This window comes from Cellulomonas sp. PSBB021 (assembly GCF_002240455.1).
Taxonomy (GTDB): Bacteria; Actinomycetota; Actinomycetes; order Actinomycetales; family Cellulomonadaceae; genus Cellulomonas; species Cellulomonas uda.
The window spans coordinates 2,069,160-2,125,011 of sequence record NZ_CP021430.1 but is presented as its reverse complement, the minus strand read 5'-3'; the positions used below and the strand labels follow the sequence as shown (position 1 = coordinate 2,125,011).

62 protein-coding genes (2 of these 62 only partly in view) are annotated in these 55,852 nt (G+C 71.4%); 54 read left to right on the top strand and 8 right to left on the bottom strand.

All coding sequences use genetic code 11. From position 1 onward, the window contains the following. A protein-coding gene (gene rplA / locus CBP52_RS09665) for a 50S ribosomal protein L1 (protein WP_094180768.1) crosses the window boundary here: on the top strand, positions 1–502 show its 3' portion. 215 nt of this gene lie to the left of the window's left edge; 502 of the gene's 717 nt are visible here — the last part of the coding sequence; its start codon lies off the left edge, out of view; it ends in the stop codon at positions 500–502. A gap of 100 nt (positions 503–602) precedes the next feature. Here rplA and CBP52_RS09660 read toward each other — a convergent pair whose 3' ends face one another. Further along, positions 603–2,582: a S1 family peptidase gene (locus tag CBP52_RS09660; RefSeq protein WP_232514427.1), complete on the bottom strand. Its 1,980-nt coding sequence runs from the start codon at positions 2,580–2,582 to the stop codon at positions 603–605. A 365-nt stretch (positions 2,583–2,947) separates the two neighbouring features. Here CBP52_RS09660 and CBP52_RS09650 point away from each other — a divergent pair, with 365 nt between their 5' ends. The 52 genes from CBP52_RS09650 (at position 2,948) to rplQ (ending at position 50,719) form a co-directional block, all read left to right on the top strand. Beyond that, positions 2,948–3,577: an RNA polymerase sigma factor gene (locus CBP52_RS09650; RefSeq protein WP_232514426.1), complete on the top strand. Its 630-nt coding sequence runs from the start codon at positions 2,948–2,950 to the stop codon at positions 3,575–3,577. Further along, positions 3,574–4,077 carry a hypothetical protein gene (locus CBP52_RS09645; RefSeq protein WP_094180765.1) on the top strand — a complete coding sequence of 168 codons (504 nt, stop codon included), beginning with the start codon at positions 3,574–3,576 and terminating at the stop codon, positions 4,075–4,077. The genes CBP52_RS09650 and CBP52_RS09645 overlap by 4 nt, the downstream gene beginning before the upstream one ends. A gap of 8 nt (positions 4,078–4,085) precedes the next feature. Beyond that, a complete protein-coding gene (locus tag CBP52_RS09640) occupies positions 4,086–6,725 on the top strand; it encodes a CHAT domain-containing protein (RefSeq protein ID WP_094180764.1) in 2,640 nt (879 codons plus the stop codon). Between the two features lie 265 nt (positions 6,726–6,990). After that, positions 6,991–7,521 (top strand): 50S ribosomal protein L10, encoded by a 531-nt coding sequence (rplJ, locus tag CBP52_RS09635; RefSeq protein WP_094180763.1) that lies wholly within the window; start codon positions 6,991–6,993, stop codon positions 7,519–7,521. Positions 7,522–7,617: 96 nt separating this feature from the next. Further along, positions 7,618–8,010, top strand: a complete 393-nt coding sequence (gene rplL, locus CBP52_RS09630; protein WP_094180762.1) for a 50S ribosomal protein L7/L12 — start codon at positions 7,618–7,620, stop codon at positions 8,008–8,010. A gap of 448 nt (positions 8,011–8,458) precedes the next feature. Then, positions 8,459–11,968 (top strand): DNA-directed RNA polymerase subunit beta, encoded by a 3,510-nt coding sequence (gene rpoB, locus CBP52_RS09625; protein ID WP_094180761.1) that lies wholly within the window; start codon positions 8,459–8,461, stop codon positions 11,966–11,968. A gap of 130 nt (positions 11,969–12,098) precedes the next feature. Beyond that, positions 12,099–15,968: a DNA-directed RNA polymerase subunit beta' gene (locus CBP52_RS09620; RefSeq protein WP_094180760.1), complete on the top strand. Its 3,870-nt coding sequence runs from the start codon at positions 12,099–12,101 to the stop codon at positions 15,966–15,968. Between the two features lie 608 nt (positions 15,969–16,576). Further along, the gene (gene rpsL / locus CBP52_RS09615; RefSeq protein ID WP_013882841.1) at positions 16,577–16,945 is read left to right on the top strand and encodes a 30S ribosomal protein S12; all 369 of its coding nucleotides are present in this window, start codon (positions 16,577–16,579) and stop codon (positions 16,943–16,945) included. Positions 16,946–16,949: 4 nt separating this feature from the next. After that, positions 16,950–17,420: a 30S ribosomal protein S7 gene (gene rpsG / locus CBP52_RS09610; RefSeq protein WP_048342519.1), complete on the top strand. Its 471-nt coding sequence runs from the start codon at positions 16,950–16,952 to the stop codon at positions 17,418–17,420. Positions 17,421–17,495: 75 nt separating this feature from the next. Next, the gene (gene fusA / locus CBP52_RS09605) at positions 17,496–19,598 is read left to right on the top strand and encodes an elongation factor G (protein ID WP_094180759.1); all 2,103 of its coding nucleotides are present in this window, start codon (positions 17,496–17,498) and stop codon (positions 19,596–19,598) included. A gap of 122 nt (positions 19,599–19,720) precedes the next feature. Next, a complete protein-coding gene (tuf, locus tag CBP52_RS09600) occupies positions 19,721–20,914 on the top strand; it encodes an elongation factor Tu (protein ID WP_094180758.1) in 1,194 nt (397 codons plus the stop codon). A 205-nt stretch (positions 20,915–21,119) separates the two neighbouring features. Further along, on the top strand, positions 21,120–21,959 hold the full coding sequence (locus CBP52_RS09595) for a hypothetical protein (RefSeq protein WP_157732567.1): 840 nt from the start codon (positions 21,120–21,122) through the stop codon (positions 21,957–21,959). Positions 21,960–22,116: 157 nt separating this feature from the next. After that, on the top strand, positions 22,117–22,392 hold the full coding sequence (locus tag CBP52_RS09590) for a hypothetical protein (protein WP_094180756.1): 276 nt from the start codon (positions 22,117–22,119) through the stop codon (positions 22,390–22,392). 279 nt (positions 22,393–22,671) lie between these two features. Then, positions 22,672–22,980, top strand: coding sequence for a 30S ribosomal protein S10 (gene rpsJ, locus CBP52_RS09585; protein WP_013117879.1), 309 nt, complete (start codon positions 22,672–22,674; stop codon positions 22,978–22,980). Between the two features lie 23 nt (positions 22,981–23,003). Beyond that, the gene (rplC, locus tag CBP52_RS09580) at positions 23,004–23,663 is read left to right on the top strand and encodes a 50S ribosomal protein L3 (protein WP_094180755.1); all 660 of its coding nucleotides are present in this window, start codon (positions 23,004–23,006) and stop codon (positions 23,661–23,663) included. Positions 23,664–23,668: 5 nt separating this feature from the next. Beyond that, on the top strand, positions 23,669–24,355 hold the full coding sequence (rplD, locus tag CBP52_RS09575) for a 50S ribosomal protein L4 (RefSeq protein ID WP_094182299.1): 687 nt from the start codon (positions 23,669–23,671) through the stop codon (positions 24,353–24,355). Further along, complete coding sequence (rplW, locus tag CBP52_RS09570) at positions 24,352–24,654, top strand: 50S ribosomal protein L23 (RefSeq protein WP_048342528.1); 303 nt, start codon at positions 24,352–24,354, stop codon at positions 24,652–24,654. Before rplD ends, rplW begins: the two co-directional genes overlap by 4 nt. A gap of 16 nt (positions 24,655–24,670) precedes the next feature. Continuing rightward, positions 24,671–25,507 carry a 50S ribosomal protein L2 gene (gene rplB, locus CBP52_RS09565; protein ID WP_094180754.1) on the top strand — a complete coding sequence of 279 codons (837 nt, stop codon included), beginning with the start codon at positions 24,671–24,673 and terminating at the stop codon, positions 25,505–25,507. A gap of 15 nt (positions 25,508–25,522) precedes the next feature. Beyond that, the gene (gene rpsS, locus CBP52_RS09560; RefSeq protein ID WP_013882860.1) at positions 25,523–25,804 is read left to right on the top strand and encodes a 30S ribosomal protein S19; all 282 of its coding nucleotides are present in this window, start codon (positions 25,523–25,525) and stop codon (positions 25,802–25,804) included. A 50-nt stretch (positions 25,805–25,854) separates the two neighbouring features. Then, entirely contained in the window at positions 25,855–26,220 is a 366-nt protein-coding gene (gene rplV, locus CBP52_RS09555; protein WP_094180753.1) for a 50S ribosomal protein L22, read from the top strand. Positions 26,221–26,222: 2 nt separating this feature from the next. Beyond that, positions 26,223–27,056 (top strand): 30S ribosomal protein S3, encoded by an 834-nt coding sequence (gene rpsC, locus CBP52_RS09550; protein WP_094180752.1) that lies wholly within the window; start codon positions 26,223–26,225, stop codon positions 27,054–27,056. 3 nt (positions 27,057–27,059) lie between these two features. Further along, on the top strand, positions 27,060–27,476 hold the full coding sequence (gene rplP / locus CBP52_RS09545; RefSeq protein WP_094180751.1) for a 50S ribosomal protein L16: 417 nt from the start codon (positions 27,060–27,062) through the stop codon (positions 27,474–27,476). Beyond that, positions 27,476–27,715 carry a 50S ribosomal protein L29 gene (rpmC, locus tag CBP52_RS09540; protein WP_094180750.1) on the top strand — a complete coding sequence of 80 codons (240 nt, stop codon included), beginning with the start codon at positions 27,476–27,478 and terminating at the stop codon, positions 27,713–27,715. The genes rplP and rpmC overlap by 1 nt, the downstream gene beginning before the upstream one ends. Positions 27,716–27,723: 8 nt before the next feature. After that, a complete protein-coding gene (gene rpsQ / locus CBP52_RS09535; protein WP_094180749.1) occupies positions 27,724–28,008 on the top strand; it encodes a 30S ribosomal protein S17 in 285 nt (94 codons plus the stop codon). A 204-nt stretch (positions 28,009–28,212) separates the two neighbouring features. Then, positions 28,213–28,581, top strand: coding sequence for a 50S ribosomal protein L14 (gene rplN / locus CBP52_RS09530; protein ID WP_013882866.1), 369 nt, complete (start codon positions 28,213–28,215; stop codon positions 28,579–28,581). A gap of 2 nt (positions 28,582–28,583) precedes the next feature. Further along, positions 28,584–28,925 (top strand): 50S ribosomal protein L24, encoded by a 342-nt coding sequence (rplX, locus tag CBP52_RS09525; protein WP_094180748.1) that lies wholly within the window; start codon positions 28,584–28,586, stop codon positions 28,923–28,925. Between the two features lies 1 nt (position 28,926). After that, a complete protein-coding gene (gene rplE, locus CBP52_RS09520; protein WP_094180747.1) occupies positions 28,927–29,499 on the top strand; it encodes a 50S ribosomal protein L5 in 573 nt (190 codons plus the stop codon). 4 nt (positions 29,500–29,503) lie between these two features. Beyond that, positions 29,504–29,689: a type Z 30S ribosomal protein S14 gene (locus CBP52_RS09515; protein ID WP_048342538.1), complete on the top strand. Its 186-nt coding sequence runs from the start codon at positions 29,504–29,506 to the stop codon at positions 29,687–29,689. A 79-nt stretch (positions 29,690–29,768) separates the two neighbouring features. After that, on the top strand, positions 29,769–30,167 hold the full coding sequence (rpsH, locus tag CBP52_RS09510; protein ID WP_094180746.1) for a 30S ribosomal protein S8: 399 nt from the start codon (positions 29,769–29,771) through the stop codon (positions 30,165–30,167). A gap of 27 nt (positions 30,168–30,194) precedes the next feature. Then, positions 30,195–30,731, top strand: coding sequence for a 50S ribosomal protein L6 (gene rplF / locus CBP52_RS09505; protein ID WP_094180745.1), 537 nt, complete (start codon positions 30,195–30,197; stop codon positions 30,729–30,731). 3 nt (positions 30,732–30,734) lie between these two features. After that, on the top strand, positions 30,735–31,106 hold the full coding sequence (gene rplR / locus CBP52_RS09500; RefSeq protein WP_094180744.1) for a 50S ribosomal protein L18: 372 nt from the start codon (positions 30,735–30,737) through the stop codon (positions 31,104–31,106). Positions 31,107–31,137: 31 nt separating this feature from the next. Then, entirely contained in the window at positions 31,138–31,782 is a 645-nt protein-coding gene (gene rpsE / locus CBP52_RS09495; protein ID WP_094180743.1) for a 30S ribosomal protein S5, read from the top strand. After that, positions 31,782–31,964, top strand: coding sequence for a 50S ribosomal protein L30 (gene rpmD / locus CBP52_RS09490; RefSeq protein ID WP_094180742.1), 183 nt, complete (start codon positions 31,782–31,784; stop codon positions 31,962–31,964). The genes rpsE and rpmD overlap by 1 nt, the downstream gene beginning before the upstream one ends. Before the next feature lie 2 nt (positions 31,965–31,966). Then, positions 31,967–32,653: a 50S ribosomal protein L15 gene (rplO, locus tag CBP52_RS09485; protein WP_094180741.1), complete on the top strand. Its 687-nt coding sequence runs from the start codon at positions 31,967–31,969 to the stop codon at positions 32,651–32,653. 300 nt (positions 32,654–32,953) lie between these two features. Next, the gene (locus CBP52_RS09480; protein ID WP_094180740.1) at positions 32,954–35,119 is read left to right on the top strand and encodes a CshA/CshB family fibrillar adhesin-related protein; all 2,166 of its coding nucleotides are present in this window, start codon (positions 32,954–32,956) and stop codon (positions 35,117–35,119) included. A gap of 74 nt (positions 35,120–35,193) precedes the next feature. Next, entirely contained in the window at positions 35,194–35,868 is a 675-nt protein-coding gene (locus tag CBP52_RS09475; protein ID WP_094180739.1) for an alternate-type signal peptide domain-containing protein, read from the top strand. Positions 35,869–35,967: 99 nt separating this feature from the next. After that, positions 35,968–36,603 carry a signal peptidase I gene (locus CBP52_RS09470; protein WP_094180738.1) on the top strand — a complete coding sequence of 212 codons (636 nt, stop codon included), beginning with the start codon at positions 35,968–35,970 and terminating at the stop codon, positions 36,601–36,603. Continuing rightward, the gene (locus tag CBP52_RS09465) at positions 36,600–37,238 is read left to right on the top strand and encodes a hypothetical protein (RefSeq protein ID WP_094180737.1); all 639 of its coding nucleotides are present in this window, start codon (positions 36,600–36,602) and stop codon (positions 37,236–37,238) included. Before CBP52_RS09470 ends, CBP52_RS09465 begins: the two co-directional genes overlap by 4 nt. Then, positions 37,235–37,993, top strand: coding sequence for a hypothetical protein (locus CBP52_RS09460; protein WP_094180736.1), 759 nt, complete (start codon positions 37,235–37,237; stop codon positions 37,991–37,993). Before CBP52_RS09465 ends, CBP52_RS09460 begins: the two co-directional genes overlap by 4 nt. Then, entirely contained in the window at positions 37,990–38,760 is a 771-nt protein-coding gene (locus tag CBP52_RS09455) for a hypothetical protein (protein ID WP_157732566.1), read from the top strand. The genes CBP52_RS09460 and CBP52_RS09455 overlap by 4 nt, the downstream gene beginning before the upstream one ends. A 112-nt stretch (positions 38,761–38,872) precedes the next feature. Further along, a complete protein-coding gene (gene secY, locus CBP52_RS09450) occupies positions 38,873–40,171 on the top strand; it encodes a preprotein translocase subunit SecY (RefSeq protein WP_094180734.1) in 1,299 nt (432 codons plus the stop codon). Then, a complete protein-coding gene (locus tag CBP52_RS09445) occupies positions 40,168–40,746 on the top strand; it encodes an adenylate kinase (protein ID WP_094180733.1) in 579 nt (192 codons plus the stop codon). Before secY ends, CBP52_RS09445 begins: the two co-directional genes overlap by 4 nt. A gap of 23 nt (positions 40,747–40,769) precedes the next feature. Further along, positions 40,770–41,612, top strand: a complete 843-nt coding sequence (gene map, locus CBP52_RS09440) for a type I methionyl aminopeptidase (protein WP_094180732.1) — start codon at positions 40,770–40,772, stop codon at positions 41,610–41,612. 227 nt (positions 41,613–41,839) lie between these two features. Continuing rightward, positions 41,840–44,308, top strand: a complete 2,469-nt coding sequence (locus CBP52_RS09435; protein WP_094180731.1) for a DUF5979 domain-containing protein — start codon at positions 41,840–41,842, stop codon at positions 44,306–44,308. A 61-nt stretch (positions 44,309–44,369) separates the two neighbouring features. Next, positions 44,370–45,643, top strand: a protein-coding gene (locus CBP52_RS09430; RefSeq protein WP_094180161.1) for an IS3 family transposase whose coding sequence is annotated in 2 segments (ribosomal slippage) — positions 44,370–44,718 and positions 44,718–45,643 — 1,275 coding nt in all. Because the reading frame shifts where the segments join, the coding sequence is not laid out codon by codon here. A gap of 47 nt (positions 45,644–45,690) precedes the next feature. Then, complete coding sequence (locus CBP52_RS09425; RefSeq protein ID WP_094180730.1) at positions 45,691–47,325, top strand: DUF5979 domain-containing protein; 1,635 nt, start codon at positions 45,691–45,693, stop codon at positions 47,323–47,325. 241 nt (positions 47,326–47,566) lie between these two features. Beyond that, positions 47,567–47,788, top strand: coding sequence for a translation initiation factor IF-1 (gene infA, locus CBP52_RS09420; protein WP_013770189.1), 222 nt, complete (start codon positions 47,567–47,569; stop codon positions 47,786–47,788). Between the two features lie 58 nt (positions 47,789–47,846). Then, positions 47,847–47,960 carry a 50S ribosomal protein L36 gene (gene rpmJ, locus CBP52_RS09415; protein ID WP_013117849.1) on the top strand — a complete coding sequence of 38 codons (114 nt, stop codon included), beginning with the start codon at positions 47,847–47,849 and terminating at the stop codon, positions 47,958–47,960. Between the two features lie 159 nt (positions 47,961–48,119). After that, positions 48,120–48,500 carry a 30S ribosomal protein S13 gene (rpsM, locus tag CBP52_RS09410; protein WP_094180729.1) on the top strand — a complete coding sequence of 127 codons (381 nt, stop codon included), beginning with the start codon at positions 48,120–48,122 and terminating at the stop codon, positions 48,498–48,500. Positions 48,501–48,547: 47 nt separating this feature from the next. Further along, positions 48,548–48,949, top strand: a complete 402-nt coding sequence (rpsK, locus tag CBP52_RS09405; RefSeq protein WP_019136350.1) for a 30S ribosomal protein S11 — start codon at positions 48,548–48,550, stop codon at positions 48,947–48,949. 149 nt (positions 48,950–49,098) lie between these two features. Beyond that, the gene (locus tag CBP52_RS09400) at positions 49,099–50,109 is read left to right on the top strand and encodes a DNA-directed RNA polymerase subunit alpha (RefSeq protein WP_094180728.1); all 1,011 of its coding nucleotides are present in this window, start codon (positions 49,099–49,101) and stop codon (positions 50,107–50,109) included. A 76-nt stretch (positions 50,110–50,185) separates the two neighbouring features. Further along, the gene (rplQ, locus tag CBP52_RS09395; RefSeq protein WP_094180727.1) at positions 50,186–50,719 is read left to right on the top strand and encodes a 50S ribosomal protein L17; all 534 of its coding nucleotides are present in this window, start codon (positions 50,186–50,188) and stop codon (positions 50,717–50,719) included. 95 nt (positions 50,720–50,814) lie between these two features. On the opposite strand, the gene CBP52_RS09390 is transcribed toward rplQ, so the two are convergent. Beyond that, positions 50,815–51,201 (bottom strand): VOC family protein, encoded by a 387-nt coding sequence (locus CBP52_RS09390; RefSeq protein WP_094180726.1) that lies wholly within the window; start codon positions 51,199–51,201, stop codon positions 50,815–50,817. 33 nt (positions 51,202–51,234) lie between these two features. Next, on the bottom strand, positions 51,235–52,083 hold the full coding sequence (locus tag CBP52_RS09385) for a hypothetical protein (protein WP_094180725.1): 849 nt from the start codon (positions 52,081–52,083) through the stop codon (positions 51,235–51,237). Between the two features lie 163 nt (positions 52,084–52,246). On the opposite strand from CBP52_RS09385, the gene CBP52_RS09380 reads away from it, so the two are divergent. Further along, on the top strand, positions 52,247–52,993 hold the full coding sequence (locus CBP52_RS09380; RefSeq protein WP_232514425.1) for an alpha/beta fold hydrolase: 747 nt from the start codon (positions 52,247–52,249) through the stop codon (positions 52,991–52,993). On the opposite strand, the gene CBP52_RS09375 is transcribed toward CBP52_RS09380, so the two are convergent. The 5 genes from CBP52_RS09375 to CBP52_RS09355 form a co-directional block, all read right to left on the bottom strand. Further along, the gene (locus CBP52_RS09375) at positions 52,969–53,496 is read right to left on the bottom strand and encodes a DUF488 family protein (protein WP_094180724.1); all 528 of its coding nucleotides are present in this window, start codon (positions 53,494–53,496) and stop codon (positions 52,969–52,971) included. The genes CBP52_RS09380 and CBP52_RS09375 overlap by 25 nt on opposite strands. A gap of 61 nt (positions 53,497–53,557) precedes the next feature. Next, positions 53,558–54,124, bottom strand: a complete 567-nt coding sequence (locus CBP52_RS09370; RefSeq protein WP_094180723.1) for a hypothetical protein — start codon at positions 54,122–54,124, stop codon at positions 53,558–53,560. Between the two features lie 33 nt (positions 54,125–54,157). Further along, complete coding sequence (locus CBP52_RS09365; RefSeq protein ID WP_094180722.1) at positions 54,158–54,823, bottom strand: hypothetical protein; 666 nt, start codon at positions 54,821–54,823, stop codon at positions 54,158–54,160. After that, positions 54,796–55,080, bottom strand: a complete 285-nt coding sequence (locus tag CBP52_RS09360; RefSeq protein ID WP_094180721.1) for a hypothetical protein — start codon at positions 55,078–55,080, stop codon at positions 54,796–54,798. The genes CBP52_RS09365 and CBP52_RS09360 overlap by 28 nt, the downstream gene beginning before the upstream one ends. A gap of 39 nt (positions 55,081–55,119) precedes the next feature. Then, positions 55,120–55,852 carry the 3' portion of an ROK family protein gene (locus CBP52_RS09355; RefSeq protein ID WP_094180720.1) on the bottom strand. Its footprint extends 35 nt past the window's final position, so 733 of the gene's 768 nt are visible here — the last part of the coding sequence; the start codon falls outside the window, past its right edge; its stop codon occupies positions 55,120–55,122.

The following is a 55,852-nucleotide window of genomic DNA, read 5'->3' as shown; positions in this document are numbered from 1 at the left end:
CGCCCGCGTGATCGTGTTCGCGAACGGCGAGCGTGCCGAGCAGGCCCGCGCCGCCGGTGCGGACGAGGTCGGCGGCGACGAGCTCATCGAGAAGGTCGCCGGCGGTTGGACCGACTTCGACGCCGCGGTCGCGACCCCGGACCTCATGGGCAAGGTCGGTCGACTCGGCAAGGTCCTGGGCCCGCGTGGTCTCATGCCGAACCCGAAGACCGGCACCGTGACGATGGACGTGGCCAAGGCCGTCGCGGACATCAAGGGCGGCAAGATCGAGTTCCGCGTGGACCGTCACGCCAACCTGCACTTCATCATCGGCAAGACGTCGTTCTCCGACGTCTCGCTGGTCGAGAACTACGCCGCGGCGCTCGACGAGATCCTGCGTCTCAAGCCCGCCGCGTCGAAGGGCCGCTACATCACCAAGGCGACCATCTCGACCACGAACGGCCCCGGGATCCTGCTCGACCAGAACAAGACCCGGAACCTGACCGCCGAGGACGAGGACTGAGTCCGCGGTAAGACTCCTGGACCGAGACGGTCCACCAGCACGAAGGGTCCGGCCCCCGCGGGGCCGGACCCTTCGTCGTCGCGGCGGGTGTCGCGTCCCGTCAGCCCCGCGACCCGCGCCCCGGCCCCTCCGCCGCGCGGGCACCGGCGCGGAAGCCCGCCACGTACGCGGACCGGGCCACGCTGCGCCGTGCTGCGGCGTACGCCTTGCGGGCCAGCGCCGCGGCCGCGGCGCGGTACGCCGCTGCGTACCCGGCGCGGTACGCCTGGTGCGCCACGCGCCTCGTCGTCGCCCCGCTCGACGCGGCCGCCGCACGACGGCCGGCCCCGACGCCCGCCGCGTAGGCCGCGCGCGCCTGTGCCGCCCCGAGCCGGCGCCCTGCCGCGTAGGCCGCTCGCGACTGCCGCGTGCCCGCGGAGCCCTCGGTGAACGGCTCGGTGAACGGCTCGGTGAAGGGCTCTGTGAAGGGCTCTGTGAAGGGCTCGGTGAACGGTTCCGTGAAGGGTTCGGTGAACGGGTTGGTCCCGAGTGCTTCGGTGAACGGCTCGGTGAACGGCTCGGTGAAGGGCTCGGTGAACGGCTCCGTGAACGGGTTGGTGCCGAGTGCCTCGGTGAACGGTTCCGTGAAGGGTTCGGTGAACGGTTCGGTGAACGGCTCCGTGAAGGGTTCGGTGAACGGGTTCGTGCCGAGTGCCTCGGTGAACGGCTCCGTGAAGGGCTCGGTGAAGGGTTCGGTGAACGGTTCGGTGAACGGGTTGGTCCCGAGTGCCTCGGTGAACGGTTCCGTGAACGGCTCGGTGAACGGTTCCGTGAAGGGCTCCGTGAACGGCTCGGTGAACGGCTCGGTGAACGGCTCGGTGAACGGCTGCGTCGACGACCCGGCGAGCCGGGACGCCCCCTGCGCGTCCCGGTCGTCGGAGTCGTCGGCGGTGGAGCCGCCGGCACCCGGGGTGGTCCGGGCAGCCGCACGCCCGTCGCCCCCGGACCGCAGCCGGTCGCGCCACGTGGGGGCCGCCGCGGCCACGGACACTCCGAGCGTGTCGAGCACGACGTCGATCGGGCTGGCCACGGAGAAGCTCCCGTCGTCCTCGCCGGCCCACAGCAGCCCGACGACGGCTCCGTCCTCGTCGACCAGCACGGACCCGGAGTCGCCCCCGGCGGAGAACCGCTCGGTGCCCTCGGCGGGCTCGACGCGGATCTGGTCGCGCAGCGTGCGCAGGCCGACGCCGGGGCCGAAGTCGACGGCAGTGGTGTAGTCGGTGGACACCACGGTGCCGAGGGTCAGGCCCGTGGTGCGCCCGGACTTGCGCACGGTGGAGCCGACGTCGGCGGTGCCGGCCCCGGTGACGGCGCCGATCCCGACGACTCCCGGGACCCACGGTGCGCCGGGTGCGAGCGCGACGACGGCGGCGTCCATGCGGTCGGTGACGGCGCCCCGCACGAGCGCGCCGAACCGGTCCGCGCCGTCGCGTCCGCCGTCGGCGACCGCGGGCTGCAGCCACGCGGAGCCGACGTCCTCGCGCCCGTCGCCTGCGGCGACGTGCCAGTTGGTGAGGGCGAACGCGCGGCCCGTGTGGCGCTCGCGCACGACGACCCCGAGCGTGCCGTTGACGCTGCGCAGCTGCGCGCGACCGTCGACGGGGATGGTCACGGCATCGGCGGGGCCGATGCTCAGTCCGCCGGCGAGGGGTCGCACGCGCCGGGTGTGGGCGGCGGCGCCGCCGCTCGCGCTGCCCGTGCCGACCGTGCCGGTCGTGGCGGACAGCGGTGAGACCCGCCCGGAGACGACGTCGGTCGGGACGCCGTCGACGTCCGCGGGGATGCGCTCGTCGTCGGACAGCTCGTCGAGCGGCCGCTTGCGCTCGACGTGCACGACGATCGCCTGCTGCCCGGTGGGGCGGCCCTGGGACCACTTCTCGGCGATGTCGACGCCGACCACGCCGGCGCGGGCGAGCAGGACGTCCTCGACGCCGCGCTTCGTGGGGCGGATCCGGGCGCGCTCGTCGAGCGGTCTCGACGGCGCGGCCGCGGTGGTGCCGGGCTCGGGCGTCGAGTCGGTGCGGGGGTCCTGCTCGGTCATCGGGGCGACACTCCTCATGACGGGTGACGGTGGCCACGGCTGCGAGGGCCGCCGGTCAGGAGCGCGCGGGGGCGGGCCAGATACGTCCCCGCGTGCTCGATCGCGTGCTGATCTGCACGGACCTCGTCGTCGCGTGCGCCGGCACTCGCCGGCGCGGGCGCCCCCCGGGAGGAACGCTAGTCCGCTCGTCACCCGGGCGGGTGAACTTCATCCGCTCCCCGACCGCGCGTATCAGGCGCGGCGGGAGGGGCTCCTCGAGGACGACCCGGCTTTCCCGCGTGCGGACGTGCTTGTCGGGTTTGTCCAGGCCGTCCTAGTGTCGTGGGACGGCCGCCCGACGGGACCGGTCGAGTGAGGGGCCAATGATGAGTGACGACCTGGTGGAGCCGGTGGACACCGCGCTCCGCGGCCAGGGGGAGGGGCTCGCCGACCAGGCGGCCCGGGCTGTGCTGGCGTACCGCGACGGAGACCCTGCGCCGCTCGCGGCGCTCGTGCAGGTGATGACGCCGCTGCTCTGGCACACGGTGCGGGCGCAGGGCGCCGGCACCGAGCAGGCCCAGGACATCGTGCAGAACGTGTGGCTCGCGCTGGTGCGCGAGATCGACACGATCCGCGACCCCCGGGCGACGTTGCAGTGGACGCTCGTGACCGCGAAGCGCGCGGCGTGGCGGGCCGTGCGCCGGTCCCGTGAGGAGGCGGCGCGTACGGACTCCGACGAGGCCGCGACCGAGTGGCTCACGGCGCCTGCCGACGAGCTGCCGGACGCCCGCGCGGTGCGCGACGAGCGTGACCGTGTCCTGTGGGACAACGTCCGGTCCCTGCCCGAGCGGTGCCGCCGACTCCTCGGCCTGGTCGCGATGGTCGACCGACCCGACTACGCCGTCGTCTCCCAGGCGCTGGGGATGCCGGTGGGGAGCATCGGACCCACGCGGGGACGCTGCCTCGCCAAGCTGCGCGCCGCCCTCGCCGCCGACCCTTCCTGGAGCGTGTCATGACGCCCGACGACGTCACCGTCGCCCTGCTCGCCGGGGGCGCCGTCGACGACCTCGACACCGAGATCCTCGGCCGCCTGGCCGCGCTCGTGGAGGCTGCCGACCCGGTCCCCGAGGGTCTGGTCGACAGCATCGGCCTCGCCCTCACGATGGAGGCGCTGCACGCGGAGCTCGCGGAGCTGCACCTCGTGGGTGAGCCGGCGCTCGCGGTGCGGACCGACGAGACGAGCATCGAGGCCGGCACGATCACGTTCACGACGGACGTGCTGACCGTGATGATCTCGGTGCACCACGAGAACGACCTGGTCCGCGTGGACGGGTGGGCCGCTCCCGCGGGGGTGCTCGCCGTCGAGCTGCACCAGTCGGGCCGGGTCACGACGACGACCTCGGACGAGGACGGCCGGTTCGCGTTCGTCGACCTGCACCGCGGCCCGGCGCGGCTCGTGCTGCGGCGGCCGTCGGACCCGACGATGCCGGTCGTGACCCCGCAGATCGAGCTCTAGCGGGAACCATGACCGAACGCTCCGGTCCGGCTGCCGCCGGGCCGCTGCCGGACGGCGACGCCCGCCGCGCCGCGCTCGAGCGCGTGGCGGTGGACGTCGCCCTGGCCGAGGCGGACAACGCCGAGGGCCACCCGAACCAGGCGCGGCGCCGGCTGGTCGCGGCGCTCGGGCGCCTCGACCGGCTCGCGGGCGACGACGAGCTGACCGATCCGGTGCGCGTGCGGGTGCGGGCGCGCGCGCTGATGGAGCTCGCGAAGTGCGAGTTCGAGACGCGCGGCGGGCCGCAGGCCGCGCTCGCGCAACTCGACGGGCTGGTCGCGGCGGGGGCTGCGGACGCGTGGCCGGGGATCGTGCCGGCGGCGGCCGGGGTGCGCGGTCTGCTCGCGCTGCGCGGCGGGCGGCAGGACGAGGCGCTCGTCGCGCTGGACGCGGCGATCGAGCAGCTCGACGTCGCGGACCCGGTCGACGGCTGCCGCGCGCTGCTCAACCGGGGCACGTTGCACAGCGAGCGCCGGGACACCGCGGCCGCGCGCGCGGACTACTCGCAGTGCGCGGTGCGCGCCCGCGCGGCGGGGTTCGACCTGCTCGTGTTCAAGGCCGAGCACAACCTCGGGTACGTGCACTTCCGCGAGGGGCGCCTGCCGGAGGCGCTCGCGACGATGGAGGCGGCGGCGCGCAGCCTGCCGGGTCCGGTCCGGCCCACGGCGCTGCGGGACCGCAGCGAGGTGCTGCTGGAGGCCGGACTGGTCGGGGTCGCGGACGCGACGCTCGCGCAGGCGGCGCAGATGTTCGCGGACGAGCGGCTGCCGCGCGAGGTCGCGGAGTGCGAGCTGGGCCGCGCGGAGTGCGCGCTGCTGCGTGGCGACCCGGTCGCGGCGCGGCGGTGGGCGTCGAGCGCGCGGCGGCGGTTCGCGCGGCGGGGCGACGAGGCGTGGGTGGTGCGCTCGTCGCTGCTCGAGCTGCAGGCGGACGCGGGTGTGCTCGCGCGTCGGCCGGACGGTCGCGCGTCCCGCAGCGGCTGGGCGGGGGTGGCGCGCCGTGCCGCCGAGGTCGAGGAGCTGTGCCGGACGACGGGCCGGCCCGCGTGGCAGCGCGCCGCGTCCTACCTGCGCATCGAGGCGGACCTGGCCCGCGGCGTGGGGCCGGACCCGGAGCGCGTGCTCGACGGGCTGGGGACGGTGCGCGCCGACGAGCCGCTCACGCTGCGTCTGCACGGCCGGCGGATCCGGGCGCTGCTCGCGGCGGCGGCGGGCCGCCCGGACCGGGCCACGCACCACGTGCGCGCGGGGCAGCGGGACCTCGCGATGCACCGCAGCAGGTTCGGCTCGCTGGACCTGCGCACGGCCGGTGCGGTGCACGGCACGGCGCTCGCGGAGCTGGACATGCGGCTCGCGCTCGCGACCGGGCACCCCGAGCGGGTGCTCGAGTCCGCGGAGCGGGTCCGGGCGGTCATGGGCGGTGCGCCGCGGGTCAACCCGCCGAGCGACCCGCGCACGGCCGAGCTGCTGGCGCAGCTGCGCCGGCTCGTGGAGGGCAGCCGCCCGGTCACGGGTCGGCCCGCCGCGGACCCGGAGCGCCGCAAGCTGATCGCCGACGCGCAGCGGCTCAAGCTCGAGATCCTCGCGCGGTCGTGGCACGAGCCGGGCCGCAGCGCCCGCGACGAGCGGGAGGGCCGCGCGCACGAGGTGCGTGCGGTGCTGGCGCGGCGCCCGCAGACGCTCCTGCTCGACGTGATCGACCACGAGGGCCGCCTGCTCGCGGTGAGCATGGGCGTCGAGGGTGCCGAGCTGGCGGACCTGGGCGAGGCCGCGCCCGCCGCGGAGCTCGTCCGGCGCGTGCACGCGGACCTGGAGGTCGTCGCGAACCCGCTGGTGCCCGCGGAGCTGCGGGCGGTCGCGGACCGCTCGCTGCGCGGTGCGCTCGAGCGGCTCGACGCGGTCGTGCGGCCTGTGCTCGACCGTGCTGACGAGCTCGTCGTCGTCGCGGGTGGGTGGCTGGGGGTGCTGCCGTGGTCGATGCTGCCGTCGCGGCGCGGCGCCCCGACGGTCGTCGCGCCCTCGGTGCACCACTGGATGCGCTACGCGGGCGCGGGTCTGCCGGAGGCGCCGCTGACCGCGGCGGCGGGGCCGGGCCTGGTGCACGCGGCGGACGAGGCGCGGCACGTCGCGACGCTCTGGCCGGGGGCGCGCGTGCTGGTCGACGACGACGCGAGCGTCGCGAACGTGGCCGAGGCGCTCGCGTCGCCGGGTGTGGTGCACCTCGCGGCGCACGGGCGTCACGAGCCGGACAACCCGTTGTTCTCGTCGCTGCGGCTCGCCGACGGCCCGCTGTTCGCGCACGAGCTGGACGCGGGTGGCCAGGTGCCGGACCTGGTCCTGCTGTCGTCGTGCGAGGTCGGCCGCGCGACGATCCGCGCGGGGGGAGAGGCGCTGGGGCTCGCGAGCGTGCTGCTGCGCACGGGCGTCCCGTGCGTGGTCGCGGCGATCGCCCCGCTGCCCGACGAGACGGCGATGCACGTGATGTCGGGCGTGCACGAGCGCATGCGCGCGGGGATGCCCGTGGCGGCGGCGGTGGCGCAGGCGTGCGCGGACCACGACCGCGGTGGTGGCGGCCTGGTGCCGCTCGTGTGCCTGGGAGCGCCGGTGTGACGAGGCCCTCGTCGACGTGCCGGGGGGCGAGGGCGGCCGGATTTGGTCGACGGGCGTCGCTGTCGTAGTCTCGTGGGGCCCAAGACCGCCGGTCGTCGTCTCCGTTCGCGGGGCGACCGAAGTCCCGCAGCTCGCGGAGGCCAGCGCAGGTGAGAGTTCCACATGATGGTGCGGTTCGTCCGCCCCGCCCTGTCGAGCCCCGCGCCTGCGCGGGGCTCTTCGTCGTTCTGGGGGACCGACCGGCACCACCATCGGAAGGATTGCCATGGCGAGGCCGGACAAGGCAGCCGCCGTCGCGGAGATCGCGGACAAGTTCCGTGCGTCCAACGCGGCCGTGCTGACCGAGTACCGCGGGCTCACCGTGGCGCAGCTCAAGACGCTGCGTCGCGCGCTCGGCGGCAACGCAACCTACGCCGTGGTGAAGAACACGCTGACCGCGATCGCGGCCAAGGAAGCCGGCCTGACGGGCCTCGACGACGCGCTCGCGGGCCCGTCGGCGATCGCCTTCGTCTCCGGCGACCCGGTCGAGGCCGCCAAGGGTCTGCGTGACTTCGCCAAGGCGAACCCCGCGCTGGTCATCAAGGGTGGTGTCCTCGACGGACGCACCCTGACCGCCGCGGAGGTCACCAAGCTCGCGGACCTCGAGTCCCGTGAGGTCCTGCTGGCCAAGGCGGCCGGCGCGATGAAGGCCAAGCTCTACCAGGCTGCCTACGTCTTCACCGCGAACACCGCCCAGGCCGCTCGTGTCATCGATGCCCTGCGTCAGAAGCAGGAGTCGGAAGGTGCGGCCGCCTGACCCAGGCCCCGGCCTGGTCAGCGCTCCGCGCATCACCCCACATCCCGCTTCCGACGCACGTCGCGTCGCGGAGCACCGAAGAAAGGAACGCCTCTCATGGCGAAGCTCAGCACCGAGGAGCTCATCGAGCAGTTCAAGGGCCTGACCCTGATCGAGCTGTCCGAGTTCGTGAAGGCCTTCGAGGAGGTCTTCGAGGTCACCGCCGCTGCCCCCGTCGCCGTCGCCGCCGCGCCGGCCGCCGGTGGTGCGGGCGCCGACGCCCCGGCCGAGGAGGAGAAGGACTCGTTCGACGTCGTCCTGACCGCCGCCGGTGACAAGAAGATCCAGGTCATCAAGGAGGTGCGTGCGCTCACGTCGCTCGGCCTCAAGGAGGCCAAGGACCTCGTCGACGAGGCGCCGAAGCCGGTTCTCGAGGGCGTCAACAAGGAGACGGCCGAGAAGGCGAAGGCGCAGCTCGAGGGCGCCGGCGCGAGCGTCGAGCTCAAGTGATCTGACTCCGCCCGGGGCGTGCCCCCGGAGCGGAGGCGCTCACGCACGAAGGCCCGTCACCCCCGCGTGGGGCGGCGGGCCTTCGTCGTGCCACGCCGCGGTGCGGACGGCCGTGCGGGCGCGGTCGGCTTCCCCCCGACGCGGCTGGTGTGCCACCATGGCCGCGGCGACGACGAGGTCGCCCGTCCGGCCGAGGGGCCGGGCGCGGCCGCGGACCGCAGGGTCCGGCTGGAGCCGGTGCGACGAGAGCGCGCCGGGCTCGCCGGAAGCCGGTGGACTTCCGCGCCAGGGCCGAGTATGCTAGCGCTTTGCGCTGGCCTGTGCCCGCGATCTCAGATATCCCGACCCGGAGCTCGACGTACGTGCGCGTCGAACACTGCCGTCGCGGCCGGGGATCGCGCCTTGCCAGGCAGCGCAGCGTGCTCTCGACCGCAGGGAAGGACCCCTCTTGGCTGCCTCGCGCACCCCTTCTGCACCGTCCGCCGACGCCATCGCGAACCGCACCGCCTCTCGCCGCATCTCCTTCGCCAAGATCCACGAGCCCCTCGAGGTCCCCGACCTGCTCGGTCTGCAGACCGAGAGCATGGACTGGCTCCTGGGCAACGAGCGCTGGCAGGCGCGCGTGGCGGCCGCGGTCGAGGCGGGGCGCAACGACGTCCCGCAGACCGCCGGCCTCGAGGAGATCTTCGAGGAGATCTCCCCGATCGAGGACTTCGGCGGGACCATGTCGCTCTCCTTCCGCGAGCACCGTTTCGAGCCGCCGAAGTACACGGCCGAGGAGTGCAAGGAGAAGGACTTCACCTTCGCCGCGCCGCTGTTCGTCACCGCCGAGTTCGTCAACTACACGACCGGTGAGATCAAGTCGCAGACGGTCTTCATGGGTGACTTCCCGCTCATGACCGAGCGTGGCACGTTCATCATCAACGGCACCGAGCGCGTCGTCGTCTCGCAGCTCGTGCGCTCGCCCGGCGTCTACTTCGAGCGCACGGCGGACAAGACGTCCGACAAGGACATCCTCACGGCCAAGGTCATCCCGAGCCGTGGGGCGTGGCTCGAGTTCGAGATCGACAAGCGCGACAACGTCGGTGTGCGCGTCGACCGCAAGCGCAAGCAGAACGCCACGGTGCTGCTCAAGGCGCTCGGCATGACCGAGGGCGAGATCCGCGAGGAGTTCGCGGCGTACCCGGCGGTCATCGACACGCTCGAGAAGGACCACGTCCAGACGCAGGACGAGGCGCTGCTCGACCTCTACCGCAAGATCCGCCCGGGCGAGCCGCCGACGGTCGAGGCCGGCCGCGCCCTGCTGGAGAACTTCTACTTCAACCCGAAGCGCTACGACCTCGCGAAGGTCGGCCGCTACAAGGTCAACAAGAAGCTCGGCCGCGACGCCGCGCTCACGGACTCGGTGCTCACGCTCGAGGACGTCGTCGCGACGATCAAGTACCTCGCGGCGCTCCACATCGACGCCACCACGCTGCCCGGCACGCGGGGCGGTGAGGCGATCGAGGTCCGCGTCGAGACGGACGACATCGACCACTTCGGCAACCGTCGCATCCGCGCGGTCGGCGAGCTCATCCAGAACCAGGTCCGCACGGGCCTGTCCCGGATGGAGCGCGTCGTGCGCGAGCGCATGACGACGCAGGACGTCGAGGCGATCACGCCGCAGACCCTGATCAACATCCGCCCGGTCGTGGCGTCGATCAAGGAGTTCTTCGGCACCTCGCAGCTCTCGCAGTTCATGGACCAGAACAACCCGCTCGCGGGCCTGACGCACAAGCGGCGTCTGTCGGCCCTGGGCCCGGGTGGTCTGTCCCGTGACCGCGCCGGCATGGAGGTCCGTGACGTCCACCCGTCGCACTACGGCCGCATGTGCCCGATCGAGACCCCCGAGGGTCCGAACATCGGTCTGATCGGCTCGCTCGCGTCGTTCGGTCGCATCAACCCGTTCGGCTTCGTCGAGACGCCGTACCGCCGGGTCGTCGCGGGCAAGGTCACGGACGAGGTCCACTACCTCACGGCCGACGACGAGGACCGCCACGTCATCGCGCAGGCGAACGCGCCGCTCAAGGAGAACGGCGAGTTCGAGGAGGACCGTGTCCTCGTCCGCACCAAGGGCGGGGAGATCGACTACATCCCCGGCGAGCTCATCGACTACATGGACGTCTCGCCGCGCCAGATGGTGTCGGTCGCGACGGCCCTGATCCCGTTCCTCGAGCACGACGACGCGAACCGCGCGCTCATGGGCGCCAACATGCAGCGCCAGGCCGTGCCGCTGGTCCGCTCCGAGGCGCCGCTCGTCGGCACCGGCATGGAGCGTCGTGCGGCCGTCGACGCCGGTGACGTGATCGTCGCGACGAAGCCGGGTGTCGTCACGGAGGTCTCCGCGGACCTCATCACGGTGGCGAACGACGACGCGACGACGTCGACGTACCGGGTCGCGAAGTTCCGCCGCTCCAACCAGGGCACGTCGTACAACCAGCGCGTGCTCGTCGACAGCGGCCAGCGCGTCGAGGTCGGCTCGGTCCTGGCGGACGGCCCGGCGACGGACGAGGGCGAGCTCGCGCTCGGCCGCAACCTGCTGGTGGCGTTCATGTCGTGGGAGGGCCACAACTACGAGGACGCGATCATCCTGTCGCAGCGCCTCGTGCAGGACGACGTGCTGTCCTCGATCCACATCGAGGAGCACGAGGTCGACGCGCGCGACACCAAGCTCGGCCCCGAGGAGATCACGCGGGACATCCCGAACGTCTCCGAGGAGGTCCTCGCGGACCTGGACGAGCGCGGCATCATCCGCATCGGTGCCGAGGTCGGCGCCGGCGACATCCTCGTCGGCAAGGTGACCCCCAAGGGTGAGACCGAGCTGACCCCGGAGGAGCGCCTGCTGCGTGCGATCTTCGGCGAGAAGGCGCGCGAGGTGCGTGACACGTCGCTCAAGGTCCCGCACGGTGAGTCCGGCACGGTCATCGAGGTGCGCACGTTCTCGCGCGAGGACGGCGACGAGCTGCCCGCGGGCGTCAACGAGCTGGTGCGCGTCTACATCGCCCAGCGCCGCAAGATCACCGCGGGTGACAAGCTCGCCGGCCGCCACGGGAACAAGGGCGTCATCTCGACGATCCTGCCCGAGGAGGACATGCCGTTCCTCGAGGACGGCACGCCGGTCGACATCATCCTCAACCCGATGGGTGTCCCGGGTCGTATGAACGTCGGCCAGGTGCTCGAGGTCCACCTCGGGTGGATCGCCGCGCAGGGGTGGGACATCTCGCTGGCAGCCGAGGGCGACGTGTCCTGGAAGGACAACGTCCCCGCGAACGCCGCGAGCAGCGACCCCCGCACCCCGGTGGCGACGCCGGTGTTCGACGGTCTGCAGGAGGACGCCCTCACGGGCCTGCTCTCCAGCACGCTGCCGAACCGCGACGGCGAGCGCATGGTCGGCCCCGACGGCAAGGCGCGCCTGTTCGACGGGCGTTCCGGCGAGCCGTTCCCGGAGCCGGTGTCGACCGGTTACATGTACATCCTGAAGCTGCACCACCTCGTCGACGACAAGATCCACGCGCGTTCGACGGGTCCGTACTCGATGATCACGCAGCAGCCGCTGGGTGGTAAGGCGCAGTTCGGTGGGCAGCGGTTCGGCGAGATGGAGGTGTGGGCCCTCGAGGCGTACGGCGCCGCCTACACGCTGCAGGAGCTCCTGACCATCAAGTCCGACGACGTGCCCGGCCGCGTCAAGGTGTACGAGGCGATCGTCAAGGGCGAGAACATCCCCGACTCGGGCATCCCGGAGTCGTTCAAGGTTCTGCTCAAGGAGATGCAGTCGCTCTGCCTGAACGTCGAGGTGCTGTCCTCCGACGGCGTGTCGATCGACATGAAGGAGAACGACGACGAGGTCTACCGCGCTGCGGAGGAGCTCGGCATCGACCTGTCGCGTCGCCCCAACGCGAGCAGCGTCGAGGAGATCTGACGTCGAGCGGCTCGTCGTGCCGCCCACCCTCGGGTGAGAGCGCACGACGAGCCGCCCGCACCACCCCTTGCACCATTCCGTCCGCCGCAGGCCCGTCCCGGGCCCGGCTAGCGAAGGAAGTAGGACCCCCTTGCTCGACGTCAACGTCTTCGACGAGCTGCGTATCGGCCTGGCCACGGCCGACGACATCCGTGCCTGGTCGCACGGCGAGGTCAAGAAGCCCGAGACCATCAACTACCGGACCCTGAAGCCGGAGAAGGACGGTCTCTTCTGCGAGAAGATCTTCGGTCCCACCCGGGACTGGGAGTGCAACTGCGGCAAGTACAAGCGCGTGCGCTTCAAGGGCATCATCTGCGAGCGCTGCGGCGTCGAGGTGACGCGTTCCAAGGTGCGCCGTGAGCGCATGGGCCACATCGAGCTGGCCGCCCCCGTCACGCACATCTGGTTCTTCAAGGGTGTGCCGTCGCGTCTGGGCTACCTGCTCGACCTGGCGCCCAAGGACCTCGAGAAGGTCATCTACTTCGCGGCCTACATGATCACGTGGGTCGACGAGGAGGGCCGTCACGAGGACCTCCCGAACCTCCAGAACGAGATCGACCTGGAGCGCAAGGAGATCGCGGACCGCCGCGACAACGACATCAACAACCGTGCCGCCAAGCTCGAGGCCGACCTGGCCGAGCTCGAGGCGGAGGGTGCCAAGGCCGACGCGCGGCGCAAGGTGCGCGACTCGGCCGAGCGGGAGATGGCGCAGATCCGCAAGCGTGCGGACGCGGAGATCGAGCGCCTCGAGCAGGTCTGGGACCGGTTCAAGAACCTCAAGGTCGCGGACCTCGAGGGCGACGAGATGCTCTACCGCCAGCTCCAGGACCGCTACGGCAACTACTTCGAGGGCTCGATGGGCGCCGCGGCGATCCAGAAGCGCCTCGAGGCGTTCGACCTGGAGGCGGAGTCGGAGAACCTGCGCGAGATCATCAAGACCGGCAAGGGCCAGCGCAAGACGCGCGCCCTCAAGCGTCTGAAGGTCGTCAACGCGTTCCTCACGACGAACAACTCGCCGACGGGCATGGTCCTCGATGCGGTCCCGGTCATCCCGCCGGACCTGCGCCCGATGGTCCAGCTCGACGGTGGCCGGTTCGCCACCTCGGACCTGAACGACCTGTACCGCCGCGTCATCAACCGGAACAACCGCCTCAAGCGGCTCCTGGACCTGGGCGCGCCGGAGATCATCGTCAACAACGAGAAGCGGATGCTCCAGGAGGCCGTGGACTCGCTGTTCGACAACGGCCGCCGCGGCCGCCCGGTCACGGGCCCCGGCAACCGTCCGCTGAAGTCGATCTCCGACATGCTCAAGGGCAAGCAGGGCCGGTTCCGCCAGAACCTGCTCGGCAAGCGCGTCGACTACTCGGGCCGTTCGGTCATCGTCGTCGGCCCGCAGCTCAAGCTGCACCAGTGCGGCCTGCCGAAGCAGATGGCGCTCGAGCTGTTCAAGCCGTTCGTCATGAAGCGCCTGGTGGACCTCAACCACGCGCAGAACATCAAGTCCGCCAAGCGCATGGTCGAGCGCGCCCGCCCGGTCGTGTGGGACGTGCTCGAGGAGGTCATCACCGAGCACCCGGTGCTGCTGAACCGTGCGCCCACGCTGCACCGTCTGGGCATCCAGGCGTTCGAGCCGCAGCTGGTCGAGGGCAAGGCGATCCACCTGCACCCGCTCGTCTGCGCCGCGTTCAACGCGGACTTCGACGGTGACCAGATGGCCGTCCACCTGCCCCTGAGCGCGGAGGCGCAGGCCGAGGCCCGCATCCTCATGCTCTCGAGCAACAACATCCTCAAGCCGTCGGACGGTCGTCCGGTGACCATGCCCTCGCAGGACATGATCATCGGCCTGTACCACCTGACGTCCGACAAGCCGGGCGCCGAGGGCGAGGGCCGTGCGTTCAGCTCGGTCGCCGAGGCCGTCATGGCGTTCGACCAGGGCACGCTCGACCTCAACGCGGTCGTGAAGATCCGGTTCGACGACCTGGTGCTGCCCGAGGAGGACGCGCCCGAGGGCTACGAGTACGGCCAGACCCTGCTGTTCGAGACGACGCTGGGCCGCGCGCTGTTCAACGAGCTGCTCCCGGTCGACTACCCGTACGAGAACGGCGTCGTCGACAAGAAGCGGCTGTCCGTGATCGTGAACGACCTCGCGGAGCGCTACCCCAAGGTGGCCGTCGCGGCGTCGCTCGACGCCCTGAAGGAGGCCGGCTTCCGCTGGGCCACCCGCTCGGGCGTGACGATCGCGATCTCCGACGTCGCCACGCCGGCGGCGAAGGCGGCGATCCTCGAGGAGCACGAGGCGCGCGCGGCGAAGGTGCAGGGTCAGTACGAGAAGGGCCTCATCACCGACGACGAGCGTCGTCAGGAGCTCATCGAGATCTGGACGCAGGCCACCGACAAGGTCGCCAAGTCGATGCAGGAGAACTTCCCTGCGCGCAACACGGTGTTCCGGATGGTCGGCTCGGGCGCACGTGGTAACTGGATGCAGGTCCGTCAGATCGCCGGTATGCGCGGTCTCGTGGCGAACCCGAAGGGCGAGATCATCCCGCGCCCGATCAAGTCCAACTACCGCGAGGGCCTGTCCGTCCTCGAGTACTTCATCGCGACGCACGGTGCCCGCAAGGGTCTGGCGGACACCGCTCTGCGGACCGCCGACTCGGGTTACCTCACGCGTCGTCTGGTGGACGTCTCGCAGGACGTCATCGTGCGCGAGGACGACTGCGGCACCGAGCGCGGTCTGACCATGCCGATCGGTGTCCCGGGTGCGGACGGCAAGCTGCGCCGCCACGACAAGGTGGAGACGAGCGTCTTCTCGCGCACGCTGGCCACCGACATCGAGGTGGAGGGCGAGGTCATCGGCCGCGCGGGCGACGACGTGGGCGACGTCCTGCTGGACCGCCTGCTCGAGACGGGCGTCGACACCCTCAAGGTGCGGTCGGTGCTCACGTGCGAGTCGCGTGTCGGCACGTGCGCGAAGTGCTACGGCCGCTCGCTGGCCACCGGCAAGCTCGTCGACATCGGTGAGGCCGTCGGCATCATCGCGGCGCAGTCGATCGGTGAGCCCGGCACGCAGCTGACGATGCGTACCTTCCACACCGGTGGTGTCGCCTCCGCGGAGGACATCACGCAGGGTCTGCCGCGTGTCCAGGAGCTCTTCGAGGCCCGCACCCCCAAGGGTGAGGCGCCGATCGCGGAGTTCTCGGGCCGGGTGGCGATCGAGGAGGGTGACCGCTCGCGGCGCATCGTCCTGACGCCGGACGACGGCTCGGAGGAGATCGCGTACCCGATCACCAAGCGCTCGCGTCTGCTCGTGAACGACGGCGACCACGTCGCGGTCGGCACGCAGCTGGTGCAGGGTGCCGTGGACCCGAAGAAGGTCCTGCGCATCCTGGGCCCGCGCAAGACGCAGGAGCACCTGGTCGACGAGGTGCAGGAGGTCTACCGCTCGCAGGGCGTGGACATCCACGACAAGCACATCGAGGTCATCGTGCGGCAGATGCTGCGTCGCGTGACGGTGCTCGACTCCGGCACGACCGACCTGCTGCCCGGCGAGCTCGCCGAGCGCGGGAAGTTCGAGGACGCGAACCGCAGGACGGTCGCCGAGGGCGGTCAGCCGGCCTCGGGTCGTCCGGAGCTCATGGGCATCACGAAGGCGTCGCTCGCGACGGACTCGTGGCTGTCGGCGGCCTCCTTCCAGGAGACGACCCGCGTGCTCACCGAGGCCGCGATGTCGGGTCGGTCCGACCCGCTGCTCGGCCTCAAGGAGAACGTCATCCTCGGCAAGCTCATCCCCGCCGGTACCGGCCTGCCGCGTTACCGCGACATCGCCGTGGAGCCGACCGAGGAGGCCAAGGCCGAGCTGTACCCGACGTTCGGCTACGACGAGATCGACTTCCCCGCCCTGGGCTTCGGCTCGGGTGAGGCGATCCCGCTCGAGGACATCGACTTCGGCGACCTGCGCTGACGTCGGTCTCCTGACCTGACCCGAGGGGGTCCACCGCATGGCGGTGGGCCCCCTCGGGCGTCCCGGCCCCGCGCGCCGAGGGGTCGGACGCGGTCCCCGACGGGTGGCCCGCGTCCGCGCGGTGGGCGTTGGTCGAGGCGCTGCGGGTGCACCGCGAGGAGGGCCGCTGGCCGGGTGCGGCGGCGTCCTGCTCATGACCGCGGCGGCGCCGACGCAGGTGGCGGGGCTGCGCCGGGGGAGCGGGCATGTGGCGGGGAGCGTCACAGTCGTGGTCCTTTGACGGTGCTATGGCGGCCAGGTAACGTTGGACTCTGTGCCCGCGCCGTCGGGCCCTCGCGCGTGCACTCGCACGGACGCGGTCCGGTTCGCCGGACGGACGTCACGACGAGTGCGGCAAGCGATCCCCCGCCACTCGCGCGGCTCCCGCCGCCCAGCTCTGCTGGGCCTCGGCGCCGCAGAGGACCGGGGCGACACGCCCGAGCGCGGGGGTCGGTGCGGGAGGAAAGACCAGGCGATAGCCGCGCGACGGGCGGCGACTCGCGCACTTGCCGGCCGTCCTGGGTGACGGGGTCCGGTCGACCAGAGCTCATCTACCAGACGGAGACGTAGTGCCTACGATCCAGCAGCTGGTCCGCAAGGGCCGGCAGGCGAAGACGAACAAGTCGAAGACGCCTGCCCTCAAGGGCAGCCCCCAGCGTCGCGGTGTGTGCACGCGCGTGTACACCACGACCCCCAAGAAGCCGAACTCCGCCCTGCGCAAGGTCGCCCGTGTGCGCCTGTCGTCGGGTGTCGAGGTCACGGCGTACATCCCCGGCGTGGGCCACAACCTCCAGGAGCACTCGATCGTGCTCGTCCGCGGCGGTCGTGTGAAGGACCTCCCCGGTGTCCGCTACAAGATCGTGCGCGGCGCGCTCGACACGCAGGGCGTGAAGAACCGCAAGCAGGCGCGCAGCCGCTACGGCGCGAAGAAGGGCTGAACCGATGCCTCGTAAGGGTCCCGCCCCGAAGCGGCCGCTGATCGTCGACCCCGTCTACGGGTCGCCGGTCGTCACGCAGCTCATCAACAAGATCCTCCTCGACGGCAAGAAGACCGTCGCCGAGTCGATCGTCTACGGCGCGCTCGAGGGCGTGCGCGAGAAGACCCAGCAGGACCCGGTCGTCGTGCTCAAGCGCGCGCTCGACAACGTGCGTCCGTCGCTCGAGGTCAAGTCGCGTCGTGTCGGTGGCGCCACCTACCAGGTGCCGATCGAGGTGCGCCCCGTGCGTTCCACGACGCTCGCGCTGCGCTGGCTCACCGACTACTCGCGCGCTCGTCGCGAGAAGACGATGACCGAGCGCCTCATGAACGAGATCCTCGACGCGTCCAACGGCCTCGGTGCCGCTGTGAAGCGCCGCGAGGACATGCACAAGATGGCCGAGTCCAACCGGGCCTTCGCGCACTACCGCTGGTGATTCCAGCCGGTGCGGCCGGCACGCGACAGCGTGTGCCGGCCGCACACCGAGCCAACCGACAAGGGGCAGACCAACGTGGCACTTGACGTGCTGACGGACCTCACGAAGGTCCGCAACATCGGCATCATGGCGCACATCGATGCCGGCAAGACGACGACCACCGAGCGGATCCTGTTCTACACCGGGGTCAACTACAAGATCGGTGAGACGCACGACGGTGCGTCGACGATGGACTGGATGGAGCAGGAGCAGGAGCGCGGCATCACGATCACGTCCGCCGCGACGACCTGCTACTGGAAGAACAACCAGATCAACATCATCGACACGCCCGGTCACGTGGACTTCACCGTCGAGGTCGAGCGCTCGCTGCGCGTCCTCGACGGCGCCGTCGCCGTGTTCGACGGCAAGGAGGGCGTGGAGCCCCAGTCGGAGACCGTGTGGCGCCAGGCCGACAAGTACGACGTCCCGCGCATCTGCTTCGTCAACAAGATGGACAAGCTGGGTGCGGACTTCTACTTCACGGTGAAGACGATCGTGGACCGCCTCAAGGCCAAGCCGCTGGTCCTCCAGCTGCCCATCGGCTCCGAGAGCGACTTCATCGGCGTCGTGGACCTGGTCGAGCAGCGTGCGCTCGTCTGGCGCGGTGAGACCGCGCTCGGCGAGAAGTACGAGGTCGAGGACATCCCGGCCGACCTGGTGGAGAAGGCGGAGCAGTACCGCGCCGAGCTCATCGAGGCCGTCGCCGAGACCGACGAGGCGCTGCTCGAGAAGTACCTCGGTGGCGAGGAGCTCACGGTCGCCGAGATCAAGGCGGGCATCCGCAAGCTCACGGTCGCGTCCGAGGCCTACCCGGTGCTGTGCGGCTCGGCGTTCAAGAACAAGGGCGTCCAGCCCATGCTCGACGCCGTGATCGACTACCTGCCGACGCCGCTGGACGTGCCGGCCGTCGAGGGCCACGACGTCAAGGACCCCGAGGTCGTCATCGAGCGCCACCCCGACGCGTCCGAGCCGTTCGCGGCGCTCGCGTTCAAGGTCGCCGCGCACCCGTTCTTCGGCAAGCTCACCTACGTCCGCGTGTACTCGGGCAAGGTCGAGCAGGGCGCCCAGGTCCTCAACGCGACCAAGGGCAAGAAGGAGCGCATCGGCAAGCTGTTCCAGATGCACTCCAACAAGGAGAACCCGGTCGGCGAGGCGCAGGCGGGGCACATCTACGCCTTCATCGGCCTCAAGGACGTCACGACCGGTGACACGCTCACCGACCCGAGCGCGCCCGTCGTGCTCGAGTCGATGACGTTCCCCGAGCCCGTCATCGACGTCGCGATCGAGCCGAAGACCAAGGGCGACCAGGAGAAGCTCTCCATCGCGATCCAGAAGCTCGCCGAGGAGGACCCGACGTTCCGGGTCAAGCTCGACGAGGAGACCGGCCAGACGGTCATCGGCGGCATGGGCGAGCTCCACCTCGACATCCTCGTCGACCGCATGCGTCGCGAGTTCAAGGTCGAGGCCAACGTCGGCAAGCCGCAGGTCGCGTACCGCGAGACGATCCGTCGCAAGGTCGAGAAGCTCGACTACACGCACAAGAAGCAGACCGGTGGTTCGGGCCAGTACGCGAAGGTCCAGGTGACCTTCGAGCCGCTGGAGTCCGACGAGGGCGAGCTGTACCAGTTCGAGAACGCGGTCACCGGTGGCCGCGTCCCGCGCGAGTACATCCCGTCGGTCGACGCCGGTATCCAGAGCGCGATGCAGCTCGGCGTGCTCGCGGGCTACCCGCTCGTGGGCATCAAGGCGACGCTCATCGACGGTGCGGCGCACGACGTCGACTCCTCGGAGATGGCGTTCAAGATCGCCGGCTCGATGGTCCTCAAGGAGGCGGTCCGCAAGGCCGACCCGGTTCTTCTCGAGCCGGTCATGGCCGTCGAGGTCCGCACCCCCGAGGACTACATGGGTGATGTCATCGGCGACCTGAACTCGCGCCGCGGCATGATCCAGTCCATGGAGGACGCGACGGGCGTGAAGGTGATCCGCGCCCAGGTGCCGCTCTCCGAGATGTTCGGGTACGTCGGTGACCTGCGGTCGAAGACCCAGGGTCGTGCGGTGTACTCGATGCAGTTCGACAGCTACGCCGAGGTTCCTCGTAACGTGGCCGAAGAGATCATCAAGAAGACCCGGGGCGAGTAAGTCCCACAGGTCGAAACCTGTAGTTCCATCACACAAACCGACCCGTGGGGCCGCACGTCCTGCCGGTACCTTCCGGTACCTGCAGCCGGGCAGTCTCTACCAAGTCCTGAGGAGGACACCTAGTGGGCAAGGCGAAGTTCGAGCGGACGAAGCCGCACGTCAACATCGGGACCATCGGTCACGTCGACCACGGCAAGACGACGCTGACCGCCGCGATCTCGAAGGTGCTGCACGACAAGTACCCCGACCTGAACCCCTTCACGCCGTTCGACGAGATCGACAAGGCGCCGGAGGAGAAGCAGCGCGGTATCACGATCAACATCGCGCACGTCGAGTACCAGACCGAGAAGCGTCACTACGCGCACGTCGACGCCCCCGGTCACGCCGACTACATCAAGAACATGATCACGGGCGCGGCGCAGATGGACGGCGCCATCCTCGTGGTCGCGGCGACGGACGGCCCGATGGCCCAGACGCGTGAGCACGTCCTGCTCGCCCGTCAGGTCGGCGTGCCCTACCTGCTCGTGGCGCTGAACAAGACCGACATGGTCGACGACGAGGAGATCCTGGACCTCGTCGAGATGGAGGTGCGCGAGCTCCTCACGTCGCAGGGCTTCCCCGGCGACGACGTCCCGGTGATCCGCGTCTCGGGCCTCAAGGCGCTCGAGGGCGACCCCACCTGGGTCAAGTCGGTCGAGGACCTGCTCGACGCCGTCGACGAGAACGTGCCGGACCCGGTGCGTGACATCGACAAGCCGTTCCTCATGCCGATCGAGGACGTCTTCACGATCACCGGTCGTGGCACCGTCGTGACGGGCCGCGTCGAGCGCGGTCAGCTCAAGGTGAACGAGGAGGTGGAGATCGTCGGCATCAAGGAGAAGGCGATCAAGACCACGGTCACCGGCGTCGAGATGTTCCGCAAGCTGCTCGACTACGCCGAGGCCGGCGAGAACGTCGGTCTGCTCCTGCGCGGCACGAAGCGCGAGGAGGTCGAGCGCGGCCAGGTCGTCGTCAAGCCCGGCTCGATCACGCCGCACACGGAGTTCGAGGGCCAGGTCTACATCCTGGCCAAGGACGAGGGTGGCCGTCACAACCCGTTCTACGGGAACTACCGCCCGCAGTTCTACTTCCGCACGACGGACGTCACCGGCGTCATCACGCTGCCCGAGGGCACCGAGATGGTCATGCCCGGTGACAACACCGAGATCCACGTGAACCTCATCCAGCCCATCGCGATGGAGGAGGGCCTCGGCTTCGCCATCCGCGAGGGTGGCCGCACCGTCGGCTCGGGCCGCGTCACGAAGATCCTCAAGTGATCCGAGCCCTACGGGGCTGATCGCACCACGCAGGGCCCGGGAGCTTCGGCTCCCGGGCCCTGCGCGCGCCCCGGCCCAAGGCGTCGTCCCTGCCTCTCGGAGGGGAGAAGAGGTGCCGGTCAGGGACGTACAAAACGTTTCACCCCGCGGGTGGTTCGTCCGGATCCCTCGCGTGCGCGTGGCGCGCGCGGTTAGCGTCCTGCGCATGTCCGCTGAGCTCCCTCCGCCGCGTGACGCGGCCGGCCGTCGCGACGCCGCGACCGCCGTCGACACGCCCCCCTCCTCCCCGTCCTTCGACTCGGTCGTCGCCTCCTCGGCGTCGGGCCCCGCACCCGCGGGGCGCGGCAAGGTCGTCGGCTGGGTGGTCGGCATCGCCATCGCCGTCGTCCTGGGCATCGGCGCCTACGCCGTGCTGGGCGGTGGCTCCGACGACGACGCGGCCGGCGACGACGCCGACGCCGCCACGAGCGCCTCGATCGCACGCGGCGACGCGACCTCCGCGCAGCTGCGCATCGAGGGCTCGGTCGGCACGGTGCAGCTGAGCGCGGACGCGCCGGCCGACAAGCTGCTCGCGCTGGGTGCCACCGGCGCCGACGCCGCGGCGCAGGCCACCGAGGGCAGCCCGGCGGTCGCGACGCTGTCCGGCGAGTCGTCGACCGTGCAGGTCGCCCCGGACGCCCAGTGGTCGGTCGTCCTCGACGTGCAGACCGACACCGTCTCCGGTGACCTCTCGGCGGCGGACGTCGCCGAGCTGCGGGTCGTCGCGGGCACCCGGTCGGTCGACGTGCGCCTGGGCGAGCCGACGGGCGCGTCCGTGATCAACCTCGAGGCCGGCCTCGGCTCGTTCCTGCTCACCGTGCCCGACGGGGTCGGGGTGAAGGTCGTCGTCCAGGGCGGCGCCGGCCAGGTCATGATCGACGACGTGACCGAGAACTCGGTCACGTCGGGCTCGACGTTCACCACCGAGGGCTTCGTCGAGGCGGACCCGCACTACGTCGTCGAGGTGCCGAGCGGCGTCGGGACGCTCATGGTGCACCACGGCTGAGCACACGCCCGCTGGGCACGAGCCGACCGCGCACGAGCCTGCTGAGCACGCGCCGGCTGAGCGCACACCGCGCAGGTCGCAGGAGCCGTCCACCACCCCCGGGGCGTGGGCGGCTCCTGCGCATGCCCGGCGACGGGAACCCCGCACCCGCCGCACGGTGCTGGTGGGGCTCGGGGTGCCCGTCGTCGCGCTCGCAGCGGTGGTCGCCGCGACCGTGCTCGACGCCGACGATGCGCCGCGCGCCTGCTCCCGCACCGCCGAGGCGCCCACCGGGGGGACGGTGCGGACGGTCGCGCAAGGGGCGCAGCTCGCGATCGGTGACGCGCGGCTCGGGGTCGGTGGCCTGTCCGGCGACGGGTGCACCGTCACGACGTTCGGCGATGTGGCGTCGCTCGAGGTGGTGCGGGGCCGCCCGCGCGCTGCCGTGGAGTGAGTCCGAGGTCACGACCGGGCCCGGTTGGAGTTCGACGGCCTCGTCTGGCACACTGTTCAGGTTGCCCGCTACGGGTGTGCCTTCGTGTGCGCCTGAGGCAGGGCAGACAGACGTGGCGAACCGCGTCAGCCCCGGGGTCCACCCGGTGGTGGCGGTTCGACGACAACCACCGATCCTGTACCGCACGGTACGCAGCGCCCTGGTGAGTCGCTCAACGCGACACGCCCGAGCGCGGGGGTCGGACAGGACTGGTTCGAAGAGAGAGAAGTAGAGGACGCCATGGCGGGACAGAAGATCCGCATCCGGCTCAAGTCCTACGACCACGAGGTCATCGACAGCTCGGCGCGCAAGATCGTCGACACGGTGACTCGCGCTGGTGCGTCGGTCGTGGGTCCGGTGCCGCTGCCGACGGAGAAGAACGTCTTCTGCGTCATCCGGTCGCCCCACAAGTACAAGGACAGCCGCGAGCACTTCGAGATGCGTACGCACAAGCGGCTGATCGACATCATCGACCCCACGCCGAAGGCCGTCGACTCGCTCATGCGTCTCGACCTGCCCGCGGACGTGAACATCGAGATCAAGCTCTGATCGCTGGGAAGGAACTGATCCTCATGGCTACCCAGCAGAACGCGCGCCCCGTCACGGCGCTGCTCGGCCGCAAGCTCGGCATGACCCAGCTGTGGGACGAGGCCGGTCGCCTCGTGCCCGTCACGGTCGTCGAGATCGGCACGAACGTGGTGACGCAGGTCCGCTCCGCTGAGGCTGACGGCTACGCGGCTGTCCAGCTGGCCTTCGGCCAGATCGACCCGCGCAAGGTCACCAAGCCGCTCAAGGGCCACTTCGAGAAGGCGGGGGTCACCCCCCGTCGGCACGTGGCTGAGATCCGCACGTCGAACGCGGCCGAGTTCACGCTCGGCCAGGAGCTCGACGCGACCGTCTTCGAGGCAGGCCAGCTCGTCGACGTCATCGGTACCACCAAGGGCAAGGGCACCGCCGGTGTCATGAAGCGTCACGGCTTCTCCGGCGTGAGCGCGTCCCACGGTGCGCACCGCAACCACCGCAAGCCGGGCTCGATCGGTGGCGCGTCGACGCCGTCGCGCGTGTTCAAGGGCCTGCGTATGGCCGGTCGGATGGGCGTCGCCCGTCAGACCACCCAGAACCTGACCGTGCACGCGGTCGACGCCGAGCGGGGCCTCCTGCTCGTCAAGGGTGCCGTCCCCGGCCCCAAGAACGGCGTCGTCGTCGTGCGTACCGCTGTGAAGGGTGCGTGACCTCGATGAGCGACACGCTGACCGTCGACGTCCTGGACCCGAAGGGCAAGAAGGCCGGTACGGCCGACCTGCCCGGTGAGGTCTTCGACGCCCCGACCAACGTCCCGCTGATCCACCAGGTGGTCGTCGCGCAGCTCGCGGCGGCTCGCCAGGGCACTCACGACACCAAGACGCGTGGTGAGGTCCGTGGTGGCGGCAAGAAGCCGTACAAGCAGAAGGGCACCGGTCGCGCCCGTCAGGGCTCGACGCGTGCTCCGCAGTTCGCCGGCGGTGGCACCGTCCACGGCCCGCAGCCGCGTGACTACTCGCAGCGCACCCCCAAGAAGATGAAGGCCGCGGCGCTCCGCGGTGCTCTCTCGGACCGCGCCCGCGCCGGTCGCGTGCACGTCGTCTCCGGCTTCGCGCCGGGTGAGGCCCCGTCGACGAAGGCCGCTCTCGCGGTGCTCGACAACCTCACCGTGCGTCGCCACGTCCTCGTGGTCGTGGAGCGCTCGGACGAGATCACGTGGAAGTCGCTGCGCAACGTCGAGCGCGTGCACCTGCTCGTCGCGGACCAGCTCAACACCTACGACGTCCTCGTCTCGGACGACGTCGTCTTCACGCAGGGCGCGCTCGACGCGTTCCTCGCGGGCCCGGTCAAGGGTGCGAAGGCGACGGCGACCTCGACCGAGGCCGAGGAGGAGTCCAAGTGACCAACGTCGGCAAGGACCCCCGCGACATCCTGATCGCGCCGGTGGTCTCCGAGAAGAGCTACGGCCTGCTCGACGAGGGCAAGTACACGTTCCTCGTCGACCCGCGGGCGAACAAGACCGAGATCAAGATCGCCGTCGAGCAGGTGTTCGGCGTGAAGGTCGACTCGGTCAACACCGCCAACCGTCAGGGCAAGGCCCGCCGGACCCGTTTCGGCATCGGCCGCCGCAAGGACACGAAGCGTGCGATCGTCACCCTCCGCGAGGGAACGATCGACATCTTCGGTGGTCCGGTCGGCTGAGAAGGACTGAGGACTCATGGGTATCCGTAAGTACAAGCCGACGACGCCGGGTCGCCGTGGCTCGAGCGTGGCCGACTTCGTCGAGATCACGCGCTCCACGCCGGAGAAGTCGCTCGTCAAGCCGCTGACCAAGTCGGGCGGCCGCAACAACACGGGTCGTGTGACGACGCGTCACCACGGTGGCGGGCACAAGCGCGCCTACCGCGTGATCGACTTCCGTCGTCACGACAAGGACGGCGTGCCGGCCAAGGTCGCGCACATCGAGTACGACCCCAACCGCACCGCGCGCATCGCGCTGCTGCACTACGCGGACGGCGAGAAGCGCTACATCATCGCGCCGAACAAGCTGTCGCAGGGTGACGTCGTCGAGGCCGGTGCCGGCGCGGACATCAAGCCCGGCAACAACCTGCCGCTGCGCAACATCCCGACCGGTACGGTCATCCACGCCATCGAGCTGCGGCCCGGCGGCGGTGCGAAGATCGCCCGCTCGGCCGGGACCTCGGTGCAGCTCGTCGCGAAGGACGGCCCGTACGCGCAGCTGCGCATGCCGTCCGGCGAGATCCGCAACGTCGACCTGCGCTGCCGCGCCACGATCGGCGAGGTCGGCAACGCCGAGCAGTCGAACATCAACTGGGGCAAGGCCGGCCGCATGCGCTGGAAGGGCAAGCGCCCGACCGTCCGCGGTGTCGCCATGAACCCGATCGACCACCCGCACGGTGGTGGTGAGGGCAAGACCTCCGGTGGCCGCCACCCGGTGAGCCCATGGGGTCAGGCCGAGGGCCGTACCCGCCGTCCGAACAAGCCGAGCGACAAGCTCATCGTGCGCCGTCGGCGCACCGGCAAGAAGCGCTGATAGGAGCCCGAGAGAATGCCTCGCAGCCTCAAGAAGGGCCCGTTCGTCGACGGCCACCTCCAGAAGAAGGTCGACGTCCAGAACGAGGCCGGCACGAAGAACGTCATCAAGACGTGGTCGCGTCGTTCGGTCATCACGCCGGACTTCCTCGGCCACACCTTCGCCGTCCACGACGGCCGTAAGCACACCCCGGTGTTCGTGACGGAGGCGATGGTCGGGCACAAGCTCGGCGAGTTCGCCCCGACGCGCACGTTCCGCGGCCACGAGAAGGACGACCGGAAGGGTCGTCGCCGCTGACCCCCGGGTCAGCAGGTGACGCCCTGACGGCAGAGACAGGAGCAGACACGATGGAAGCCAAGGCGAAGGCGCGGTTCGTCCGCGTCACGCCCCAGAAGGCCCGACGCGTCGTCGACCTCATCCGTGGCAAGCAGGCCGGGGAGGCCGTGGCGGTGCTGAAGTTCGCGCCGCAGGCGGCCGCGGAGCCCGTCCTCAAGACGGTGCAGTCGGCGATCGCGAACGCGGTCGAGGGCGCCAAGCGCAACAGCCAGCGTCTCGACGAGGCCAACCTCTACATCTCGGAGGTCTTCGTCGACGAGGGCCCGACCCTGAAGCGGTTCCGTCCGCGTGCGCAGGGTCGCGCCAGCCAGATCCTCAAGCGCACGAGCCACATCACCGTGGTCGTCGCGGAGCGTGAGACGAAGGGACGGTCCTGACAGTGGGGCAGAAGGTCAACCCGCTCGGGTACCGCCTGGGCATCACCACCGATCACCGCTCGCGGTGGTTCGCCGACTCGACCAAGCCGGGTCAGCGCTACCGCGACTACGTCCGTGAGGACGTCCAGATCCGCAAGCTCATGAGCACGGGTCTGGAGCGCGCGGGCATCGCGAAGGTCGAGATCGAGCGCACGCGTGACCGCGTCCGCGTCGACATCCACACCGCCCGCCCGGGCATCGTCATCGGGCGTCGTGGCGCGGAGGCCGACCGCATCCGCGGCGAGCTCGAGAAGCTCACGGGCAAGCAGGTCCAGCTCAACATCCTCGAGGTCAAGAACGCCGAGCTCGAGGCTCAGCTGGTCGCCCAGGGCATCGCCGAGCAGCTCGCGAGCCGCGTGTCCTTCCGCCGTGCGATGCGCAAGGGCATCCAGTCCGCGCAGCGCGCCGGCGCCAAGGGCATCCGCGTGCAGGTCTCCGGCCGTCTCGGCGGCGCGGAGATGAGCCGCACGGAGTTCTACCGCGAGGGTCGTGTGCCGCTGCACACTCTCCGCGCGAACATCGACTACGGGTTCTTCGAGGCCCGCACGACGTTCGGTCGCATCGGCGTCAAGGTGTGGGTCTACAAGGGCGACATGACCGAGAAGGAGTACGCCCGCGAGCAGGCGAGCGCCGCTCCGCGTCCGTCGCGTGGCCCTCGTGGCGACCGCGGCGACCGCGGTGACCGTGGCCCGCGTGGTGGCGGTCGTCGTGAGCGCGAGGCGCAGGCTCCGGCCGCCGCCGAGGCTGCTGTCGAGGTCAACCCCGAGGCGACCCCTGAGACCGGAACGGAGGCCTGAGCCGTGCTGATCCCGCGCAGGCTGAAGCACCGCAAGCAGCACCACCCGAAGCGCTCCGGCGCGGCCACGGGTGGCACCACGATCTCGTTCGGCGAGTACGGCATCCAGGCTCTCGAGCCCGCCTACGTCACGAACCGCCAGATCGAGGCTGCTCGTATCGCGATGACCCGCCACATCAAGCGTGGCGGAAAGGTCTGGATCAACATCTACCCGGACCGCCCGCTCACGAAGAAGCCCGCCGAGACCCGCATGGGGTCCGGCAAGGGTTCGCCCGAGTGGTGGATCGCCAACGTCAAGCCCGGCCGAGTGATGTTCGAGCTCGCCGGCGTCCCGGAGCCCCTGGCGCGCGAGGCCATGCGCCGCGCGCAGCACAAGCTCCCGATGAAGACCCGTTTCGTGGTTCGCGAGGGTGGTAACTGATGGCTATCGGAACCAAGGACCTGGCTCCCAGCGAGCTGGACGCCTTCGACGACGAGAAGCTGGTGAGCGAGCTGAAGAAGGCCAAGGAGGAGCTGTTCAACCTCCGCTTCCAGTCCGCGACCGGCCAGCTCGAGAGCCACGGGCGTCTGAAGGCCGTGCGCCGCGACATCGCGCGGATCTACACCATCCTGCGCGAGCGTGAGCTCGGCATCCGTACCGCGCCGACCGCGAGCGAGTGAGGCTGGACATGACCGAGAAGCACACCACCGCCACGGCCGAGCACCGCGCGTACCGCAAGACGCGCCGGGGCTACGTCGTGAGCGACAAGATGGACAAGACCGTCGTGGTCGAGGTCGAGGACCGGGTCAAGCACCCGCTCTACGGCAAGGTCATCCGCCGCACCTCCAAGGTGAAGGCGCACGACGAGCAGAACACCGCCGGCATCGGCGACCTGGTCCTCATCATGGAGACCCGCCCGCTCAGCGCGACCAAGCGCTGGCGCCTGGTGGAGATCCTGGAGAAGGCCAAGTAAGATCACGCGGCTTCGGCTGCGTGGAACGACCGCCGTCCGGCGGTCATCACAGTTGCCCACGGGCGGCGGGGAAGTCCGGTTCGAGAGCTCGGGCCGGCTCCCCGCCGCGACGTGTGCATCACGGCAACTATCCGTTCGGCCAGGCTCGGCGCGACGTGGGAACGCGGCGTGACCGAGAACCCGCCAGACGACAGGAGTAGGTAGATGATCCAGCAGGAGACGCGGCTTCGCGTCGCCGACAACACGGGTGCCAAGGAGATCCTCTGCATCCGTGTGCTCGGCGGTTCCGGCCGCCGCTACGCCGGGATCGGCGACGTCATCGTCGCCACCGTCAAGGACGCCATCCCCGGCGGCAACGTCAAGAAGGGCGACGTCGTCAAGGCGGTCGTCGTGCGCACCCGCAAGGAGCGCCGCCGCCCGGACGGCTCGTACATCAAGTTCGACGAGAACGCGGCCGTGATCCTCAAGAACGACGGGGAGCCCCGCGGCACCCGCATCTTCGGCCCCGTGGGCCGCGAGCTGCGCGACAAGAAGTTCATGAAGATCATCTCGCTGGCTCCGGAGGTGCTCTGACCATGGCGAAGATCAAGAAGGGCGACCTGGTGGTCGTCATCTCGGGCCGTGACAAGGGCAAGCAGGGCCGTGTGCTCGAGGTCCTCACGCAGACCCAGCGCGTCGTCGTCGAGGGCGTCCAGCGCGTGCAGAAGCACGTCAAGGCCGGCCAGACGGCTCGTGGCACCCGCACGGGTGGCATCGAGACGGTCGAGGCGCCCATCCACATCAGCAACGTGATGCTCGTGGACCCGGAGACCAAGAAGGGCACCCGGGTCGGCTACCGCACCGAGCAGGTCGAGCGCGACGGCCGCACGCGGAACGTCCGTGTCCGCGTCGCCAAGCGCTCCGGGAAGGACGTCTGACATGACCGAGACGACGATCCAGGCTCCGGCGCTGCCCCGCCTCAAGACCAAGTACAACGACGAGATCCGTGCCGCGCTGCGTGAGCAGTTCGGCCACGAGAACATCAACCAGGTCGCGCGCCTGGTGAAGGTCGTCGTGAACATGGGCGTGGGCGAGGCCGCCAAGGACTCCAAGCTCATCGAGGGTGCGATCCGCGACCTGACCCAGATCACGGGTCAGAAGCCGCAGGTCACCAAGGCCCGCAAGTCCATCGCGCAGTTCAAGCTGCGTGAGGGCATGCCGATCGGCGCGCACGTCACGCTGCGCGGCGACCGGGCCTGGGAGTTCCTCGACCGCCTGCTGTCGACGGCGCTGCCGCGCATCCGCGACTTCCGCGGCCTGTCGCCCAAGCAGTTCGACGGCAACGGCAACTACACGTTCGGCCTCGTGGAGCAGTCCGTGTTCCACGAGATCGACCAGGACAAGATCGACCGCGTCCGCGGCATGGACATCACGGTCGTCACGACGGCGGGCACCGACGACGAGGGACGCGCGTTCCTCAAGCTCCTCGGCTTCCCGTTCAAGGAGGACTGACCCCATGGCGAAGACCGCTCTGATCAACAAGGCGAACGCCAAGCCGAAGTTCGCGGTGCGTGGGTACACGCGCTGCCAGCGCTGCGGCCGTCCGCACTCGGTGTACCGCAAGTTCGGCCTGTGCCGGATCTGCGTGCGGGAGATGGCCCACCGCGGCGAGCTCCCCGGCGTCACCAAGAGCAGCTGGTAATCCGTTCGCGACACCCCCAGTCGGTAGGTCCCGTGCCGCCCAGCGGCCCGGGATACCCCGGCAGAAAGGCTGACAAGCCATGACCATGACCGACCCGATCGCAGACTTCCTGACGCGTCTGCGCAACGCGAACTCGGCGCACCACGACTCGGTGACGATCCCGTTCTCGAAGCTCAAGTCGCACATCGCGGAGATCCTGCAGGCCGAGGGTTTCATCCAGGGCTGGAAGGTCGAGGACGCCCCCGTGGGCAAGAACCTCGTCGTCGAGCTCAAGTACGGCCCGAACCGCGAGCGTGCGCTCGCCGGCGTCAAGCGCGTGTCCAAGCCGGGCCTGCGCGTGTACGCCAAGTCCACCAACCTGCCGAAGGTGCTCGGCGGCCTCGGCGTGGCGATCCTGTCCACGTCCTCGGGCCTCCTCACCGACAAGCAGGCCGCCAAGAAGGGCGTGGGTGGGGAAGTCCTCGCCTACGTCTGGTGAGCTGAGACCAGGAAAGGAGCAGAATCCATGTCCCGCATCGGACGGATTCCCGTCCCGGTCCCGGCCGGGGTGGACGTCACCATCGACGGCGCCGTCGTGACCGTGAAGGGCCCCAAGGGGACCCTCACGCACACGGTCGCCGCGCCCATCGAGGTCAAGCAGGAGGACGCGACGCTCGTCGTGACGCGTCCCGACGACGAGCGCAACTCGCGCTCGCTGCACGGCCTCACCCGCACGCTCCTGGCCAACCTGGTCACGGGTGTGACGGAGGGCTACACCAAGAAGCTCGAGATCGTCGGCACCGGTTACCGCGTGACCGCCAAGGGCTCGGACCTCGAGTTCGCGCTGGGCTTCAGCCACCCCGTCGTCGTCACGCCGCCGGAGGGCATCTCCTTCGTCGTCGAGGCGCCGACGCGCTTCTCGGTGCAGGGCATCGACAAGCAGCAGGTCGGCGAGGTCGCCGCGAACATCCGCAAGATCCGCAAGCCCGAGCCGTACAAGGGCAAGGGCGTGCGCTACGCGGGCGAGAACGTGCGCCGCAAGGTCGGAAAGGCTGGTAAGTAAGCCATGGCGATCAGCATCAAGGGCAAGGGCAAGGCGATCTCGCGCAAGCGTCGTCACCTGCGTCTGCGCAAGAAGGTCACCGGCACCGCGGCCCGTCCGCGTCTCGTCGTGACGCGCTCCGCGCGCCACATCACCGCTCAGGTCGTCGACGACGCGATCGGCCAGACCGTCGCGTCGGCCTCCACGCTCGAGGCGGACCTGCGCGCGACGGACGGCGACAAGACGGCCAAGGCGAAGAAGGTCGGCGAGCTCGTCGCCGAGCGCGCCAAGGCCAAGGGCGTCGAGGCGGTCGTGTTCGACCGCGGCGGCAACAAGTACCACGGTCGTGTGGCCGCGGTCGCCGACGGTGCCCGCGAGGGCGGCCTGGCCCTGTGACGACGACGAACCGGAAGAAGAGGACTCACTGATGGCTGCTCCTGCACGCAGCAACACCGGTGCTCAGGGCACCGGCGGCGAGCGCCGCGACGGCGGTCGTCGTGACGGAGGCCGTCGCGGCGACGCGGCGGAGAAGAGCGCGTTCCTCGAGCGCGTCGTGACGATCAACCGTGTGGCCAAGGTCGTCAAGGGTGGTCGCCGCTTCAGCTTCACCGCGCTCGTCGTGGTGGGCGACGGTGACGGCACGGTCGGTGTCGGCTACGGCAAGGCCAAGGAGGTGCCCGCGGCGATCGCCAAGGGTGTCGAGGAGGCGAAGAAGAACTTCTTCCGCGTCCCCCGCATCCAGGGCACGATCCCGCACCCCATCACGGCCGAGTCGGCTGCCGGCATCGTCCACCTGCGCCCCGCGGCGCCCGGTACCGGTGTGATCGCCGGTGGTCCGGTGCGTGCGGTGCTCGAGTGCGCCGGCATCCACGACGTCCTGAGCAAGTCGCTCGGCTCGTCGAACGCGATCAACATCGTCCGGGCGACCGTGGCGGCGCTGCGCGGTCTCGAGGAGCCTCAGGCCGTGGCCGCGCGCCGTGGCCTGCCGCTCGAGCACGTCGTGCCCGCCCCGCTGCTGCGGGCGCAGGCCGCCGGCCAGGCCGCCAAGGCCGCCGAGAAGGTGGGTGCGTGATGGCCCGCCTCAAGGTGACGCAGAAGCGCTCCGGCATCGGTGGCAAGCAGAACCAGCGCGACACGCTCCGCACGCTTGGTCTCAAGCGCATCGGCGACGTCGTCGTCAAGGAGGACCGTCCCGAGATCCGCGGCATGGTGAAGACCGTGCAGCACCTCGTGGTGGTCGAGGAGGTCGAGTGACCATGGCTGACGAGACGAACGAGGTGACCGAGGCGCAGGACGCGCCGAAGGCCACCAAGAAGGCCCCGGCCAAGAAGGCGACGGCTGCCGCCGCCGAGAAGGCGCCCGCGAAGAAGGCGTCCTCGAAGGCTGCGGCGAAGGACGAGGCGGCTGCTGCCGCCCCGGCCGCCGCCGCGAAGAAGGCCCCGGCCGCCAAGTCCGCCGCTGCCAAGAAGGCGGCGGAGGACGCGGCGAAGCCCGGTGCCGGTGGCACGCTCAAGGTGCACCACCTGCGTCCGGCCCCGGGCGCCAAGACCGCGAAGACCCGTGTGGGCCGTGGTGAGGCGTCGAAGGGCAAGACCGCGGGCCGTGGCACCAAGGGCACCAAGGCCCGCTACCAGGTCCCGCAGCGCTTCGAGGGTGGCCAGATGCCGCTCCACATGCGCCTGCCGAAGCTTCGCGGCTTCAAGAACCCGTTCCGTGTCGAGTACCAGGTCGTCAACCTGGACAAGCTCTCGGCGCTGTACCCGGACGGTGGCGATGTGACGGTCGCCGACCTGGTCGCCAAGGGCGCGGTCCGCAAGGGCCAGCCGGTCAAGGTGCTCGGCACCGGTGACATCACGGTCAAGGTCTCCGTCGCTGTCGACGCCCTCTCGGCGTCGGCGAAGGAGAAGATCGTGGCGGCCGGCGGGTCGGTCCAGGAGGACTGACCTCGCGACGAGATCGCTGCAGCGGGCGGTCCTGGGAGAGATCCCGGGGCCGCCCGCTTCGTCGTCCCCGGGGTCCCTCGCCGCGGGCCGCGTGCGAGGCGTGGGCGTGGCAGTCGGCTGACCTGCGTCATCACCGCGGTGCCGTGTGCATCCGGGTTCGTCCTGCGGTGCCCGCAGAAAGGGTGAGGTGCTGCCACCCAGGGGCGATCCCGGTCCCACCTTCGTACCTTCAGGTCGCTCGTCCAACTCCCGATCACCGGTGCGGGCCCGCCCGGGTCCGTGTCCGGAGGAGGGTTGTCGATGAGCTCGCGGCTGATGCGTGCGGCGTGGACGGCGGTGGCCGTGCTCGTCGTCGCCGCCGCCGGCGTCGCGGTGCAGCCGGCCGCACCGGCCCGGTCGGCGGTCGGTGACGCGAGCTCGTCCAGCGGGTCGGGCGCGTCCGTCCGGGCGACCACGGGCAGCGGGCTGTACCGGGACCGAATCCTGTGGGTCAACTGGGGAGCCCAGGGCGCGTCGCTCAACGCGACGAGCACCACGGTGTGGACGTACCTCCAGGTGGGCGACCTCACGCGTCTCGAGGTGCAGTGCACGCTCAGCGGCCGCAGCGGCGACTCCCTCCAGGCGTACCGCTCGGGCCAGTGGGGCGCGGACGGTCTGCAGGTGCTCTACAACACGCCCGCGAACGACCTGGTGAACGGCATCGGCACGGTGAACCAGAGTGTCGCCGCCACGTTCAACCTGGGCTGCGGGACGGCCCGGCTCGCGACGTACGCGTCGTCGGCCTTCACGGGGGCGCCGACGTCCACCGCCGCGGTCACGCTGTCGGGCCTCGTGTTCGCCGACGCCGAGTCGACGAACGGCGGCGAGTTCACGCGCGCGACGCCGACGCCGAGCACGGCGACCTGGCGGATCCTCGACGTCTACCCGGGGACGTGCTCGGCGACCTACCGGGTGCAGCGCGACATGGCGAACCGGCTGACGCTCGGCGCGTCGGCGGAGTGCTCTGCGCCCGGACGTTCGGCGACCGCCGTGGCGTTCGCCCAGGGTGCGACGACGCTTGCGGTGAGCCTGGAAGGTTCAGGCCTCGCCGCCGCGGCTTTCGGAGTCGTCGTGGGCGTCGACTACGGCGACGCCCCCGCCTCGTACGGGCTCGCCGGCGGCGTCGTGCAGCCGACCTGGACGGGCGGCGAGCCCGGGGTCAACGTCTTCGGCTGGACGACGCTCGCGAGCAACGGGTCGGTGTCCTTCACCCGTGCCGTGCTCGGACCGCCGTCGACCCGCCTCGGGCCGAACGCGGTCCCCGAGCTGCTGCCCGCGTCGTCGGCCGACGCCTCGGGTGACACGCCCGACGAGGACGCGCTCGCGGCGGCGTTGGCGGACATCACCTACGTGCGCGGCGTGACGACGACGTACGCCGTCGCGAACATCCGGTGCGCCGCCGACGGCGCGACCACGTACGTGCGCGGGTGGCTGGACTGGAACCGCAACGGCCAGTTCGACGCGGGCGAGGCGTCCAGCGCGGACGCCACCTGCACGTCGACGACCTCGACCAACGTCACGCTGAGCTTCGCCGTACCGAGCACCGTGCCCGAGGGGCAGGCCGCCGGCGGTGACCGGACGTTCCTGCGCCTGATGGCCTCGACCGTCCAGGCGCAGCTCGCACCCACCGGGTTCACGGCGCGCGGCGAGGTCGAGGACTGGCCGGTCCGCCTGCGGGTCCCGCGCCTCCAGGTCACCAAGACGGCGAACGCGACGGTCATGCCGGCCGCGGGCGGGGTGGTCACGTACACGGTCGTCGCGACGAACGTCGGCAACGGCTCCTACACGGCTGCGGCGCCGGCGCGCGTCTACGACGACCTGACGGCCGTCACGGACGACGCGACGCGCGGCACCGTGACGTCGAGCCCGACGGGCGTGACCGTGTCGGGCCAGCTCGTCTCGTGGTCCGGTGCGCTGGACCCCGGCGCGTCGGTGACGCTGACGATCCCGGTCACCGTGCTCGCGACCCCGGGGGACCGCGTGATGACCAACGTCGCGCGCGTGTCCCACACGGTGCTCGCGGCGGGTTCGGTGACGTGCGCCGCGGGGTCGTCCGACGAGGCCGCGCAGGTCTGCGCGCGCCACGTCCTGTACCGCTCCGAGGTCCGCGTGACCAAGGAGGCGTTCACGAGCGCGGCGTTCACGACGCCGATCACGTCCGGCGCGTCGCTCGCGCCGGGGACGACCGTCTACTGGCGCTACACGGTGCAGAACACCGGCTCGGCGCCGCTCACGGACGTGGTGCTCACCGACACGGCGACGGACACCCGCACCGATGCCGGCGGCACGACGTCCGCCACGACCTCCCCGGTCATCTCCTGCCCGGGGACTCCCACGGTCACGCCAGGCACGAGCGTGACGATCTCCTCCCTCGCGGCCGGCGCCAGCCGGGTGTGCACCGCCACCGCGCCGGTCGGCGTGCTCTGACCGGATCCAGACCGCCCGAGCCCGGACGGACTGCGGCCCCTCGCGGGGCGAACCCTCCACAGAAAGGCACGACCATGAAGAACAAGACGAAGGGCGTCATCGCCGGGCTCGCCGGTCTCGCGCTCCTGTCCGGCGGCACGACGTTCGCCCTGTGGTCCGACTCGGACTCGATCCCGGGCGGCACGATCACCAACGGTGAGCTCGGCGTCTCGGCCACGAGCGTCGGCTGGTTCGACGTGTCCCCGGACCGCACGGACGTCACGGTCGACGCGACGCCCGTGACCGAGCTGGACGGCCACACGGTCGACCTGCAGACGTGGCGCATGGTCCCGGGTGACGTCGCCGAGGGCACGTACGGCCTGGACGTCACGCTCGTCGGCGACAACCTCGTCGCGAACCTCGACGTCACGAGCTCGGGCGGCACGACGCCCCTGCCCGAGGGCCTGGTCGTCTCCTACCAGGTGTTCGACGCGGACGGCACCGACGTGACCGCCGGCGTGCTCGACGGCACCTCGACGACGCTGCGGTTCGCCGCGCCGCGCACCGGCCAGGCCGCGGGCGCCCCGGTGAACACCGGCACGGTCGTCGTCGACGGCACGACCGCCGCCGACCTGTTCGTGGTCGTCACCGCGGACTGGTCCGCCGAGGCGAGCGGCACGACCGCCGCCTCGACGATGAACGCGGCGACGGCGCTGAAGAACCTCGCCGTCTCGCTGCAGCAGGACCGCAGCGGCGCCGACTTCAGCTGACCGCGCAGGTGGGCGGGGCGTCCGCGTCCCGCCCACCTCCCGCCCACCTCCCGCTCACCTCCCGCCCACCTCCCGCCCCGACGAGCACGAGGAGCCCCGATGACCGCACGACGACACGACAGTGCGCTGTCCGGTGTGCTCGCCGTCCTCATGTGGGCGGTGCTGCTGGTCGTCGTGGCGGCGGTCGCGGTGCTCGTCGTGGTGCCCAAGGCGCTCGGCGGCACCACCCTCACCGTGCTCACCGGCTCGATGGAGCCGACGTTCTCGCCGGGCGACGTCGTCGCGGTGCGGACCGTGACCGACCCGGCCACCGAGGTCCACGTGGGCGACGTCGTGACGTTCCAGCCGGTCTCGGGCGACCCGACGCTCGTCACGCACCGCGTGGTCGCCAAGCGCATCAGCGCCGCAGGGACGACGTTCGTGACGCGCGGCGACGCGAACGGGGCGGACGACGACCCGATCGAGCCCGCGCAGATCCAGGCGGTCGCGGTGTACTCGGTGCCGTGGGTGGGCCACGTGTCGCTGTGGCTCGGCGAGCGCAAGGGCCTGGCCGTCGCGCTCGTCGCGGCCGCGCTGCTCGGGTACGCCGCGGTGATGATCCTGCGCCCCGAGCGGCGCACGCGCGACGACGAGCCGACCGCCGACACGCCCGCCGACACGCCCGCCGACGTGCCCACCGACGTGCCCACCGACGACGAGCGTGCCCGCGCGGGCGAGGTGGAGGGCGCCCGATGAGGACCCGGCGCCCCGTCTCCCTCGCCGCCGCGGCCCTCCTCGTCGCGGGTGCCGCGGCGGGGCTGACCTATGCGCTGTGGGGCGCGGGGGTGACCGTCGCCGCCTCCGTGGTGCGCAGCGGCACCCTGGACCTGGCGCTCATCGGGACGCCCACCTGGACCGAGACGAGCCCGGACGTGAGCCCGGCGCACGCCGTGGCGACGAGGCCGGACGGGATCACCGCCGACCACCTCGCGACCCCCGGCGACTCGTTCCGTGTCGTGCAGCGCTTCCGCCCGGTGCTCCAGGGCGACAACCTCGCGGCGCGCCTGCGCGTCAGCTGGGACTCCGCACCCGCGCTGCTGCCCGCGGGCGGCGTGACGGCGACGTACACCGTCAGCCGTCCGGACGGCGTCACGTCCGCCGCGGTGCCGGTCGGCACGCCGACCCTGCTGCCGGGCGCACCGGACAACCTCACGGTCGCCGAGGTGGCGGCGTGGGGGACCGCGACGTGGGCGGTGACGGTGACGCTCACGTACTCGGGCGCGGACGTGATGGTCGCGGACACCGCGATCGCCTCGGCGCCGACGACCGGGCTCGGCACGGTCGTCGTGACGTGGGAGCAGGTACGCGACGGCGACGGGTTCTCGCCGTGATACGCGCGACGACGGCCGCGGTCGTGGGGCGGGTGCGCCGCGCGGTGCGCCGACGGGACGTCGCGGTCGTCGCGGTCGTCGTGCTCGTCGCGGCGCTCGTCGGCGTCGGGACGGGCGGGACGCTCGCGCTGTGGCGCGTGTCCGTGACCGGGACGCAGCGCATGCCCGTGGGGGTGACGGTGTTCGGCGCGGGCGCGCCCGGCAGCCCGGTCTTCGCGACGACGAGCACGCCCCTCGACGCGTCGCGCAACCGCGGCTCGGTGACGTACACGATCCCGGCGGCCGCGACGACGACGCTCTACAACGGCAACAGCCTCAGCGGGGGAGCGGTCGCGATCCCGCTGCAGGTCCGCAGCCTCGCGCAGGGGCATCGCGGCCTGGCGTACACGCTGACGGTCGACACCGCGGGCGGGGTGTTCGGCGCGTCGCAGGTCAGCACGTACCGCGTCGCGTCGGCGGCGGCCTGCACGACGAGCCTGACGGGCGCGGGTGCGACGCTCGCCTCGACCCCCTGGACCTCGGCGTACACCGCGTCGACGACGCCCAGCGACGAGTACTGGTGCCTCGTCGCGCGCTACGTGCCGACCCGCTGGACGCACACCGACACCGCGCAGGTGACCGCGACGGGCCCCGCCGGGACGGTGTCCGGGGCGTCGTCCGCGTGGACGGCGACGGCCGCCCGCACGTTCGTCGTCGCGGCGGAGCCCGTGCACACCGTCACGTTCACGTTCACGACCTTCCGGACCACGCCGTGAGGCGCGCGACGAGGGTGCTCGCCGCGGTCGCCGCCGGTCTCACGCTGGCGGTGACGGCCCCGGCCGCCGCCGCGGTGGCCGACGACGAGCTGGGCGTCGGCTGGGTGGGTCCGACGGTCTCGCTCGCGTGGGACGGCACGACGCAGAGCACCGCGACGACGAGTTTCGTCGGGGTGCCCGTCTCCGTGCCCGGTGACCAGGCGCGCCGCACCCTCGTCGTGCGCAACGACGGGCCGAGCGCGGGCCGGCTGACGGCGTGGCTGGTCGACGTCGACCTCGATGAGCCCGCGGGGAGCACCACGACCTTCTTCGACGACGTGCGGCTGCGGTGGGACGGCGGCGAGCGCTCGCTGCGGGCGCTCGCGGACGCGGGCCGCACCCGCATCGCGAGCCGCGTCCTGGCGCCGGGCGAGTCGACCCGGCTGACGGTCGGGTACGTCTTCGACGTCGCCGCGACCTCGGGGAACGGCACGCGCGAGGGACGCCTCGAGGCGTCCTTCGACGTGCTGCTGCACCTCGCGGACGTCGCGGTCGCACCCACGCCGGACCCCACGGTCGAGCCCACGCCCCTGCCCGGCCCGAGCCAGGACGGGATCGCCCCGACGCCGGCGCCGTCACCCGCGGCCACGCCGGGACCGGGGCGGACGCCGCTGCTCGCCCGGACGGGGGCGGACGTCCTGTTCCTGGGCACGTGGGCCGTGGCGTGCGCCACAGGGGGCATACTGCTCCTGCTCGTCGCGCGTCGGCGGCGGCGGGCACGCGTGTAGCGAAGGCGCTCACCCGCGAAGAACCGAGCTCGGTGAGGTTGCAGGTAGTCTTGCCTGCGGCCATCGCCGGGTGGCTGACGACTGCCGCACGAGCGGCTACCCAGGAGGACAGGTGCTAGGCGCATTCGTGCGGGCGTTCCGGACGCCCGACCTGCGGCGGAAGCTGCTCTTCACCATCGGGATCATGGTGGTGTTCCGCATCGGATCCTTCCTGCCCACGCCTGGGGTGTCCTACCCCAACGTGCAGCAGTGCATCGACGAGATGGGCAGCGGCAACGACCTGCTGGGGCTGGTGAACCTCTTCAGCGGTGGAGCGCTGCTCCAGCTGTCGGTGTTCGCGCTCGGGATCATGCCGTACATCACCGCGAGCATCATCGTGCAGCTGCTGCGCGTGGTGATCCCGCGGTTCGAGGAGCTGCACAAGGAAGGGCAGTCGGGTACCGCGAAGCTCACGCAGTACACCCGCTACCTGACCATCGCGCTCGCGGTCCTGCAGTCGACGACGGTCATCACCATCGCGCGCAGCGGCCAGCTCTTCGCCGGCTGCACCGTCGACGTCATCCCGGACTCGGCGTGGACGACTCTCGTGATCATGGTCATCACGATGACCGCGGGCACCGGCCTGATCATGTGGCTCGGCGAGCTCATCACCGAGCGTGGCGTCGGCAACGGCATGTCGCTGCTGATCTTCACGTCGATCGCGGCCAGCTTCCCGACGGCCATGTGGTCGATCGCGGGTGGCAACAACGGCCTCACGAAGTTCGTCGTGGTCCTGGCGATCATCGTCGTGGTCGTCGCGCTCGTCGTGTTCGTCGAGCAGAGCCAGCGCCGCATCCCGGTGCAGTACGCCAAGCGCATGGTGGGCCGCCGCATGTACGGCGGGTCGAGCACCTACATCCCGATCAAGATCAACATGGCCGGCGTCATCCCGATCATCTTCGCGTCGTCGCTGCTGGCGATCCCGGGGATCATCGCGCAGTTCGGCGACCAGACCGCCGAGTGGGTCCGCTGGGTCTCGGTGAACGTCGCCGCTCAGGACGCGCCCCTGCACCTCGCGCTGTACGTCGTGCTGATCATCTTCTTCTGCTACTTCTACACGGCGATCACGTTCAACCCGGACGAGGTCGCGGACAACATGAAGAAGTACGGCGGCTTCATCCCCGGCATCCGCGCCGGTCGCCCGACCGCCGACTACCTGAGCTACGTGATCTCGCGCATCACCGCGCCCGGCTCGCTGTACCTGGCGATCGTGGCGCTGATCCCGACGATCGCGTTCATCATGCTCGACGTCGGCCAGAACATCCCGTTCGGCGGCTCGTCGATCCTGATCGTCGTCGGCGTCGGCCTCGAGACCGTCAAGCAGATCGAGTCCCAGCTGCAGCAGCGGCACTACGAAGGGTTCCTCCGATGAGCACGCGTCTGGTCCTGCTCGGCCCGCCCGGAGCGGGCAAGGGCACGCAGGCGGCACGGCTCGCCGAGCGCCTCGCGGTCCCCGCGATCTCGACGGGCGACATCTTCCGCGCCAACATCAAGGGCGGCACGGAGCTCGGCCGCAAGGCGCAGGAGTACTCGTCGCGGGGCGCCCTGGTGCCCGACGAGATCACGAACGCGATGGTCCGTGACCGCCTCGCGCAGGACGACGCCGCGGGTGGGTTCCTGCTCGACGGCTACCCCCGCAACGTCGCCCAGGTCGCCGAGCTCGACGCGATCCTCGCGGACGCCGGCCTGTCCCTCGATCTCGCGGTCGAGATCACCGCGGACCCCGAGGTCGTCGCGGAGCGCCTGCTCAAGCGCGCCGAGATCGAGGGTCGCGAGGACGACACCGAGGACGTCATCCGCCACCGGCTCGACGTCTACGCCGAGCAGACCGCCCCGATCTCGGACGTCTACTCGCAGCGCGGCCTGCTGGCGCGCGTCGACGGCATCGGCGAGGTCGACGAGGTCACGGAGCGCCTGCTCGTGGCGATCGGCTCGACCGCCCGCTGAGCGGGCGGAGGACGGTGGTTCACGTGTTCGGCCGCGAGCGGATCGAGTACAAGAGCGCCGACCAGGTGCGCGTCATGCGGCGTGCCGGGCTCGTCGTCGCCGACGCGCTCGACGCGGCCCGTGCGGCTGCGGTGCCCGGCGCGACGACGGCGGACGTCGACGCGGCCGCGGCACGCGTGATCGTGCAGGCGGGTGCGACGCCGTCGTTCCTGGGCTACCACGGGTACCCCGCGACGGTGTGCGTGTCGGTGAACGACGAGGTGGTGCACGGCATCCCCGGCGGGCGGGTGCTCGCGGAGGGCGACGTCGTGTCGATCGACTGCGGTGCGGTCGTCGACGGGTGGCACGGCGACAGCGCGCTGTCGTTCGTCCTGGGCGACGGCACGGTCGAGGACCGCGAGCTCGTCGCGACCGGCGAGGAGGCCATGTGGGCCGGCATCGCCGCGCTCGCCGGTGCCGACCGCCTCGGTGCCGTCGGTGACGCGGTCGAGGACGTCGTGGACGACGCGCACACGGCAGGGCGCAACGCTGGCGTGCGGCTCGGCGTGGTGGAGGACTACGTCGGTCACGGCATCGGGTCGGCGATGCACCAGCCGCCGGACGTGCTGAACTACCGCACGCGGGACCGCGGGGCGAAGGTCCGCCCGGGCCTGTGCGTCGCGGTCGAGCCGATGCTCGTGCGCGGTGAGCAGGCGACGCGGGTGCTGGCCGACGACTGGACGGTCGTCACGGAGGACGGCTCGCGCGCGGCCCACTGGGAGCACACGGTCGCGATCCTCGACGGCGGGATCTGGGTGCTCACGGCGCGCGACGGCGGCCTGGCGGGTCTCGCGCCGCACGGTGTGACGCCGACGCCCCTCGGCTGACCGGATCGGGCGGCGCCAGCGCAGCGCACGTCGGGCGCGCGACGCGAACCGCCGGTTACGGGCGGTCTGCGGTCGGCCGTTCGGGTGAACCGACGCCCGGACGGCTGAACATGTGACCGGCGTCGCGCCCGGAACCACCCGTATGCCCCGGGGACCTTGCTCCCTGATGCCCTATACATGGGTGCCGGACAAGCGTTCAGCACGTCAGACATCAGGAGTCCACCACCGTGTCCTGCCCTCGCTCGCTCCCGCCTGCCCGTGCCCGCCGAAGGCGCGCCCGCCTCGCCGGTGCCGTCGCGCTCGTCGTCGCCACCGCCGGGGCCGTCGCGACGACGAGCGCCCCCGCGACGGCCGCGTCGCTCAGCGGCAACCCGCTGGCGGGCGCGGCCGGATTCACGGTCGTCTCCTACGGGGACGCCGAGCTGTCGAACCACGAGATCGAAGGGTCGGTCGCGGTCGGGGGGAACGTCTCGGTGCGCACCGGGCAGGGGCCGTACAACCTCATCCACAAGGCGGCGGGCAACGGTGACTACGTGCTGCCGACGCTCGGCGGCACGCCCGTGCGCCTCGTCGTCGGCGGGTTCGACCGTGCGTCGTCCACGCAGTCGGTCCGCGTCGCCTCGGGCGGCTACACCGACCCCGCGACGCAGCTCGGCCGCATGACGATCGGCTCGACGACTGGCGTGGGCATCGCCGGTCGCGGGGCCGGCGTCTGCGTCCAGGCGCCCACGACCACCGACTGCAGCGGCGCGGTCATCGAGCAGTCGGCCGCCCCGCAGACCGTCGCGTGGACGGTGCAGCCGACGGCGTTCGACACGCTCGTGCCCACCGCCGCGCGCGACACGATGGCTCAGTGGTCGCAGGGCATCGCCGAGGGCCGCCTCGTCGGCGCCGAGGCCGTCACGCTGGGCAGCACGGCGCAGCCGATGAACGGCGTCGACGTGACGCTCGTCGCGGGCAAGGTCAACGTGCTGCGCGTCGCCGCGGCGGACTTCCCGAGCACCGACTGGAAGCTGCGGTTCCCGACCGTGAAGCCGTCGGCGACCACCCCGCTGGTCATCGACGTGGTCGCGGCCGACGGTGCGTCGGTGCTCCTGCCCATGGAGACCATCGGTGCCTACGACGCCCCGGGTGGCTCGAGCGACAACAACTTCGCGCGGTACATGCTCTGGAACATCGACCAGGCGCCGGGCAGCACCGTCTACCTCAGCGGGAACGGCATCGTCCCCGGGTCGCTGCTCGCGCCGTCCAGCACCGTCATCACCGGCCTGTCCGGACCGAGCGACACCAGCGCAGACAAGACCCTCATCGAGGGCCAGATCGTCGCGGCCTCGCTCCTGCTGCGGAACTCCGGCGAGGTGCACCACTACGGCTACGCCGCCTCCCTCGAGATCGGCGGCGGCGAGGGCGGTTTCTCGCTGCGCAAGGCGCTGTCCGGCATCGCGGCCGGCGACCTGCCGGACGGGGCGAGCACGCAGTTCTCGGTCGACTACTTCCTCGACGGGGCGACGACGAAGGCCGGCACGCTGACGCTCACCGCGGACGGCACCCTCGTCGCGGGCCCGCAGGACCTGCCCGTCGGCACCGAGGTCACGTTCCGCGAGGCCACCCCGAGCGCGCCGACCGGCACCGTGTGGACGGGCGTGACGTTCTCGCCCAGCACGGTCGAGATCGCCGACGGCGACGACGTCGAGGTCACGGTCACCAACTCCTACCGCGCGGCGGTCGGCGGTTTCCGCGTCGCCAAGGCCCTGTCCGGCCTGACCGCGGCCGATCTGCCCGACGGAGACGACACCGAGTTCGCGGTCGACTACTTCCTCGACGGGTCGACGACGAAGGCCGGCACGCTCGTCGTCACCGCCGACGGGACGCCCGTCGCCGGCCCGACGAGCCTGCCCCTCGGCACCGTCGTGACGTTCGGCGAGCCCAGCGCGGTCGCGCCCACCGGCCAGGTGTGGACCGGTGCGACCATCTCGCCGTCGTCGGTGACGATCACGGCGGACGGCCAGAGCACCCTCGTGACGGTCACGAACTCCTACCGGGACGCCGTGGGCGGCTTCTCGCTGAGCAAGGCGCTCGACGGGGTCGATGCGGTGGATCTGCCGGACGGTGGCGCGACCGAGTTCGAGGTGGACTACTTCCTGAACGGGTCGACGACCAAGGCCGGGACGCTGACGGTGACCGCCGACGGCGTGGTCGTCGCCGGTCCGCAGAATCTCCCGCTGGGCACGGTCGTGACGTTCGCCGAGCCGACGGCGGTCGCGCCGAGCGGGACCGTCTGGACCGGCGCGGCCTTCGCGCCGAGTTCGGTGACGGTCACGGCTGACGGGCAGAACACGTCGGTGACGGTGACCAACTCCTACCGCGATGCCGTGGGCGGCTTCTCGCTGGCCAAGGCGTTCGACGGGGTCGATGCGGTGGATCTGCCGGACGGTGGCGCGACCGAGTTCGAGGTGGACTACTTCCTGAACGGGTCGACGACCAAGGCCGGGACGCTGACGGTGACCGCTGACGGCGTGGTCGTCGCCGGTCCGCAGAATCTCCCGCTGGGCACGGTCGTGACGTTCGCCGAGCCGACGGCGGTCGCGCCGAGCGGGACCGTCTGGACCGGCGCGGCCTTCGCGCCGAGTTCGGTGACGGTCACGGCTGACGGGCAGAACACGTCGGTGACGGTGACCAACTCCTACGGGGCTTGACCCCGGTTCTTGGACACGCTGAATCCAGCATCTGCTGGGGAAGCGAGATGATTCAGGAACCATGGCCAGGAAGAACTACTCCGAGGAGTTCCGTCGTCAGGCTGTCGACTTGTACGAGTCCATCCCGGGCGCCACGGTCCGCGGCATCGCCGAGGATCTCGGCATTGTGCGCGGCACGCTGCGGCACTGGCTCGAGGTCTACGGGACCGGCAAGAAGACCGCCGCTGACGGGACGTTGACCTCCAGCCCGCTGCAGTCCAAGACGTCCCCGGCGAGGTCGTCCGCGCCGGCCGGGGAGACGCCGGAGCAGAAGATCGCCCGGCTCGAGGCCAGGGTGAACGAGCTCGAGGTCGAGACCACCAAGCTCACGACCGAGCGGGAGATCCTGCAGCGGGCGGCCAAGTATTTCGCCGGGGAGACGCGCTGGTGAGTCGCTTCCAGTTCGTCGCCGACAACTCCACCACCTTCGAGGTGAAGCGACTGTGCGAGCTCGTCGAGATCGAGCGCTCGTCCTACTACGCCTGGCTCAAGGCGGCCCCTGCCCGCGGAGCCAAGGCGGCCGCGGACGCCGCGCTGGCCGAGCGGATCAGGGCCATTCATGCCGTCGACAACACCCAGGGCGCGCCGCGGATCACCGTCGAGCTCAACGCTCAGCTCGGCGACAGCGGTCCTGGCGGTGAGCGGGTGAACCACAAGCGCGTCGCGCGGGTGATGCGGGTCGAGGGCATCCGGGGCTATGTGAAGAAGCGCCGGGCGCGGACCACGATCCCCGAGCCGTCGGGACAGAAGTACCCCGACCTGGTCAACCGCGACTTCACCGCCGAGCGCCCCAACGAGCGCTACGTCGGGGACATCACCTACCTCCCGATCGCGGACGGCACGAACCTGTACCTGGCGACCGTGATCGACTGCTACAGCCGACGGCTCGTCGGCTGGGCGATCGCCGACCACATGCGCACCGAGCTGGTCGAGGACGCCCTGAAGGCCGCCGCCGCAACCCGGGGCAGCCTCAAGGGCGCCGTGTTCCACAGCGACCACGGGTCGGTCTACTGCTCCAAGGCCTACGCCAAGCTGTGCCGCAAGCTCGGTCTCACCCAGTCCATGGGCGCCGTCGGCTCCTCGGCCGACAACGCACTGGCGGAATCGTTCAACGCCACGATCAAGCGCGAGGTCCTCCAAGACGCCGCCTGCTGGCCCGACGAGCTGACCTGCCGCCGACAGGTCTTCACGTGGCTCGTCCGCTACAACACCCGCCGCCGTCACTCCTGGTGCGGCTACCTGTCCCCCTCCAACTACGAGGCCCGCCGGGCCACTACGCTGCCCACCGCTGCGTAATCACACCCCGTGTCCAAGATCCGGGGGTAGGGCCCTACCGCGATGCCGTGGGCGGCTTCTCGCTGGCCAAGGCGCTCGACGGGGTCGATGCGGTGGATCTGCCGGACGGTGGCGCGACCGAGTTCGAGGTGGACTACTTCCTGAACGGGTCGACGACCAAGGCCGGGACGCTGACGGTGACCGCTGACGGCGTGGTCGTCGCCGGTCCGCAGAATCTCCCGCTGGGCACGGTCGTGACGTTCGCCGAGCCGACGGCGGTCGCGCCGAGCGGGACCGTCTGGACCGGCGCGGCCTTCGCGCCGAGTTCGGTGACGGTCACGGCTGACGGGCAGAACACGTCGGTGACGGTGACCAACTCCTACCGCGATGCCGTGGGCGGCTTCTCGCTGGCCAAGGCGCTCGACGGGATCGACCCGGTGGATCTGCCGGACGGTGGGGACACCGAGTTCGAGGTGGACTACTTCCTGAACGGGTCGACGACCAAGGCCGGGACGCTGACGGTGACCGCTGACGGCGTGGTCGTCGCCGGTCCGCAGAATCTCCCGCTGGGCACGGTCGTGACGTTCGCCGAGCCGACGGCGGTCGCGCCGAGCGGGACCGTCTGGACCGGCGCGGCCTTCGCGCCGAGTTCGGTGACGGTCACGGCTGACGGGCAGAACACGTCGGTGACGGTGACCAACTCCTACCGCGATGCCGTGGGCGGCTTCTCGCTGGCCAAGGCGTTCGACGGGATCGACCCGGTGGATCTGCCGGACGGTGGGGACACCGAGTTCGAGGTGGACTACTTCCTGAACGGGTCGACGACCAAGGCCGGGACGCTGACGGTGACCGCTGACGGCGTGGTCGTCGCCGGTCCGCAGAATCTCCCGCTGGGCACGGTCGTGACGTTCGCCGAGCCGACGGCGGTCGCGCCGAGCGGGACCGTCTGGACCGGCGCGGCCTTCGCGCCGAGTTCGGTGACGGTCACGGCTGACGGGCAGAACACGTCGGTGACGGTGACCAACTCCTACCGCGATGCCGTGGGCGGCTTCTCGCTGGCCAAGGCGTTCGACGGGGTCGATGCGGTGGATCTGCCGGACGGTGGGGACACCGAGTTCGAGGTGGACTACTTCCTGAACGGGTCGACGACCAAGGCCGGGACGCTGACGGTGACCGCTGACGGCGTGGTCGTCGCCGGTCCGCAGAATCTCCCGCTGGGCACGGTCGTGACGTTCGCCGAGTTGACGCCCGCGCCCGTGGCAGGTGGCGACTGGGTGGCCGCGACGTTCGCGCCGGCGACGGTCGAGATCACCGCCGACGGTCAGCTCACGCGCGTGACGCTGACCAACACGTTCGACGCCGACGACCCGACCGGCCCCGGCACCGGTGGTGGCCCGGGCGGCGGGGACGGCGGTGGCGGTGGCGACGACGGCGGTGGCGACGGCGGTGGCGACGACGACGGTGGCGACGACGGGACGGCCCCGCGCGGTGAGGACGACGGCGGTGGCGACTCGAGCGCGCCCGGCGCGGGTGACGGCTCCCGCGACGAGGGCAGCGTGCTCGCGAGGACGGGCGCCGACGCGTGGACGACGCTCGGCGTCGCGCTGACTCTCGCGCTCACCGGTGCGGTGCTCCTGGTGCTGCGCCGCCGCGGGACGGCCACCGCGGGTGCCGCGGCCCGGCACGGGCTCCGACGCCCCTGAGCACGCGGCGGGGGAGTCGGACGTCACGTCTCGGGTCACCGGAGCGGTTTCGTCGAATGGGTGGCATGGCGTAAAGTAGCCCGTTGGGTGTGTGCGCTCTGTTCGTCGCGACGACCGGGAGACCGGCCGGACGGCACCGGGGCAGCACCCGCTCCCTTCCACGAACTCGACGACGTCCCGGCGCCATGCCGGTTCGCGTGGAACTCGTGGTGCTCGACACGACCGACAGTTAGCGGAGGACATGGCGAAGAAGGACGGCGTCATCGAGATCGAGGGCAGTGTCGTCGAGGCGCTGCCGAACGCGATGTTCCGCGTGGAGCTCACCAACGGCCACAAGGTGCTCGCTCACATCTCGGGCAAGATGCGGCAGCACTACATCCGGATCCTCCCCGAGGACCGGGTGGTCGTCGAGCTGAGCCCGTACGACCTGTCCCGCGGTCGCATCGTCTACCGCTACAAGTAATCACCACGACATCGCCGCCGGTCCCTGAGCGGGCACGCGGCGGCGGAGGAAACACGCGATGAAGGTCAAGCCCAGCGTCAAGAAGATCTGCGACAAGTGCAAGGTGATCCGCCGGCACGGTCGCGTCCAGGTGATCTGCGAGAACCTGCGCCACAAGCAGCGTCAGGGCTGACGCCCACGCATCACCTGCCCCTCGGGGCACCCAGCGCACCACCACCTCGGGTCCGGCTCAGCCGGGACCGTTGAACCCTCGGCTCGGAGGCCGGGGCCCGCAGGACAGCGGGAGGGCGGTGCGGAAGACCTCCGAGCAGTAACAGGAGCCACCAGGCACATGGCACGTCTCATCGGCGTCGACCTCCCCCGCGAGAAGCGGCTGGAGATCGCGCTCACCTACATCTACGGGGTCGGCCGCACGCGCGCCAAGGAGACCCTCGCGGCCACCGGCATCTCCGGCGACCTGCGCGTGAAGGAGCTCGGCGACAACGAGCTCGTCGCGCTCCGTGACTACCTCGAGGGCAGCTACAAGCTCGAGGGTGACCTCCGCCGTGAGGTCGCCGCGGACATCCGCCGCAAGGTCGAGATCGGCTGCTACGAGGGCCTGCGTCACCGCCGCGGCCTTCCGGTGCGCGGCCAGCGCACGAAGACCAACGCGCGCACCCGCAAGGGCCCGAAGCGCACCGTCGCCGGCAAGAAGAAGGCCGGGCGCAAGTAACCGCCCGCCGCTTCCGGCAGCCCGATCCGTAGAGAGAAGAAGAGCAGATGCCTCCCAAGTCCCGTACCGCCGTGCGCAAGCCGCGCCGCAAGGAGAAGAAGAACGTCTCCCACGGCCAGGCGCACATCAAGAGCACGTTCAACAACACGATCATCTCGATCACCGACCCCTCGGGCGCCGTGATCTCGTCGGCGTCGTCCGGCCAGGTCGGCTTCAAGGGTTCGCGCAAGTCGACGCCGTTCGCCGCGCAGCTCGCCGCCGAGGCCGCTGCCCGTCGTGCGCAGGAGCACGGCATGCGCAAGGTCGACGTCTTCGTCAAGGGCCCGGGCTCGGGCCGCGAGACCGCGATCCGGTCGCTGCAGGCCGCCGGCCTCGAGGTCGGTTCGATCCAGGACGTGACGCCGCAGGCGCACAACGGCTGCCGTCCGCCGAAGCGCCGCCGCGTCTGACCCCTCGCTCGCGCCGGGCCGTGCCCCTGCTCGGCCCGGCGCGAGCGTAGGTCGTCCAGCCGTCCCCCGGGATGCGGACCGAGGCATGACCGGGATAGCAACACCTGCGTGGCGTCATATGGCGGACGTCCGCTGAGAGGAATCACACCGTGCTGATCGCACAGCGCCCCACCCTGGCCGAAGAGGTCATCTCGGAGAACCGTTCGCGGTTCTCCATCGAGCCGCTCGAGCCGGGCTTCGGCTACACGCTCGGCAACTCGCTCCGCCGGACGCTGCTGTCCTCCATCCCCGGTGCCGCCGTCACGTCGATCCGTATCGACGGCGTGCTGCACGAGTTCTCGACCGTGCCGGGGGTCAAGGAGGACGTCACCGAGGTCATCCTCAACATCAAGAACCTCGTGGTCTCGTCGGAGAACGACGAGCCCGTCGTGATGTACCTGCGCAAGCAGGGCCCGGGTGAGGTCACCGCCGCGGACATCGTGCCGCCGGCGGGCGTCGAGGTGCACAACCCCGACCTGCACCTCGCGACCCTCAACGACAAGGGCAAGCTCGAGATCGAGCTCACCGTCGAGCGTGGTCGTGGCTACGTGTCGGCCGCGCAGAACAAGACGTTCGACGCCGAGATCGGCCGTATCCCGGTCGACTCGATCTACTCGCCGGTCCTCAAGGTGACCTACAAGGTCGAGGCGACGCGTGTCGAGCAGCGCACGGACTTCGACAAGCTCATCGTCGACGTCGAGACGAAGGCGGCGATCAGCCCGCGCGACGCGCTCGCGTCGGCCGGCAAGACGCTCGTCGAGCTGTTCGGCCTGGCGCGCGAGCTCAACATCGAGGCCGAGGGCATCGAGATCGGCCCGTCGCCGACGGACGCGGCCCTGGCCGCGGACCTGGCGCTGCCGATCGAGGACCTGCAGCTGACGATCCGCTCGTACAACTGCCTCAAGCGTGAGGGCATCCACACGGTCGGCGAGCTCGTCGCCCGTTCGGAGGCCGACCTCCTGGACATCCGCAACTTCGGCGCGAAGTCGATCACGGAGGTCAAGGAGAAGCTCGCCGAGCTCGGCCTGTCCCTCAAGGACAGCCCGCTCGACTTCGACCCGTCCGCGTCGGCGTACTACGGCGACGACGAGGGCGACTTCGTCGAGGACGAGCAGTACTGACCTCAGCACCGGTTGGCAGTACTGACTCGGGACCACTGACTCGGTACTTGACGAAGAACTTCAAGGAGATTTGACCATGCCTACGCCCACCAAGGGTCCCCGGCTCGGTGGCGGACCGGCGCACGAGCGGCTGATCCTCGCGAACCTCGCGACGTCGCTGTTCGAGCACGGCCGCATCACGACGACGGAGGCCAAGGCCAAGCGCCTGCGCCCCCTCGCCGAGCGCCTCATCACGTTCGCCAAGCGCGGTGACCTGCACGCGCGTCGTCGCGTCCTGACGGTCGTCAAGGACAAGAGCGTCGTGCACACGCTGTTCACCGAGATCGCCCCGGCTCTCGCCGAGCGCAACGGTGGCTACACGCGCATCACGAAGATCGGTCCGCGCAAGGGTGACAACGCGCCCCTCGCCGTGATCGAGATCGTGCGTGAGCCGCTCTCGCCGAAGCAGGCGGTCGTCAAGGAGGCCACCAAGGCCACCGCGAAGGCCGCGCCGAAGGCCGAGAAGGTCGAGGACGCGAAGGTCGAGGAGGCCGTGGCCGAGGACGTCGTCGAGGACGCGCCCGTCGCCGACGAGGCTCCCGCCGAGGACAAGGCCGACGACAAGGCCTGAGCTCCGCAGCACTGACGAGGGCCCGGACGCCGCCAGACGGTGTCCGGGCCCTCGTGCGTGCGGGCATCCGGCGCGTGGGACCGGGACGACCGACGTCACAGGAACAGGCAGAACGGGTGCCCCGACGGGTCGAGGAGCACCCGCACGTCGCTCTGGGGCTGGACCGCGGCGAGGGTCGCGCCGGCCTCCAGCGCCCACGCGGTGGCGGTCGCGAGGTCCTGGACCTGGATGTCGAGGTGCTGGGTGGCGTTCTGACCGCCCGGCACGGCGGGCCACACCGGGCGTCGGAACCGGACCTCGCCCTCGAGGTTGAGCGTCGGCCCGTCCGGGACCCGGACCTGCGCCCAGCCGGGGTCGTCGGGGGAGGGCGGCTCGGCGGCCGTGACCTGGCCGCCGAGGAGGCGCGCGTAGAACGCGGCGAGGCGTGCGGGCTCGTCGGTGCCGATGGTCACGGACGTGAGCCGGAGCGCGGGACGGTCCATGCGTCCTCCTCGGGTGCCGGGCGTGCGCCCACGCTACGCCGGGCCCGGACGCGACGAGGGGCGGGCACCGTGGTGGCGCCCGCCCCTCGTCGTCGTGTCAGGCATCCACGCCGGCTTGCCGGACGTCACGCTCACGTCGGGGGCGGGGTTGCCGGTCACGGTGACCGTGCGCGACGTGCTCGTCGACGGCGGGAAGACCAGCGGGGTCGTCGCGCCGAACGACGGCGCCTGGTAGGTCGGTTCGCCGTTGCCGGCGCCGATCCCCTCGAGCGTCACGGAGACGTTCTGGTACGACGTGGTCGCCGCGACGAGCAGCACGATCGACTTGACCCGCGTGCGGTCGAACCCGGACGGGAACGACAGGACGGCGACGTCGCCCACGTACGCGGGCGTGTAGCGGACCGTCAGCCAGTCCGACGCGGCGCCGCCGTTGCGGGACAGGCCGCCCACCGACGCGACCTTGCCGTTGACGTCGACCGCCTGGAGACCGAACGTCACGGCCGACGGCTGGTCGGGCAGCACGTCGCGGTAGCGCATCTCGATGCGGTCCGCGCCGCCCGCCTGCAGGTCCACCGTCCCCGCGGCGGTCCACCGGATCCGAGCGTCGCCGTACGTGCAGCCCAGCGAATCGGGCACCCGCACGTCGACCTTGAGGGTCCCTGCGCCCGGGGTGAGGGTCGTGTTGCGCGTCGGCCCGCACTCGAACTCGCCCGGCGTGAGCAGCTCGCGCGGGCCCATCGAGGTGCCGGCGAAGTCGTCGACGACGAACCCGACGCCCGCGGCGGCCGCCGGGGCGACGAGACCCGTGGCGAGGGCGGCGAGCGCGAGAGAGGCGGTGGCGAGCGCGGCGGTGGCGCGACGCAAGGGGGCGGTCAGGCGCATGTGTCCTCGATGATCGGTGGCCCGGCTGGAGACGGTCCGCACGACCGTAGGGAACACCGGCACGTGGCGGGTGGCCCCGGCGGCGGCGCGACCGGAACGCCTTGGTTCGTACGGGGTCCGATCGGGTGACCGGAGCGGAGGGTGTCCGAGGTACGGTCACCTCGTGGGGGACACCGGGATCGTGCTGGTGCACGGCGTGCGCACGTCACGCACCATGTGGCGCCCGCAGACGGACGCGCTGGCGCGCGCCGGGATCCCGACGACCGCGGTCGACCTGCCCGGGCACGGTACGCGTGCCGCGGAGCGGTTCACGGCCGACGGTGCGGTGACGACGATCGCGGACGCGGTGGACGGTCTCGGCGGCCGCGCCCTCGTCGTCGGGCTGTCGCTGGGCGCGTACGTGGCGGTCGCGCACGCCGCTCGGCACCCCGAGCAGGTCGCCGGGCTGCTCGCCGCCGGGTGCTGCACACGCCCGCGTCGCGTCCTGGTCGGCGGGTGGGCCGCGCTCGCGGCGCTGATCGCCCGGCTGCCCGACCGTGGGGCAGGGCTCAACGACGGGTTCGTGCGGCTCATGCTCCCGCCGGACGCCGGCGCGGATCTGGGCGCGGGCGGGTTCGCGCTCGACGTGATGGCCGACGTGCTGCGTGAGGTCGGCGGGCTCGACCCCGTCGCGGACCTCACGCGCGTGACCGCGCCGGTCTGGCTCGTCAACGGGCGCTACGACCACTTCCGCGCCGACGAGCGCGCGTTCCTCGCCGCGTGCCACGACGGCCGGCTCGTGGTCGTGCCCGGTGCCACGCACCTCGTGAGCGTCGTGGCGCCCGTCCGGTTCACGCGTGCCGTGCTGGAGGCGTACGACCAGGTCACGGGGGACCCGCGGCGTCGTCAGCCCGTCCCCTCCGCGGGGTAGCGCAGCGTCCCGTCGACGAGCCGTGCCGCGGGGTTGAGCGGGTGCGTCACCGTCGTGCCCGGGCCCATGAGGTGCCGGACGAGCCAGCCGCGCGCCGTGAGGTCGTCGGCGATCAGCCGCCGGTGGCACCGCCACCACACGGCCTCGGCGCACATCACGGCGCACCGCTCGGCCTGCGCGCGCGCCATGAGCAGCGCGCGGGCGCCGGTGTACTCGTCGGACGCGAGGTGGTCGGCGTAGCCGCGGAACGCCGCGACGCGCCACGCGTCGTTCGGGGAGTCCGGTGCGGGCGTCCGACGACCACCCAGGGCGGGCAGCGGGAGGTACGCGTCACCGAGCTGCTCGCGCAGCGCGTCCGGGGAGTACTGCGGGTTGCGGCGCGAGCCGGCGAACCGGCGCACGTCCACCAGGCATGTCACCCCCGCGTCGTCGAGCATCGCGCGCAGCTCGTCGAACGGGCGCGTCGAGTGCCCGACGGTCCACAGGGTCGGCTCGCTCGTCATCGAGCCATCGTGCCCGCGGTGGACGCCAGCGGCAGCGCGAACCTCGTCGGCGCGGATCTCGTCAGCGCTTCGCGCGCTTCGCCGCGCGGCGCGCCCGGCGGCTGCGGTCGATCAGGCCCATCGCCGCGAGCGTGTCGGCGAACGCGCCCTCGACGTGCACCTCGACCTCGGCGTCGGCGTGCGCCGTGATGCGCTGCGGCGTCCCGTCCGGGGCGCGGTAGAACACGTCGGCGTCGATCGCGTCCGCCTCGCCCTGCCGCAGCCGCGCGATGGTCGCCATGAGGTGCGCGGCGCGCAGCACGTGCTCGTCGCGCACCGCGTGCACCAGCAACGAGCGCGCGTCGGGCACCGCGACCAGCAGGCCGTGCGGTGCGGGCTCGTCGTCGACCGTCACCAGCAGGTCTTCGACGACGAGCACGCGGCCGGCCGTGAGCGAGTCCCCCGAGAACGCGTGCACCGCGAACGACGCGACCTGGTGCTCAGGTGCGGGCAGGGTGCGCAGTGCCGCCAGCACCGTCTCGTCGACCGTGGGAGCCTCGCCCACGCGCAGCGTCGCGGACGAGCCGTCCGGCAGGGGGACGACGACGGGGGTCTGCGGCTGCTCGGGGCTCGGGGTCTCGCTCGACATGGTGCCCCGACTGTACCGAGCGCCCGGCGCGGGTCAGTCGACGAGCCGCGCGGCCCGCATCGCGTCCGCGAACGCACCCTCCACGAGGATGTCGATCTTCTCGTCCGAGTACCGCGTGACCTGCTGCAGCGTGCCGTCGGGCGCGCGGAAGTACACGTGCGGGCTCATGGCGCCCGGCTGCGACTGCGCGGCGCGCGCGAGCCGGGCCATGAGGTGCAGCGCGTGGACCACCGTGGCGTCGCGCAGCACGTGCACGCCGAGCAGCGCGCGCGCGGGCAGCACGACGAGCGTGCCGTACGGCCGGTCGGTGAGACCGACCGAGTCGAGCAGCTCGTCGTGCACCAGCACGCGCGACGCACCGAAGAAGTCCGCCGCCTCGAACAGGTGCACGTCGTGCTCGAACGTCTCGTGCGCGGGCGCCGGCAGGCGGCGCAGACCCGCGAGCGCCGCGTCCCCGGTGACCTCCCAGCCGCCCAGCCGGTCGTCGTACAGCACCGACACCGACTCGGGGTAGTCGATCGCCGCGCGCACGCACAGCCCGCCGCCGAGCGACGGACCGGCGTCCGGCGGCAGCACCGGCAGGTCCGCCTCGACCATGACGCGCGCGACCAGGAGGTGCGCGACCTCGTCGTACGTCGACTCCGCCCGCCGCAGCGCGAGCGCGAGCGAGCTCAGTGCGTGTCCACGACCCCCTGCCACTGCGCGCGGTCCTGCTGCGCGAGCAGCGCTGCGAGGTTCGTCAGCCCGTACTGCTTGCCCGCCGCGTCGACCAGGTGGTCGGCGCGTGCCTCGACCCCCGGGACTCCGATGCGCGTGAACCCCGCGAGCGCGGCGGACCGCAGCCAGTCCGCGTCCGCGCGGCCGAGCGGCGCGAGCGCGTCGTCGGCGAAGGCGTCCCCACCGGTCGCAGCGGCCGTCGTCGGGTCGTCGTCAGGTCGTCGGGAGAACCAGCCCATGGCGGGACACGGTAACGGCGCCGGCGAGCCGACACGGCATCAGCGCGCGCGCGTCAACGTCCATGCCCGCACGCCGCCGACGATCCCGGCCTGGTTCGGCACGACGACGACGTCGTCACCGAGCCGCTCCCGGACCGTCGGTGTCACGTGCCGCGCGTTGCCCCCGCCCAGGTAGAGGCGGTCCCAGTGGAACACCGGCCGGAACCCCTCGACCACGCGCTGTACGCGCCGCGACCACAGCGCGTTGCCCAGCCGACGCCGCTCCGGCTGCCCGATGTACTCGTCGTACGTCACCGCGCGGCGCACCGGCGCGTGCGACAGCTCCAGGTGCGGCGCGATCGCCCCGCCGTCGAACAGCGCCGACCCGAGCCCCGTGCCGAGCGTCAGCACCAGCTCCAGCCCCGTCCCCGAGACCACGCCCGCCCCGTGCACCTCGGCGTCGTTCAGCACGATCGTCGCCAGCCCCAGCCCGGCCTCGAGCGCCGCGCGGATGTCGCACCCCGCCCACGCCACGACGAGGTCCGGGTCGACCGCCGTCCGCGGCCCGTGCTTCGTCACGTAGTGCGGGGTCGCGACGACCACGCCGTGCCGGATCATCCCCGGCATCCCGACCGTCAGCCGGTCCGCGCGCGGCAGGTCCGCCGCGATACCCGCGATCGTCTCCACCAACCGCTGCGGCGGCAACGGGTACGGCGTGGGGACCCGCACCGCGGGCGCGTGCAACGTCCCGGCCGCGTCGAGCACCGACGCCTTGATGCCACCCCCGCCGCAG

What these genes read in the sequence shown, in the direction of transcription:
- rpsS (WP_013882860.1), top strand. Translation starts at nt 25,523, where the DNA reads ATGCCTCGCAGCCTCAAGAAGGGCCCGTTCGTCGACGGCCACCTCCAG.
- rpsE (WP_094180743.1), top strand. Translation starts at nt 31,138, where the DNA reads ATGGCTGCTCCTGCACGCAGCAACACCGGTGCTCAGGGCACCGGCGGC.
- CBP52_RS09645 (WP_094180765.1), top strand. Translation starts at nt 3,574, where the DNA reads ATGACGCCCGACGACGTCACCGTCGCCCTGCTCGCCGGGGGCGCCGTC.
- rplO (WP_094180741.1), top strand. Translation starts at nt 31,967, where the DNA reads ATGGCTGACGAGACGAACGAGGTGACCGAGGCGCAGGACGCGCCGAAG.
- CBP52_RS09390 (WP_094180726.1), bottom strand. Translation starts at nt 51,201, where the DNA reads ATGGACCGTCCCGCGCTCCGGCTCACGTCCGTGACCATCGGCACCGAC.
- CBP52_RS09650 (WP_232514426.1), top strand. Translation starts at nt 2,948, where the DNA reads ATGAGTGACGACCTGGTGGAGCCGGTGGACACCGCGCTCCGCGGCCAG.
- CBP52_RS09475 (WP_094180739.1), top strand. Translation starts at nt 35,194, where the DNA reads ATGAAGAACAAGACGAAGGGCGTCATCGCCGGGCTCGCCGGTCTCGCG.
- CBP52_RS09375 (WP_094180724.1), bottom strand. Translation starts at nt 53,496, where the DNA reads ATGACGAGCGAGCCGACCCTGTGGACCGTCGGGCACTCGACGCGCCCG.
- CBP52_RS09360 (WP_094180721.1), bottom strand. Translation starts at nt 55,080, where the DNA reads ATGGGCTGGTTCTCCCGACGACCTGACGACGACCCGACGACGGCCGCT.
- rplC (WP_094180755.1), top strand. Translation starts at nt 23,004, where the DNA reads ATGGCTACCCAGCAGAACGCGCGCCCCGTCACGGCGCTGCTCGGCCGC.
- rpsH (WP_094180746.1), top strand. Translation starts at nt 29,769, where the DNA reads ATGACCATGACCGACCCGATCGCAGACTTCCTGACGCGTCTGCGCAAC.
- CBP52_RS09445 (WP_094180733.1), top strand. Translation starts at nt 40,168, where the DNA reads ATGAGCACGCGTCTGGTCCTGCTCGGCCCGCCCGGAGCGGGCAAGGGC.
- rplE (WP_094180747.1), top strand. Translation starts at nt 28,927, where the DNA reads ATGACCGAGACGACGATCCAGGCTCCGGCGCTGCCCCGCCTCAAGACC.
- CBP52_RS09470 (WP_094180738.1), top strand. Translation starts at nt 35,968, where the DNA reads ATGACCGCACGACGACACGACAGTGCGCTGTCCGGTGTGCTCGCCGTC.
- rpsM (WP_094180729.1), top strand. Translation starts at nt 48,120, where the DNA reads ATGGCACGTCTCATCGGCGTCGACCTCCCCCGCGAGAAGCGGCTGGAG.
- rpmD (WP_094180742.1), top strand. Translation starts at nt 31,782, where the DNA reads ATGGCCCGCCTCAAGGTGACGCAGAAGCGCTCCGGCATCGGTGGCAAG.
- rplV (WP_094180753.1), top strand. Translation starts at nt 25,855, where the DNA reads ATGGAAGCCAAGGCGAAGGCGCGGTTCGTCCGCGTCACGCCCCAGAAG.
- CBP52_RS09515 (WP_048342538.1), top strand. Translation starts at nt 29,504, where the DNA reads ATGGCGAAGACCGCTCTGATCAACAAGGCGAACGCCAAGCCGAAGTTC.
- rplB (WP_094180754.1), top strand. Translation starts at nt 24,671, where the DNA reads ATGGGTATCCGTAAGTACAAGCCGACGACGCCGGGTCGCCGTGGCTCG.
- rplF (WP_094180745.1), top strand. Translation starts at nt 30,195, where the DNA reads ATGTCCCGCATCGGACGGATTCCCGTCCCGGTCCCGGCCGGGGTGGAC.
- rpsJ (WP_013117879.1), top strand. Translation starts at nt 22,672, where the DNA reads ATGGCGGGACAGAAGATCCGCATCCGGCTCAAGTCCTACGACCACGAG.
- infA (WP_013770189.1), top strand. Translation starts at nt 47,567, where the DNA reads ATGGCGAAGAAGGACGGCGTCATCGAGATCGAGGGCAGTGTCGTCGAG.
- CBP52_RS09595 (WP_157732567.1), top strand. Translation starts at nt 21,120, where the DNA reads ATGTCCGCTGAGCTCCCTCCGCCGCGTGACGCGGCCGGCCGTCGCGAC.
- CBP52_RS09370 (WP_094180723.1), bottom strand. Translation starts at nt 54,124, where the DNA reads ATGTCGAGCGAGACCCCGAGCCCCGAGCAGCCGCAGACCCCCGTCGTC.
- rpmJ (WP_013117849.1), top strand. Translation starts at nt 47,847, where the DNA reads ATGAAGGTCAAGCCCAGCGTCAAGAAGATCTGCGACAAGTGCAAGGTG.
- rpsK (WP_019136350.1), top strand. Translation starts at nt 48,548, where the DNA reads ATGCCTCCCAAGTCCCGTACCGCCGTGCGCAAGCCGCGCCGCAAGGAG.
- rpsG (WP_048342519.1), top strand. Translation starts at nt 16,950, where the DNA reads ATGCCTCGTAAGGGTCCCGCCCCGAAGCGGCCGCTGATCGTCGACCCC.
- rpmC (WP_094180750.1), top strand. Translation starts at nt 27,476, where the DNA reads ATGGCTATCGGAACCAAGGACCTGGCTCCCAGCGAGCTGGACGCCTTC.
- rplL (WP_094180762.1), top strand. Translation starts at nt 7,618, where the DNA reads ATGGCGAAGCTCAGCACCGAGGAGCTCATCGAGCAGTTCAAGGGCCTG.
- CBP52_RS09465 (WP_094180737.1), top strand. Translation starts at nt 36,600, where the DNA reads ATGAGGACCCGGCGCCCCGTCTCCCTCGCCGCCGCGGCCCTCCTCGTC.
- rplQ (WP_094180727.1), top strand. Translation starts at nt 50,186, where the DNA reads ATGCCTACGCCCACCAAGGGTCCCCGGCTCGGTGGCGGACCGGCGCAC.
- rplN (WP_013882866.1), top strand. Translation starts at nt 28,213, where the DNA reads ATGATCCAGCAGGAGACGCGGCTTCGCGTCGCCGACAACACGGGTGCC.
- CBP52_RS09480 (WP_094180740.1), top strand. Translation starts at nt 32,954, where the DNA reads ATGAGCTCGCGGCTGATGCGTGCGGCGTGGACGGCGGTGGCCGTGCTC.
- rplX (WP_094180748.1), top strand. Translation starts at nt 28,584, where the DNA reads ATGGCGAAGATCAAGAAGGGCGACCTGGTGGTCGTCATCTCGGGCCGT.
- rplJ (WP_094180763.1), top strand. Translation starts at nt 6,991, where the DNA reads ATGGCGAGGCCGGACAAGGCAGCCGCCGTCGCGGAGATCGCGGACAAG.
- CBP52_RS09640 (WP_094180764.1), top strand. Translation starts at nt 4,086, where the DNA reads ATGACCGAACGCTCCGGTCCGGCTGCCGCCGGGCCGCTGCCGGACGGC.
- CBP52_RS09660 (WP_232514427.1), bottom strand. Translation starts at nt 2,582, where the DNA reads ATGACCGAGCAGGACCCCCGCACCGACTCGACGCCCGAGCCCGGCACC.
- rpsQ (WP_094180749.1), top strand. Translation starts at nt 27,724, where the DNA reads ATGACCGAGAAGCACACCACCGCCACGGCCGAGCACCGCGCGTACCGC.
- rplR (WP_094180744.1), top strand. Translation starts at nt 30,735, where the DNA reads ATGGCGATCAGCATCAAGGGCAAGGGCAAGGCGATCTCGCGCAAGCGT.
- CBP52_RS09385 (WP_094180725.1), bottom strand. Translation starts at nt 52,083, where the DNA reads ATGCGCCTGACCGCCCCCTTGCGTCGCGCCACCGCCGCGCTCGCCACC.
- rplD (WP_094182299.1), top strand. Translation starts at nt 23,669, where the DNA reads ATGAGCGACACGCTGACCGTCGACGTCCTGGACCCGAAGGGCAAGAAG.